Below are 57671 nucleotides of genomic sequence, written 5' to 3'. Positions count from 1 at the left end.
TGGCGCTGGGCAAGTCGAGTATTTCCCGCTTGATCCTGGAGGATGGCGAAGACCCCGACGAAGTATTTGAGCAGCTTGCCGAAGACATGCATCGCCTGCGTGCACTGGGCTTACCGCTGCCCAGTTTCCTCCCCCCGGAAGCCTACAAAGCTCTTAAAGAATCCGAACCCGATGGAGCCCCCAACGATGCCGACTGAACAAAAAGCCCTGCCGGCCGCCTTGCGCCAGCAGGACAGAAACGCGCGCCGCACCTACGGCATAGAAACACGCACCATTGACGAGGAAAGCCGCACCATAGAACTGGCCTTGTCCAGCGAGCACCCGGTGACCCGCTACTGGGGCGTCGAGGTGCTGGACCACGCGCAGGAATCCGTCAACCTGGCCCGCCTGCAAGATGGCGCGCCGGTATTGTTTAACCACCGATCTGATGATTACGTCGGCGTTGTTGAATCCGCCCGCATCGATGCAGACCGCCGCGTGCGGGTGCAGGTGCGTCTGGGAAAAAGTGCCCGGGCCGAGGAGATTTTCAATGACGTTAAAGACGGCATTCTGCGCCACGTTTCCGTGGGTTATGAGATACACGACGGCGTGCTCGATGAAATCCGCGAGGACGGCCCGGATGTGTACCGCATTACCAGCTGGACACCCCACGAAGCCAGTCTGGTTACGATCCCCGCCGATCCCACCGTGGGCGTCGGTCGCAGTGCAGAAACCACCCAACCCGTTATTCAAACGCAATCCGAACCCGGAGAACGCACCATGCCAGATGAAGAAAAAACCCCACCCGCAAAGAAAACCCCCGCGCCGGTGGACGCCGATAGTATCCGCGCCGAAGTGCGCCAGAACGAAGCCAACCGCGCTAAGGTGATCCGTCAGATCGGCGGTAAATTTGATCTGAAGGAGGAAGCCGAGAGCGCTATTCATGATGGCGCCAGTGTCGAGCAATTCCGCCAGGAAGTGCTGGATAAAATGGAAAAACGCAGCCAGGCACAACAGAGTACGCCCGTGTCCGAGTTGGGCCTCAGCGAGGGGGAAACCCAGCGCTACTCCCTGGTGCGTGCGGTGAATGCCGCGATTACCCAGGATTGGAAAACTGCCGGTTTTGAACTGGAGTGTTCGCGCACCATTGCCGAATCCCTCGACCGCGAGGCCCGCGGCTTTTTTGTGCCCTTCGAGGTGCAAAACCGCACCATGGCCACCGGCACGGCAGCCGGCGGTGGCAACCTGGTGGGCACTGATCACCTGGCGGGTGAGTTTATTGAAAACCTCAAAGCCCAGTCGGTGCTCGGCCGTTTGGGCGCACGCTTCCTGACAGGCCTGGTGGGCGATGTGGATATTCCGCGCCTGGATGCCGGTGCCGCCTTCGGCTGGATTGTCGAGGGTGCCGACGGTGATGAATCCGATGCGGTGATCGGATTGGTAACCCTGACCCCGAAAACCATCACCGGCCAGGTACCCATGACCCGGCGACTGCTAAAGCAATCCGCACCCTCAGTGGACGCCATGCTAATGGCGGACATGCAGTTGGGTGCAGCGCTCGGCATCGATGCTGCCGGCCTGGAGGGTGCCACCGATGGCCCTGCGGGTATCACCGCTACGACTGGTGTGCAGACTCAACTGGTGGCCACCGCCGGTGCGCCGACCTGGGCTGAAACGGTGGGGTTCCGCACCAAGGTCAGTTTGCAGAATGCGCTCAAGGGCAACATTGCCTTTGTGGTGCATCCCAATGTGGCTGGCAACCTGATGACCACCAGTAAAGACACCGGCAGCGGTCGCTTCATTATGGAGGACGAACGCGCAGCAGGGTATCAAGTGATTGAGTCTAACCAGGTGGCCACCAACCGCACCCTGTTCGGCAATTTTTCAGACGTGGTTGTGGGTATGTGGGGTGTGCTTGATGTTATGCCTGATGCAGCGGCCAAGGCTGCCAGTGGTGGTTTGGTGTTGCGCGTGTTCCAAGATGCCGACGTCAAGGTGCGGCACGCGCAGAGCTTCTGTATCGACGCCGCAGCGTAACCACAGTACGGATTGCCTGCTCACTGTAAATCCAATCCAAAGCGGCCCCTGTCGGGGCCGTTTTTTTTAATCATTTCTCGGAGTCAAACCAATGAAACTGGTTATTGCAAAACCCTGTGTTGCCGAAGGCAAGCCCCAGCCGCTTGGCGCAAAGCTGACCGTAAAAGAAAAGAGCGATCAGCAAACGCTGTTGGCCAGCGGCTGCGCTGTTAAAGCGGGCAGTGAAGAGGCCGAAGCCATCGCTAAAGCCGTGGCTGCGGCGCAAAAGCAAGGCGCGGGCAAATAACCCGTGGTCGGATTTTTTACCGAACTGATCGACCCGGACCTGCCCGGTTATGTGGAAGCCCGGGCCCCTGCCGGCACCCTGCCGGGTATTTTTACCGATGCCTGGCAGGAAGCCGCGCAGCAGGCGGGCACGGTGCCGGTGCTCATCTGTGATGCCGATACCGCAATCGCCCTGGGCGCCGGTGTCGGTGCGGCGCTGACTATTAAGGGTGCGCTCTATGCCATCCGTGAGCGTCAGCCCCGCAACGGCGGTGGGGTTTCCCTGATTCTGGAGCAGCAATAAATGGCCCATGTCGCCAAGCAATTGTTGGATGCAGTCACAGCGGCTGTGACCGGACTGCCTGCCACTGGCGAGCGAGTGCAGCAATCGCGTACCTATGTCCATCAATCCGGTCCCGCGCTCAATGTGCGCCTCGGTGAGCGCCGCATTTTGGGTATTCGCGGCAATGCCTTTGTGGATGTAGAGCAGGATATTTTTATCGATATTGCCGTGGCTGGCCCCGCCGAGACGATCGACGACCAACTGCTGCAGATCGAGGCGGAAGTCCATCGCGCACTGATGGCCAATCCCGCCCTGGAACTGGCTTGTTTTCTCGATGTGAATCCCGGGGGCCTGAGCGGGCCGGAACTGGAACTGGCCGAAAAACCTAAGGCAGTGGCCACCAGCCACTGGCGTTACCAATTGCGTCATACCCTCGCTGACCCGGAGCATTAACCATGGCAAAAGCCAAATCCAAATCTAAACCGCAAAAAATCCAGTTTACCCCGCGCAAGGGCGGCAGCCGCACGGTGCCGGCCGCTGCAAAAAAACCACCTGTAAAAAAAGAGGCCAACACCGATGGCAAAACTGATTAAGCGCGAGCTGATTCTCGCCAAGGCCGAAACCGCATACGGTGACGATGCCAATCCCACCGGTGCCGACGACGCAGTGCTGGTGGAAAATATCGGCTGGAGTTACGCCGGTGCCCGTATGATCGAACGCAACCCGGTCAAACCGGCGCTGGGGATGCTGCAAGGTATTTTTGCCGGCACCCTGATGGAAGTGACGTTTGATGTGGAACTGAAAGGCAGTGGCACCGCCGGCACTGCACCGGAGTTCGGCCCCCTGCTGCGCGCCTGCGGACTGGCCGAAACCATCAGCGCCGGCACCAGTGTCGAGTATCTGCCTGCCAGCAGCGCGCATGAATCTGCAACTTTGTATTTTCATGAGGACGGCAGCCTGTACAAGCTCACCGGTTGTCGCGGCACCGTCAGTGGCAACCTGGAAACCGGCACCGCCGGCAAGCTGAGTTTTACCTTGACCGGCCATATTAATGGCCCCACGGATGCCTCCCTACCAACCGCCAGTTACGACGCCAGCAAACCGCCGCCGGTGATCAATGCCGGTTTCAGTGTCGGCAGCTATGCCGCAGTGATCAATACCCTTTCTCTGGATCTGGGCAACACCATTGCCACCCCGCCCAGCATGAGCGCCGAAGATGGCTACGGTGAGATTTTAATTACCGACCGCGACGTGACCGGCAGCTTCGATCCCCAGGCCACCACCGTGGCGCAACAGGACTGGGCTGGCGACTGGAGAACAGGCAGCGCCAAAACCATGACCACCGGCGTGATCGGTACCACTGCCGGCAACCGCTACCAGTTGGCTATCAGCGAAGCCTGGTACAAGGAGCTGGCCCCCGGCGACCGCGAAGGCCAGCGCACCTATGAAATCGGCTTTGGTGCTGCCGGCGGTGATGATGCCTTTACTTTGACTTTTACCTGAACACTTTGAAAAATCGAGGAGCTTATGCCGCTAACACTAAACCACGATGGCTTAACGCCCTATTGGTACACACCGAAAAGCTATGCCGAAGAGGATAATCCTCCACAGCTGCAGCTTTCACCGCTCACGCAACGACAGCTGGCCGATGTGATGAATGACAGTAAAAACACCAGCACAAACGGCATCGTTCCCAGCCCGGAAGCCAGAGCGTATTTGTTTCGGTGTGGTATTACCGCATGGCGCAATATTCTGGATCGCGAGGGTAAGCCAATAGATTTTTCCCACGAAAATCTACAAAGCCTGCCCTGGGGGTTGCAAATCGAGGTGGCGAACCGATTGGTGATCGACGCCCTGCTCGGTGAGGAACAGGAAAAAAACTTGCCATCGCAATCAGCGTCGCCCGAGATCCCCGCGCCTTTGATTGCGACCACTGCAAGTGGGGACGCCACTGCAACACCGACAACCCCGCGCCCTTCCCAAAGTGGGTAATACCCAACGTTATTGAATCCCGCACCTGCTTAAAACCCATGGTCACTGCCCACAGCGCCCGGCTGTTGCACCTGCATCAGCATTATCGTGCGGGGCATTTGTATGTGGCCGGTGGTATTGCGGATCAACCCAACGTCTATTTGGAAGCGATGGCAGTCATTGAGCGACTGGCCAGCGCCGAGTAACTGTTATGTCGGACCGGTATCATTTTGCAATCCAGGGTGATGATCGCACTGCACCCATGTTCCGGCGCTTAAAGCGCAATATGCGTAATAACGCCAAAGAGGCCGGCGTACTGCAACGCTCCATGCGTGGGGCGGCTCAGGGGGTCGCATCGATTGATGGTCCGCTCGGGGGTGTTTCCGGTCGAGTAGGTGCGCTTAACGGTCTGCTTACCAGTGGCGCGGCCAGTTGGGGGTTGTTTGGTGCCGGTGTGGCCGGCGTAACTGCCGTGCTGTACAAAAGTATCCGCGCCGGTGAGGAGATGGAGCGGCAGCAGCTCAAGATTGAGGCACTGCTGAAAGCGACTGGCGGTGCCAGCGGACGCACCGCGCAGCAACTGGACGAACAGGCGCGTTCGGTTGCGCGTGCGACCCTGGCCAGTGTCAGTGGTATTCGCGAGGCGCAGGGGATTCTTATTACTTTTAAAGGGGTACAAGGGCCTGTTTTCGATAACGCCATACGCCTGAGTCAGGATATGGCAGCGGTCATGGGCGGCGATGCCAAAAGTGCAGCGCTACAGCTGGGTAAGGCATTAGAAGAACCCTCTACGGGATTGACTGCACTCAGGCGCGCGGGTGTGAGTTTTACCGAAGCGGAAAAAGAGCAGATTAAAACCCTGCAGCAATCGGGTCGCGTCGCCGAAGCCCAGCGCATGATTTTGCTCAAACTTGAGCAGCAGGTGGGGGGTGCCGGAGCCGGTGAGGCCGGTGGTCTTACCGGTGCAACGGATTCCCTCGGGCAATCCTGGCAGGAGTTTCTCGAAGGTCTGAGTGAAACCACAGATTCTACCAGTATCGCCACAGCGGGGATTCAGAAATTAACGGAGGTTGTGGATACCTTTCGTCGGGGCCTTGCACCCACTGAGGAGGAGCTGCAGCGTGCCCAGTTTGCCGAACTACACAAACAGTACACCTGGCATCAGCAGATGCTTGCCAAAGCCGAAAGGGAAGGCGTTCGAATACAGATCGAGATTCATCGCAATAAATCGGAGCAGTTGCGCAGCCAACTGGTGGCACTGCAGGGTCACCAGATTGCCGCCCAGAAAAAACTGCAGGATAAGCAGCGTGCGGCTGAAGCGGCTGCGGCGACTGCCCGAGAGCAGGCGGAGCGCGATCGCATTGCCCGCGAGCGGGTGATGGCAGAAGAGGCTGGTGGCGCCCAGTTAATACAACTGGATCAATTCCTGGCCGATCAGCGCGGCAAAATTCAACTGGACCATGAACAGCGGTTGCAGCAGATTGCAGCATTGCACATTGCTGAACAGGAACTGACCAGGCGTGGCTTCGATTCCATTGAAGCGCTGCGCGAAGAATACGCCGCACGTGAGACAGCACGCTATCAGATGGCACTGGCCGCTGAACAGGCGCGTGCCGCCAACGACGAAGGGCATGGCAATGGTGTCGGTGCCGATGGGCTTACCAATCGCGAGCGCGAGCAGATCGTGGCCAAACTGGAAACCCTGCAGCTTTCCTGGCTTACGGAAATGGAGCAGCTGCAGGTGCAGCAGGACGAGGAGATGGCACTGCTCGATCAAGCCTACATCTCTAAACAAGAAATCTTGGCTGAACATCTGGCTGCCACTCAGGCAACCGAAGAAGAATCTCGTCAGGCCAGCTTAGCTCTTGAGGGGGAGTATCAGCGTAATTTAACCCTACTGGAAAAAAAGCACGCTAAGGATCGAGAGAACCTGGATAAAGCCAGCAGTAAAAGCGAGCTGCAAATGTTTTCTACAGGCGCAAAACAAATTTTTTCGGCGGCTTCCGCTCACAGTAAAAAGATGGCAAAACTGAGTAAGGCTGCGGCTATCTTTGAAACCGGCATCTCCCTGGTAAAAAATATTGCCCGGGCGTCAGAGATTGGATACCCGCAAAATATTCCCATGATTGCCGGTGCTGTTGCACAGGGTGTGAAAATTGCCGGCATGTTGTCGGGTCTGAAAGCGCCCAGTGATGTTAGTGCCGGCAGTGCTAGCGGTGCCCCGACCGCTGCACCGCAGCCGCAGAATAATAGCTTGGATGGTATCAACCAATTCGCCAGCAATGACGCCCAACAACCACAGTCTCTGTACCAGCTCATCATTCAGGGCGATGTCATTGGTGATAGCAGCGAACGATTTATAGAGGACATCCAAACCAAGATGGAAAACGGGGATCTGTTGCTTTTTAGCAATAATAGCCGTCAAGCCCAGGAACTGAAGGGGTGACCCATGTTGATTACATTTACCCCCACCCGTCTGGTCACCGGCGGCGACGGCAAGCTGGAAATCGGTCTGCAGCAATACGACAGTCACGATCGAGCCGAGGGCAAGGAGCACAAAGCCCTGTCCGGTTATACGGAACACACCGCCTACCGTATCGAGCGTCACGCTGTATGCCGCACACTGCCCGTTCGGCTGACCCAGGCGCAGTTGGATCAATGGCGCGAGTTCGCGGCCAGTTGTGCCTTCGGTGAATTCTTTACCTTCGATGCCCTCGGTACCGAGGCTGTCCCGGATAATCCGCAAACCGTGCAGCTGAAATTCAAATCCTTCAAGGAAAAACGCTTGCCCGGCCAACTGTTCGAATTTGGCTTTACCACCATTCAAGTGATTGCCTGATGCGTAACAACTCAGAAACCTTCGACCTGGAAAACCAGTCCCCCCAGCGCGCGCTGCGCCTGGTGGTGGAGATCGGCTATGACCTGCCGCTGTATATTACCTCACATCGGGATATTCCCGCCCTGCCCGCCAATGCCATTCTGGGTGCCTTAAAAAAATGTTCGGCCACCAGCCAGCGCCTGTTGCCGGAGCAAGGCAGAGCGGAGATCGGTACCATCCAGTTTGAGGTGGTGGATATCGCCGGCCAGCTTTCTTATGTGCTGCGCGACGAACTGGAACAGGGCAATGGCATCAAGGGCCGCACTGTGCGTCTGTACCAGGGGTTTACCGGGTTGGACTGGTCGGATTTTCGCCTGGAGCAGACCCAGATCGCCGAGGAATCCATTGCCTACAGCGAAGGGGTGTACCGGGTGCGCTGCCGGGATATCCAGCGCGAGATGCGCCGGGAACTGTTTGTGCCCAACAGCACGCGCCTGGCTGCGGATTTTTCCAAGACCCAGACCACCCTGCAGGTATTCGATACCAGCCGCTTTGAACCCAACCCCCATACCGCCGCCTATGGCGACGCCCCCAATCAATCCGTTTACTACCTGAAAATCCAATACCAGGACGGCTTTGAAATTGTGCGCGCCAGCGGTAAAACCGCCAACCGTTTTACCGGCTGTGCCCGCGGCCTGTTCGGCACCTATGCCCGCGATCATGTGATCCCCACCGACAACGACGACGAGCGCGGGATTGCGGTGGAGGAATTTATCTACCTGGAAGGGCCGGGCCCGCAACTGGCCTATGCCCTGCTGACCGGTCTTGTGCTCGGCACTAATTATACCTTGCCCGACAACTGGCACCTGGGTATCGACCCTGCGCTGGTGGTGCGCGACGAGTTTGAAAATATCGGCGCGGACCGGTACCAGCCCGGTAATCATAGCAAGGGTAAAATACTCAGATTTGATGGTTTGAAAAAAACCGACGGTAAAAAGTTTATCGAGACCGAGATTAATTTATTGCTCGGTGCCTTTATGCCGGTCAATGCCGCCGGGCAACTGGGCCTGCGTCGTATGGCCGGGGTGCTGGCCAATGCCGCCACTGTGGCTGCCATTACCGCGGACGAGGTTACCCGGGCCGGTGAACTGAAATACAATCTGGCCGGTGTGCGCAATGTGTTTGCGATTCAGTGGAGCTGGTTCGAGCAACCGGGTTTCGATGGTAAATTCCTGCGTACAAACCAGTTACTCGATGCCGATTCCATTGCCGTGCATGGCGAAGCCAAACCCCACACCCTGAAATTCCGCGGCCTGCACAATACCCGCCACACCTACACCACCATTAAAAACACCTTCGACGCCCTGCGCGATCGCTTTGCCGGCCCGCCTTTAACTTTGCGTTTGGGGCTGCTGCCCAGCAATAACGACCTGGAGGTGGGGGATATCGTCAGGGTTACCCTGCCGCAGCTGCGGGATCATTCACAGGAGGTGGCCGACGGTATTCTGGATCGCGCCATGGAAATCCAGCGCCTCAGTGTGGATCAGGTCTCCGGTGCAGTGTCGGTGGACTTGTTTGGCAGCTACCAGCCCGCCGGCAGGATCGATGACCAACCCGACAGCACCGGTGCGGAACTGCCGGACAGCTGGTATAGCGCCGAAGGCACCGCCATGACTGTCGCCGGTCTCAGTATCGACAGTAGTGGTTTTTTAACTGCGGATGGCAGCCTCGCCGGCAACCCAAATAGTCGAGCAGTGTTTTATTATCCGGGGGATTTAACCATTCCCGCCGGTCGGACCTTGAGCGTCAGTGGCAATGCGGAACTGCGCGTGCGCGGGGTACTGCAGATCGACGGCACCCTGCGTGGTGTGCCCAGCAATGGCGGGCGGGGTTTTTTGGGTTCCTGTCGCGGCGGTCCCGGGCGGGTGATCGGCAAGTACACGTCCGGCCATCTTTTCGAAGGAAGCCGCGGGGTTGTGATCACCGGACGCAATCCGGTGATGCCGCCACTCAATATCACCAATGAGGGTGGGGATCTGCAGGGCATACCCCATGACCTGCGTGGTACTGGTGGCGCCCGCGGTGGCAATTCCTTTCGCTATTTACGCAACGATCCAAGTTATGAGCCGGCGGGGTTCGGCGGCAATGGTGGCAGCGGCGGCGCCGGTCTGGCGGTGATCGCCCGCGGTATCGCGTTGGGTGTGTCCGGGAAAATCGACAGCTCCGGTGGTGATGGCGGCCCCGGTCGCGGTGTTGAGCTAAGGCCTGTCCCCGGTGGCAGCGGCGGTGGCGGAGCGCCCGGCGGTGTAGTGCTACTGGTGGACGGCACCGGCAACCCCATGCCGGTACTCAGCAACAATAAACTCATTGCCTGCTATGGCCACAGTCCCGACGCCCCCGGCAGTGCCGGGCTGGGGGATCACTGTCTCGGCACCAGTGCCGCACGGCTTTTGTTCGTGCCCAAATCCCGCACGCCTTATGACGACTACGAGGACCCGGCGCTGGATCCCAGTGTGCAACAGGCCATTGATGCCGCTGCCGAGGCCCAGGCCGACGCCTCCGCAGCCCTGGCAGATCTGGATAATATCGCCGCGGACGGCATACTGCACCAGAACGAAAAGCTGCAGATTATCCGCGAGTACGCGCAATTACTGGCCCAGCAGGCGGGGCTTGAAAACCAGGCCGGCGGCGCCGGCCTGACCACGGAAAAAGCCGATTACAGCGGCAACCTGGCCGCGCTTACCAGTTATCTCGGTGGTCTCACACCCGTCTGGAACAATACCAGCGCGGATACCCCCATCAGCCGCACCCTCTGGAACATCAACTGGCAGGCGGCATACCGTGCGCGCAACACCCTGCTCAACGCCATCGCCCAGCAGGCCCGCGAAGCCGGGATGCTCGGCGCCGCACTGCAATTTAAATGGGACCGCAGACCGCTGGGGTTGAGCTGGCCTGCCAGTACAAACTATGCCGGCGGCACCAAATACACCTTTAACGCCAGTGCCGGGCGCGGCTATCTGCATGTACTGGCCAATGATGCCGAGGGCGGTGCCCGGGTGGGTCTCAACGGCCATGAAGTCGGCGTGATGCGCGGCGACGATGGGGTTACCCAGTGGTACAGCTTCCCGGTGACCTTGCTGGCGGGCGCCAATGAGCTTTCCGTGTGGGCCAGCAGTGGCGACGGCGGCACCTACGGCAGTTTGGTGGTTACCCTCGGTGGCAGTGGCGACCCGGAGGCCCTGCTGGATGCCTCTGTGGCCGATGCCAGGGCCGCCGCCGCCGAAGCTGCCGCTGCTGATGCTCAGACCGATGCCACCGAGGCACTGGCCGACTTAAATACGATTGCCGCAGATGGCAAGCTGCACCCCGGGGAAAAACCCCAGGTTATCCGCGAGTACCATCAACTGCTCGCAGAGCAGTCCGGCATTGAAACCCAGGCGAACCGTTACGGTATTACCAGCGAGAAAACCGCCTATAGCGGAGCCATTACCGCCCTGTCGGATTATCTCAGCGGTACCGGCTGGAACAATACCGCCACGGTCACCACCATCAATCGCAGCACCTGGGATAATAAATGGCAGGGGGTATACACCCAACGACAGGCACTGCTCAATAAAATTGACCAGATTGCCGGCTCCCAGGCGGACTGGGACAAAATCTATGGTGACAATAAACCGGAGAATAATGCCACCGTGGGGGCCACGCTTGAGGAGCGGGCACAGTTTCGCACCACGCGTCACACCTTTCTGGAAGCTTTCGAAACGTCTGACTGGATAAACGCCTGGACCCGCTACACTGGCGCAGGTGAGATGGCTGTTGGCAGTGGTCTGACGATTTTGGGCGGTCGTAGTGCCCTGCTGGGCAATAATACAGATAATGATACCGTAGGCATTCACCACAAGGATCTGATCCCGTTTGATCCCAACAAGCTCTACCGGCTGGAGATACGCCTCTATAAATACCGGGATACCGATCCAAACCGCATTATGTATCTGGGTGTGATGGGGTTTGATTCCAATCGAAACTACTGCAACATCACCGGGGCTGATTCCGTTTCCTCACAGCATTATATGATTGCCAGTGGCCACAACGCCGCACACGCGTGGATCAGGTATATCGGTTATATTAAAGGCAACGCAACGGGCAACGCCTCCTACAGTGGAGCCTTGGGGGCCAACCATATCGGCAACCCTGCCAAGTTACACGCCAATGTGCGTTATTTCTCGCCGCTGATTCTGGTCAACTACGGAGCTACCGGCAGAACCCTGATCGACTACGTCAAGATCGACGTGGTGGAAGTACAGGATCAGCGCAACCTGCCATTAATCCAGTCCGCCATTGCCAGCCTGCCCACCAGCTCCGCACTCTCCGCCGCCGATGCCGGCAGTACCGCCAGGATTTCCATTGCCGCACACTCGGTGCAGTTTGATTTTGGATTGGTGAACTATAACGCCGGCAGTATTAGTGGCTTGTCGTTCAGCCGAAAATACTATGTCTATTGTGATGATCCAGGCCCCCAAGGCGGAGCTGTCACCTATAAGGCCACCACCATCTATTCCCAGCTGACCGCCGGTACCTGGCGCCGTTCGGTCGGCACTATCCGGACACCTGCCAATGGCGGTGGCGGCACCGTGCCGGACGATCCCTGGTGCGTGGCTGCCGGCACCTGGTTGACAGAAAAGCTGCAGGCGGATCATTGCAAAGCGGGGGATCAGATCGACTGCTGGGATATTGGCGATAGCGATACCCACTTGGCACCCATTCACAAAGTTAAACCCCAGGACGAAGTGCCTTGTGTACTGCTTACCACGGCAAGCGGTGCCCAGGTGATTTGCAGCTGTGAGACCCCCGTCACTGATTCTCAAGGCACAGTGTACGAAGCCCAGCACTGCCAGGGGGTGACACTGGGTGTGCTGCATGAAGAGGAACCGCTCACCTGGGAAACTGTCGAGCGGGTCGAATGTGCCGGCCTGCGCACCGTGTACAAGATCAGTGTGGGTAATATCAGCTATGCCGCCGGTGTGGATTCCCGGCACAGAGTCATTACCCACAACCAAAGGCACAAGCCCTAATAAAGGAAGCAACATGGTTGAATACATACAAGCCAGCGGTATCAGCAATGCCGGAGAAGGCGAGCACTTTTATGAACTGACCAGCGGCATCTATGTCGGTGATATTGTGCGCATCGCACAGGTACGCAACCCCATTGATCTGGACGAGGACGGCAGCCCCGACCAGTTTGCCTACAAGATGATCGGTGCCTTTGTTACCACGGATAACCAGGTGCGCAACAATGCCGCCGGCACGCCCTGGCAAACCCCAGGCAAGGTGGAAACCCTGCAGGCCTCCGCTGTTGCAGAGGGCACGGAGAATGAAGAGGTCAATAAAGGCGCTTGGCGCATGGAGTGTATCCAGCGCACGGTGAATCTGCGGGTAGTGATTGGGGAGTGAAAGAATTCCTGTCTGCCTATCACTCAAGTATAAACATTTGTCTTTGCCGTCCTTATTTTGGCGATAGTATTCAGGATAAAAGTTGCCGGCACGTATCATGTAGCAAAGAACTTATGGGCATCTCTAAAAATCACTAATTTTTGGTATAATACTACTATGCAGGAAAAATCCAAAATCATAGCGTAATGCAACCCAGTTTTTTGATCTCGAAGACCGTTATCACAAGCTGAATGAGCGCGATTCTATCGTTGAGCGAAATAAACTGGTTACTTGGATAGACTTTCGTACTACTTTGAGCGAAGTTCACACAAAGAATCGTAAGAGCAATAATGGCAGAAAGCTATTCGATAGCTTGATGATATTTAAAATGCTGATACTATAGAGCTTGTGCAATTTTCGGATGACAAGTTAGAGCTTCAAAGGATATGTGAGAGGCAGCTATGCCCCATGTTGAGGGGGCATCTGTGATCTTTGGTTGGACAACCCTGAAATTGAAGCTTGGCCCAGTAATATGAAAAGGGTGCATACCTGAATAAAAAAATAAGGAACTATATATGTTTAAACAATTATCTTTAACTCTCGCATTAGCAACCGTATTTACGAGTGCAAATTCTTTTGCAGCAGATTGTGCAACTACGTGGAAAAGAGTTCCTATAGCGTGGGAAACTATTTACTCATATCGAAATGAATGTGCTTATTTTATCAAAACCTCTTACATAAATAATGACGGCGAAACTATCGAAGTAGAGGGTGCTGCTAGCTATGATACTTCTTGGAGTACTAATTTAGACAACGTTCGTTGTCCTGCCAGTTCTATAGGCCAAATAACCTACTCAAACATATCCAAACCGGAAAAAACAATAGACCCTGAATTTGGTCATATACCTTTGTTCTCAGCGGAATTAATAGTTAGAGAAGAAAGAGGGGAGCCGACAGAATGGGATTTAGTTAACGTCACTACTCCGCCAGGGTGTATTCCAAGGTAATGTTACCAAAAGCCTGTTCACCACCTACATCAGGTTCGAGCTCTAGGTGGTAAATAAAACGCCTCGCGTTTCGGCCCGAGGTTTCGTATCTCACAGGATGCGCAGTTAGGCAGCTTTATTTTTTTGCTAGGGCCTATAAAGCTTTTTTAATACGATTCAGGATTTCACCTCTATGCGACAAATTTTGTCGCATAGCTTGTTGATGATGGACGGAATCAGAGTAAAGGAGACAAGGGCACTGATGAATGGATGCCACTCTATGTGCCAGTGCAAGCCATCTATGTTAAGCGGTTTATAGCGATAGTGGAGAAGTATGGTTTGAGTGTAACTGAAGAGGAACCAGCTCAGCACCAAAGGGCGACGAAGAAATACTGATTTTATATACAGTTTCAGCAGGGGGTAACTTTACCCACCTGTAGAGACTGCAAGGGGTAAAATGCTGGCTATACATACAGCAATTACCCCTAAAAATTAATTTACCCTATTGATATTATTGAATTTAAAATAGGATGGCGTAACCTGCTTCAAATCTGTCGGCCACGGACTCGAAGACTTCGTTGCGGCAAGCCTTGCCCATACCCAGCTCAAGGAGTTGTACACAGCGGACCCTCGCTGATCGAGGCGCGATAACGGAACAAAAATAATACAAGTCGGGGTGGCCTCCTGGCACTATAATTGGCTATCTTTGTGGTCTTACTAGTAAAGCAGGAGAGAAGAATACCCCTCTCCCAGGATCGTATGAGGTATGGATACTGATTACGAGCGTACAAGGATGTATTCACAGCGTGTCCTGGGAGAGGGGTATTCTTTCCTTTCGCCCCGGTAGTAATGCTCAGCTTTGGCTTGTGCTGTTGTGGTAACAATAATCTCTGCATATATAAGATCATAAAAGCGGGCTTTGCTCATTCTATAGGAATGAAATAGGTGTGTTCGAATATTGTGACCCTCTGCAGCCAGGTCGCAATACTGCAGGTGTATGGCAAGTCGGCTGATAATGGTTTAGGCGCCAATTGTCACCTTTATCACTTGGTTTTACCGGTACCCAAAATAATTATTTCCATGGGTAAAATCTCTCAATGAGACCTCCAAACCAAAATGCGATCCGCTGGCATGAATTACCAAAGGGGCAATAGAGAAAATTTACAAAAATTTGACCATACTCTGGTGGAAACTCTGCGTCATTTCAGCATATAACCAATTTTTTCTGCTTAACCTGGCGAGGGTAATGATTAACACGACAAATAATAGATTGTCTGCCTGGGGCGGTGCAATGGAAGTAACCCCGCCGGCCAATAAAACCCAAAAAAAGAACCAAATTTGAGAGCATAAGACTACAGGAGTTTCTTACATGAAAGCATCTGATCTGTTTGTTCACGCCTTGGAAGCAGAGAGAGTTGAATATATTTTCGGTATACCAGGGGAAGAAAATCTGGACTTACTGGAGTCTTTACGCGGCTCAAAAATCAAGCTTATCCTGACCCGCCATGAACAGGCGGCCGGCTTTATGGCGGCTACCTATGGCCGCCTCACTGGTAAATCCGGCGTATGCATTGCCACCCTTGGGCCCGGCGCCACCAACCTGGTAACGGCCGCAGCTTACGCCCAGCTCGGAGGTATGCCGATGGTGATGGTTACCGGGCAAAAGCCCATAAAAAGCTCCAAGCAAGGCCAGTTCCAGATTATCAATATCGTCGATATGATGCGTCCTCTCACCAAGTTCACCAAAACCATTGTCGGCGGTGATTATGTCCCCTCGCACGTGCGCGAGGCCTTCCGCCGCTCCGAGGAAGAACGCCCGGGAGCCACGCATCTCGAGTTCCCTGAGGATATTGCCCGCGAGCACTCCAGCATGCCGGTATTGGAAACCAGCTACACCCGCAGGCCTATTGCTGAGGAGAAAGCAATTCGCAAGGCTGCAGAAGCTATCACTGCATCGCGCAAGCCACTGTTGTTGGTCGGTGCCGGCGCCAATCGCAAACTCACGGCAAAGATGTTACGAAAATTCGTCGACAAGCTCGGAATCCCTACGGTGACCACGCAAATGGGTAAAGGCGTAATCGACGAATCAGGCCCTCACTTTATTGGCAATACAGCCCTGTCAGATGGAGATTTTGTACATCGCGCCATTGATCAGGCCGATCTTATTATCAACGTTGGGCACGATGTGGTGGAGAAGCCTCCATTTTTTATGCGCCCCGGCGGTCCCGAAGTGGTACATATCAATTTTAGTTCCGCTCAGGTGGACCCTGTTTACTTTCCGCAGATTGAGGTTGTGGGGGATATCTCCAATAGTTTGTGGCAACTCCATGAACATCTGGAACCTCAGGGACACTGGAGTTTTACCGACGCCCACCGTATTCGGGCTGCCTTGCAAAAACATATTCAGGAGGGTTCCAGTAGCGATACTTTCCCAATTCGGCCCCAACGCCTGGTAAAGGATGTACGGGAAGTCACGCCGGATAAGGGTATCATCGCACTCGACAACGGCATGTTTAAAATATGGTTCGCACGGAATTACCCGGCCCACGCCCCGAATACCGTACTTTTGGATAATGCCCTCGCCACAATGGGTGCTGGGCTGCCATCAGCAATGGCCGCAAAATTAGTGTGCCCAGAACGCAGAGTGATGGCCATATGTGGCGATGGGGGCTTTATGATGAATTCTCAGGAGATCGAAACTGCCGTGCGTCTGGATATGGATCTGATTGTGTTGATACTGCGCGATAATGCCTATGGGATGATTAAATGGAAACAGGCCATGATGGAGTTTCATGACTTCGGCCTGGACTTTGGTAATCCCGATTTTGTTGCCTATGCAAAATCTTATGGTGCTCACGGCCATCGGGTAGAAGCCACAGATGAATTGAAACCCTTGATTGAAAGCTGCTGCAAAGAGGGTGGCGTACACCTCATTGATGTCCCTATGGATTACAGCCACAACGACCGTATACTGAATCACGAGGTGCCGGATCTTTCCAGTAAGTTGTAGCCCTTTTTAGGGTTTCGAAACAATTTGAATATTGCCAGACGCCGCAGCTTAGTTACCTGAACCTTGCAAGCCACAATAAGTAAGAATGGTATTCCCGTCTAGCCAATAAAAATGTATGGGAATAACAACCCCTGGCTGCAGTGTTGGACAAAGATCTTGACGCACCTCTAATAATAGAACCTTCCGGTTGTTATCGAAATCGACCAAAGAGACCGCATCGAAATCGAAGTATCGTCTTACCAAAGGAAATGCAGCCTTGAAGAAGCTTTCTTTTGCTGAGAAAATAATGGAGAGAACAGAACCCGGAATAGTCATAAGACCATGATCCTGCAGATAGCGGATCTCCGATTGAAAAATTGCTGTATTCTGTAATGCAAGTTGAGATTTTTCAGAAAGCACACTCTCAATATCGATTCCAATACCTTTCATTTGTGTGGCTTTCAGTACAGTCGCACCAGCATATCGTTCATTATGACTGATACTGCCGATTGTACCTTCTGGCCAAATTGGCTCCCGCCACTTTCCCGTTTCTACCCGGAATTGCTCTATGTCTAATGCAGCCAATGCATATCGGGCAGCCATCCGCCCGAAAAAATATTCCCTCTGTCGTTTTGGAACACTCTTGGCAATATTTGAAGGTAGATCTATATTGAACTTGTGGAAAAAGTTTGTCGAAAAATTATTTTTTGCTATTTTGAATAAATAAAGTTGAAAATGCTTATTATTAAGTTCAGGGAAACTGAATCGCAGTGATCTCTGTTCAAAAAAATTTACCAATGATGCCAGCAAACCATCCACCTCTAGAAGCAAGTACCAGGCACCCTCACCCACCCTTCCATCAGGACTCGGGCGCTGCGGCTCATAATGGCTTTGGTTGCGGCCCATTGGCCGTCCACTGCTGTCACCTCAGCACCAACGCGTAAGCTTCCGGAGGGGTGTCCGAAGCAGACCGAATTGCGCTCGCCACCACCTGCGGCGAGATTCACCAAAGTGCCGGGTATGGCGGCGGCTATGCCGATAGCCACGGCGGCCGTGCCCATCATGGCGTGGTGTAGTTTACCCATTGACAAGGCACGGACGAGCAGATCAATATCTGCCGCAACCACCCCTTGACCACTCGAGGCAATGTAATCCTGTGGCTTGGCAACAAAAGCGACTTTCGGCGTGTGCTGGCGGGCTGCAGCTTCCTCGGCAGAGGAGATCAATCCCATGGTTACTGCGCCATAGGCACGGATGGCCTCGAACATGGCGAGCGCTTGATTATCGCCATTAATCGCATTCTGTAGTTCGGTACCGGTATAACCAATATCTTCTGCATTGACGAAAATCGTGGAGATTCCGGCATTGATCATGGTGGCCTTGAGGACACCGACACCTGGTACTTCCAGATCATCCACCAGGTTGCCAGTGGGGAACAGGGCACCCTCGCCGTCGGCGGGGTTCATAAACTCAATTTCCACTTCGGCTGACGGGAAGGTGACGCCATCCAGTTCAAAATCTCCGGTCTCTTGCACGGCACCGCTGGTTATCGGCACATGGGCAACAATGGTCTTACCGATATTGGCCTGCCAGATACGTACAGTGCAGATGCCATTTTCTGGAACCCTGGAAGGCTCTACAAAACCGCTATTGATGGCAAAGGCGCCCACCGCGGCGGTGAGATTCCCGCAGTTACCGCTCCAATCGACAAAGGGTTTATCGATAGAAATCTGGCCAAACAGGTAGTTCACATCGTGATCGGGCTTTTCGCTGGGCGACAAGATCACTGTTTTACTGGTGCTCGAAGTGGCACCCCCCATACCGTCGGTATGCTTTCCGTAGGGATCCGGACTACCAATCACGCGTAGCAGCAGATTGTCACGGGCCTTTCCTGGCACCTGTGCGACCTGGGGCAGATCCTGCAGGCGAAAGAAAACGCCCTTACTGGTTCCTCCGCGCATATAGGTCGCGGGGATTTTTATTTGAGGTGCATATTTCATACTCAGGCCGTCACTTCTGCTTCTAGGAAGTCTTTGGCAAAGCGCTGCAGGACACCACCCGCTTCGTATATGGAAACCTCTTCAGCGGTATCCAGGCGGCAAGTGACCGGTGCCTCAATAGTCTCACCATTAGCGCGGTGAATCAGTACCGCCAGGGTGGCATGCGGCGTGCGCTCTCCGACCACATCGAAGGTTTCGGTACCGTCAATGCCCAGGGTTTCACGGGTAATACCCGGCTTAAACTCCAGCGGCAGCACCCCCATACCAATCAGGTTGGTGCGGTGAATACGCTCGAAACCCTCCGCCACAATGGCTTCCACTCCGGCCAAGCGAACACCTTTCGCGGCCCAATCGCGAGAGGAACCCTGACCGTAATCGGCACCCGCCACAATAATCAGCGGTTGTTTGCGATCCATATAAGTTTCAATAGCTTCCCACATGCGCGTGCACCGCCCTTCCGGTTCGATACGGGCCAGGGAGCCCTGGCGAATCTCGCCGTTGTCATCGCGCACCATTTCATTGAGTAATTTCGGGTTGGCAAAAGTGGCACGCTGGGCCGTGAGGTGGTCGCCTCGGTGGGTGGCGTAAGAGTTGAAGTCCTCTTCCGGCAGGCCCATTTGCGCCAGGTATTCACCGGCAGCACTACTGGCCAAAATGGCGTTGGAGGGGGATAGATGGTCGGTGGTGATATTGTCACCCAGCACCGCCAGCGGGCGCATCCCCTTCAGGGTGCGCTCACCAGCCAGCGCGCCTTCCCAATAGGGCGGTCGACGGATATAGGTGCTCATTGAACGCCAATCGTACAGAGGGTTGCCCTGCTCATCCGCTGCATCCCGCTCTTCAAACATGGGGATATAGACATCGCGGAATTGTTGCGGCTTTACACTCTGGCGCACAATTGCATCAATCTCTTCGTCGCTGGGCCAGATATCTTTCAGGGTTATGGGCTGACCTTCGTCATCGTATCCCAACGCTTCCTTTTCAATATCAAAACGGATGGTGCCGGCGATCGCGTAAGCCACTACCAGTGGCGGTGAAGCCAGGAACGCCTGCTTGGCGTAGGGGTGGATACGGCCATCGAAATTGCGGTTGCCAGAAAGCACAGCCGTTGAATACAAATCGCGGTCGATGACTTCCTGCTGGATTTTTGGATCAAGGGCACCACTCATACCGTTACAGGTAGTGCAAGCGAAAGCCACAACACCAAAACCCATCTGTTCCAGGTCCGGTAATAGGTCTGCCTCTTCCAGATACATTTTTACCGTCTTGGAGCCGGGTGCCAGGGAGCTTTTCACCCAAGGCTTGCGGGTCAGGCCGAGCTTATTGGCATTGCGGGCAATCAGGCCTGCGGCAATCATATTGCGTGGATTGCTGGTGTTGGTGCAGCTGGTAATGGCTGCGATGATCACAGCACCATCGGGCATCTCGCCCGCTTTGTCTTGCCAGGCCTTGGCGATACCGCGATTGGCCAGTTCAGAGGCCGGCAGCAGCGCATGGGGGTTGGAGGGGCCAGCCAGGTTGCGGCCCACAGTAGTGAGGTCAAATTTCAGTACGCGCTCGTATTCGGCGCCCTTCAAAGCATCGGACCAGAGGCCGGTTTCCCTGGCAAACCGCTCTACCAGAGCCACCTGTTCGTCATCGCGACCGGTAAGCTTGAGGTAATCCATGGTTTGCGCATCAATAGAGAACATGGCCGCCGTTGCGCCATATTCTGGCGTCATATTGGAGATAGTGGCGCGGTCGCCCAGGGTCAGGTTGGAAGCGCCTTCACCGAAGAATTCCAGGTAGGTACCCACCACGCGCTGGCGGCGCAGGAATTCAGTCAGAGCCAAAACCAGGTCGGTACCGGTAATTCCAGGCTGCAATTTTCCGCTCAGTGCCACGCCGACGATATCTGGCAGGCGCATGTAAGAGGCACGGCCAAGCATTACGCTTTCGGCTTCCAGGCCACCCACGCCGACAGAAATTACCCCCAGGGCATCTACCATCGGCGTATGGCTATCGGTACCGACACAGGTATCCGGGAATGCCACACCTTCACGTACCTGGACCACCGGCGACATCTTCTCCAGGTTAATCTGGTGCATGATGCCGTTACCGGGCGGGATCACATCTACATTTTCAAAAGCGGTTTTGGTCCAGTTGATAAAGTGGAAGCGGTCTTCATTGCGACGCTCTTCCACTGCACGGTTTTTCTCGAAGGCGCCCTTCTCAAAACCGGGGTGCTCCACCGCAAGGGAGTGGTCCACGATTAACTGGGTGGGAACGACGGGATTTACCCTGGCAGGATCACCGCCTTTATCGGCAATGGCATCGCGCAGACCAGCCAGATCCACCAATGCAGTTTGGCCGAGAATATCGTGGCACACCACTCGGGCTGGGAACCATGGAAAGTCCAACTCGCGCTTGCGCTCGATAATCTGCTTGAGGGAGTCGGTCAATTTTTCCGGCTCGCAACGGCGCACCAGGTTTTCCGCCAGAATGCGTGAGGTATACGGCAGTTTGGCATAAGCACCGGGCAGGATCGCGTCCACAGCGGCGCGGGTATCGAAGTAATCGAGGTCTGTACCGGGCAGTGATTTGCGGTAATCAATATTCATAGCTTGGTAAATCAGTCGAATCGTTTTTCAGTCTGGTCGGTTAAGAGAAAGCCCCCTAGTTGCCAAATCCTGACAACTGGGGGCCGGTGCACCAAGTGTGCCTCGCATTCGTTTGGCAGTATATTAACCGCGCTCGGCGATAGGCGTTACTTTGCGTGGCTCCACGCCCACATACTCCGCGCTCGGGCGAATAATGCGGTTGTCTGCGCGCTGCTCGAACACGTGTGCGGCCCAACCGGTAACGCGGGACATCACAAAGATCGGGGTGAACAGTTTGGTGGGAATACCCATAAAGTGATAGGCGGAAGCATGGAAGAAGTCTGCATTACAGAACAGCTTTTTCTCGCGCCACATAACTTCTTCACAGCGCACGGATACCGGGTACAACACGGTATCGCCGACATCTTCAGCCAGCTTTTCAGACCAGGCTTTGATAATGGCGTTGCGCGGATCGGACTCGCGGTAAATCGCGTGGCCGAAGCCCATGATTTTCTCTTTGCGCTCCAGCATGCCCAACAGTGCTTTTTCCGCTTCGTCCGGGTTGGAGAAACGCTCGATCAGCTCCATTGCCGCCTCGTTGGCACCGCCGTGCAAGGGGCCACGCAGGGTACCGATGGCACCGGTGATACAGCTGAACAAGTCCGACAAAGTGGAAGCACAGACACGTGCGGTAAAGGTGGACGCGTTGAATTCGTGCTCGGCATACAGGATCAGGGAAACGTTCATGACCTGCTCGTGCAGGGCGCTGGGGTTCTCGCCGCGCAACATATGCAGGAAATGACCGCCGATGCTGTCATCACCGGTTTCCGTTTCAATGCGCACATTGTCGTGGGTGAAACGATACCAGTAGCAGATAATGGACGGAAAAGCAGCCAGCAATCGGTTGGCTTTTTCCAGTTGTTGCGCGAAGGACTCTTCACCTTCCAGGTTCCCCAGCATGGAACAGCCGGTACGCATTACATCCATCGGGTGGGCGTCAGCGGGAATACGCTCCAACACCTCTTTCAGGGCCAGTGGCAGACCACGCATCGTTTTCAGTAGCGCCTTGTATTCCACAAGCTGTCCCTCGGTGGGCAGTTCCCCATACAAAATCAGGTAGGCAACTTCTTCAAACCCACAGTGTTGGGCCAGATCCTTAATATCGTAGCCACGGTAAGTCAGGCCGGAACCGGATTTTCCTACTGTAGACAATGCGGTTTTACCCGCTACCTGGCCGCGCAGGCCGGCACCACTCAGTGTCTTTTCTGCCATCGTCTTATCTCCCCTTTTTTTTAATACGCAGTTTCTGTCCCCGTCGGCTGAATGCCGAGCCGGCCTCAACCGATACGTAGTCCGTTATTTGTTGAACAGCTCGTCAAGCTTTTGCTCAAACACGTGATAGCTGAGGTAATCGTAAAGCTCTTCACGGGTCTGCATGGTGTCCACCACCGTTTTCTGGTCGCCATTTTGCAGAATGCTGGTATACACATTTTCCGCCGCACGGCTCATGGCTCGAAACGCTGACAGCGGATACAGTACGATATCTGCACCGGCCTCGCCCAGCTCTTTGGTGTTATACAGCTCGGTCTTACCAAACTCGGTAATATTCGCCAGAATCGGCACATTCAATGCATCCTTAAAGGCGCGATAGTGCTCTAATTCAGTGACTGCTTCGGCAAAAATGCCGTCGGCACCCGCTTCAATGCAGGCCTGCGCACGCTCGATAGCGGCATTCAGACCTTCCTGGGCGAAGGCGTCGGTACGGGCCATGATAAAGAAGTCATCATCGGTACGGGCATCCACCGCCGCCTTGATGCGATCCACCATCTCCTGTTTGGAAACAATTTCTTTGTTGGGACGGTGGCCACAGCGTTTTTGCGCGACCTGGTCTTCAATATGTACCGCACCGGCACCGGCATGGATCATTTCTTTAGTAGTGCGGGCGATATTGAAAGCGCCCCCCCAGCCGGTATCGATATCCACCAGCAGTGGCAATTCGCTGGCAGCGGTGATGCGGCGCACATCCTCCAGCACATTGTCGAGGCTGGTCATGCCCAAATCCGGCAGGCCGTAAGAGGCGTTAGCAACGCCCGCACCTGAGAGATAAATCGCCTTGTGACCAATACGTTCGGCCATGATTGCCGCGTAGGCGTTGATAGTACCAACCACTTGCAGTGGTTTGTTCTCAGCAAGTGCGGTGCGGAAACGCGCGCCGGCGGAAGGCTTTTGGCTCATACTCTACCTCAGTTTATTTTCAATGTTCTGCCTGGAAGCGCGGATATGCCGGCGCATTAACAGCTCTGCCAGCTCCCCATCTCCCGCTTCTATGGCCTCGATGATATGGCTGTGTTCGCGAAACGCGCGCCGGGCCCTGGGACTGGCCATACCCAACTGGTAGCGATACATACGAACACGGTAATAAAGACGATTACACAGAGTGTCGATCAACAACGCATTTTTGGAGGCCTGTACGATACGGAAGTGAAAATCAAAATCCCCTTCCGGCTGGAAATAAGCTTTACCGGCTTGCAGCTCTTCCTGCTGCTCATGGCGGGACAACATCTGGCGCAGTTCTGCCAAATCTTCTTCCGTGCGCTGCTGGGCGGCAAGGCGGCAGGCCATACCCTCCAGAGCCTCGCGCACCTCGTAGAGTTCCAGCAGACCGCGCTCACTCAAATCAACGACGCGCGCACCCACGTTTACCCGGCGCTCCAGCAAGCCCAGGGACTCCAGGTGCATCAGGGCCTCGCGCAGGCTGCCCCGGCTGGCATTGAAGCGGCGGGCCAGCCCGGGCTCGCTGATTTTACTGCCCGCAGCTATACGCCCTTCCACGATTTCGCCACGCAAAGTCAAAAAAAGGCGCTCAGCCAGGCTCTGGTGTGGTTCCTGTACCGGGCTGCGCTCTCCGATTGCACTCATAAGGCACCAGGATTGTCGACAATTACCAGGAGGTGCATACATTAAAACAGTGAGAATTTGGCGTCAACTAAAGCTCATACCAAGGATTGTTGACAACCTTTGGCGCATAATGACCTTTCCGGCAACGGTAGTCTTGCCCGCGCTAAGTGGGCATAATAGCGCCCGCGCCAAGTACGGCTAGGGCGCATCCCACTACCGGGGGCCCCTCTATGCTAAATTGGGGCCAGTGAGATAAGCCCGGCTTGAGAATTTCCAGGCCCCGGAACAGGGCCAAATTACAAGGCTGCCAGCACCCAGGTTTCAACAGAGTTATGCCGAAGAGTATTATCAGGCGATGGCTGCCAAGCCCCGAAGAAATCCGAGCCAAGAACGGGCTCAAGTTTCTGGGAACCCTGCTACATGACCCCAACTTGTTCCACCTGAACCGGCACTCGGTTTCGGTCGCATTTGCGGTAGGTGTATTCACCAGCTTCCTGCCTCTGCCCGGGCAAATGATCATTGCCACCCTGCTGGCCCTGTGGCTGCGCTGCAATCTGCCGCTATCGGTCATCCTGGTCTGGATCAGCAATCCGGTTACCCTGCCGGCAATTTTTTACAGTACTTACAAGCTGGGCAGCTGGGCTCTGGGTACGCCGCCAGTGGATTTCAGTATCGAGCTGTCCTGGGAATGGCTGACCACTGAGGTGGAGAAAATCTGGATCCCGCTCTTTGTCGGCTCCCTGCTGGCGGGGGCATTCTTTGCCGCCCTGGCCTATTTTGCCATACGCGCACTTTGGCGCTGGCATGTTGTCAAGCGGTGGAAACTGCGGCTGGAGCGCCGTTCCGCGATCAGTTGAGCCAGAAAGTACCAACTCCCCTCGCAACCATCACCAAGATTCTGTATTTCGGAAAGCGCAGTGCCGGCGGGGTAGCATACCCTACCCCAGTCTTCTCCGATACGAAATGAGCCTGAAGCGAGGCCGTGGTTCCAACACAAAAAGAGCCTGAAGACCCTTTAGCGGCAAAGCTACTCGTTGCGCAGGGCTGCGGCAGGTTGAACCCGGCTGGCCTGCAATGCGGGATACAGGGTTGCCAGCAGGCTGAGCAGTATTCCAGCACCCACTACCAGCGCCACATCGGACCAGGCCAGTTCGGATGGTAGGTAATCCACCGGGTAAACATCGGATTTCAGGAACTGGACCCCGAGTGCGGATTCCAGTCCGGCGACCAAATCCGTGACAGTCAGTGCTCCCAGGACACCAAGGGCGCCACCGACCACCGCACCAACCAGCCCCACCAGCGCTCCCTGGCTGACAAAGGTCAGTAGAATCTGTTGTGTGCTGGCCCCCATGGTGCGCAGTATTGCAATATCCGTATGTTTGTCGACCACGACCATCACCAGGGTGGACACCACATTGAAAGCGGCGATGGCAATAATCAGCAGCACCAGCAGTCCCACCAGATTGCGGGACATCTGTATCGCCTGGTAGAGGTTGCCGTGGGTACGACTCCAGTCAGTACCGTAATAACCCCGCTGGTCAAGTCCACGCAGTAAGCGACGCATGATCCAATTGGCCTCAAGCATCTCCCTAACCCGCAGTTGCACACCGGCACCACCGCTATTGCCCGCCAGGGCCTGGGCCTGCTCCCAGGACACCAGTGCCAGGGACTGGTCCAGAACCGTGCCGGAATGGAATATTTCAGCCACTCTGAAACCCGCCACACGGGCCGCGCGCCGAGCGCCAGCAGCGCTGTTGTTGTCAGGCACAATCAGAGACAGGTAGGCCCCCTGTTCCACACCCAGTTTTTCTGCAATACCGCGCCCGAGGATGATACCGGGCTCGGCGGTGTCCATCAGCTTGGGGAAAGCCTCGGAACTGAGAAAATCCCTGATGTTGGACACTTCGACGATGGTATCCGGGTTAACCCCCTGCACCAACAAGGGTGTGACTTCCCCGCCGCGCCGAGCCAGCGCATTGATCTGCCACACTTCTGCCGCCGACACCACCTCGGAATCGGCAGCCAGTTGGTGGCGCAGGGCGGACCAGTCGATATCGGGGTTGGCATTGTAAATGGTGGCGTGGGGCATGATACCGAGGATGCGCTCACGCAGCTCACGATCAAAGCCGTTCATAACCGACATCACCACGATCATCAGGGCGACACCCAGAATCAACCCGGCCATGGACAGACCGGAAATAAACGAAACCAGCCCCGCGGAGTCATCGCCGCGACGCCGGGCACCGGCGTAGCGCAGACCGATAAAGGTGGATATCGGCTTAAACATGCTCACCCTGGTGCCAGTTGCTGAGGAGTTTACCGTCGATCAGGTGCAGGCAGCGGTCCAGCGCTGCAGCGAGATCCGGGTCGTGGGTCACAATCACAAAACTGATCCCCATATCCCGGTTGAGCCGATCCATCAGTTTGTGGATCTCCCTGGCCGTTGCCCTGTCCAGATTGCCGGTGGGCTCGTCCATGAGTACGCAGGAGGGCTGTGCCACCAGGGCTCGGGCGATGGCGACCCGCTGGCGTTCACCACCGGATAGCTGTGAAGGCTTGTGCTCGAATCGCCTGCCAAGCCCCACCGCCTCCAGAGTGGATTTGGCCTCAGTGCGGGCTTTGGCCACACTGTGCCCACCGATCAAAAGTGGCATGGCCACATTCTCCAGTGCGGAAAACTCGCTGAGGAGGTGGTGAAACTGATAAACAAACCCGAGTTGCCTGTTCCGCAGCCTGCCGCGCTCGTTGACACTGAGACCGGCCAGGTTGTGTCCCGCCACCCAGACTTGACCCGCACTCGGGGTATCCAGGCCGCCCAGCAGGTTGAGCAGGGTCGATTTGCCCGAGCCGGAAGCACCGACAATCGCCAGCTTCTCTCCGTGCCTGACCTCCAACTCGGCACCGCTCAATACCTCCAATTCCCTGCCGCCCTGGCGATAGGATTTGTGCAGCTGCCGGCAAGCCAGCACGGCATCATCGCGGGCCTCTACTACCGCCCGGGCCTGCCCGGTATCTATTTCCACTCGGCTGTTCATAAAGTTGTTGCGTGGCTTCCTAAATCTAGTCGGTAAATTTTAAAATAAGCTCTAGCTGTTTGATCTATCAGGTATTACGCACAGAGCATGTTTCTAGCGGTTCTGCCCAGCACACCGGGAACTATCCGGTATCCGTTTCCCCGAAGGTTTTAGAAAATCTTTTGCCGCTGTCAAAAATCTTCAATTTACTTTAAAAAAACATCTTAACTATATGATTTAAATGAATTTATTCATACCTTAAAGCTTCCGCAGGCTCAATCTGAGCCGCCCGCCAGGCGGGAAACAGCGTTGCCAGCAGGCTCATGCACACCGCAACAGAGAGCACCACCACAGCATCGCCCACGCGGAATTCCGAAGGCAGGTAGCTGACAAAAAATACCCGCGGATCGAATATTTTGCCTCCCGTGAGGCCCTCCGCCCAAGACACTATATCGGTGAGATTGAGGGCAATCAGAAGACCCAATGCTGCACCGCTGAAGGCACCGATAATGCCAATGGCACTACCCTGCACCACAAACACTGCCATGATTTGGCGGGAAGTCAGACCGAGGGTTCTCAACACGGCAATATCTGAGCGCTTGTCTGCCACCATCAACACCAGCGCCGAAACAATATTGAAGGCGGCTACGGCGACGATAATCAGCAACATCAAAGTGACCACGGTCTTTTCCATTTTCACCGCTTGAAACAGGCTACCCTGGGAATGGCTCCAGTCCTCACCACTAAATTCCTCACCGAGCGCCTGCGCATAGAGAGAAACCCTGCCCAATGCGTTATCCATATCGTCGAAGCGCAGCTGCAACCCCTGTACCCTGCCGGTCAAGCGCATCAGGCGGGCCGCATCCTCGATATTGATCAGGGCAACACTCTGGTCCACCTGCGCTCCCACCGAGAAAACACCGGCCACGGTAAAGCGCTTAGTGCGGGGGAAAATGCCCGCTGGCGTGATGGTCACTTCGGGCAGGGTTAAAATGACGGTTTCACCGGGAATCACATTCAATTGTTGGGCGAGAATGCGACCGAGTACTATCTGATAACTGCGCGGTTGCAAGGTATCCAGGCTGCCCATGATCATATGCTCACCCACCGCGGAAACATTGGGCAACGTCGCTGGGTCCACCCCCTGAAACTGGGCGCCCTGGCTGTTGCTGTTCGCGCTCAACAGGGCAAAGCCCTTCACAAAAGGGCTTGCCGCTTCTATATGGGGCTGTCGCTCCAGCTGTTGCGCCGTTTCCCGCCAATCCTGCAAGCCGCCATCGCGTTCGATAAAGCCGTGGGGAACAACGCTCAAAATGCGCGTTTTCAACTCACGATCAAAGCCGTTCATGACAGAAGTGACAACAATCAAGGCAAGTACGCCCAGGGCCATGCCGAGCAGGGAGAAGCCGTTGATAAAGGAAATAAACTGCTGCCGGCGTCGGGCGGCAATATATCTCAGACCAATAAACAGGGGGACAGGTTTCAGCATAGGATCGATTTAAACGGAAAAGAGGTAATAAATCCAAGTATTTAGACAATTTCAACCTACAAAGCAATATCTCGGCCATACCGCCTGCCCCCTTGAACGCCACCCCTTTCAGCCAGGCAGCTCGCGAGCCCCGCGCTTCGGCGCCTTTACGCCCGAATGTCGTGATCCCCACCACGGCTAATCAACAAACCCAGTACCCGGCAAATCCGGGCAGTTAATGCCATGCAGGGCGAATACTGCCGGACCCTGGAACGGTGCCTGCCCGGTATTCCGACCAGTACCTTTGGGGTTTTTGCGGAAAAAACGTGAAGGCGGCCAAGTGTTTTGGCGGAATTTCTGTTTTAATGGGTGACGCAATGGAACACCAACTGGAGAACACTGCATGTTCAACAGATCTCGCAACGGGGTCTCTTCGATTGCCGGCACCCTGGCGCTCCTTTTCGCCTTCGGCGCCCAGGCAAAACCCCTGGAAATACCCGCAAACCTCGACAAGAGTGACCTCACCTTTGAGCAGGTCCGCGGGTTGAAAAAAGATGCAGTCACCTCTCAGCTGGGCGACCCTATGAGTATCGAAGGCCCCGTGGGTGAACCGGCGATTACCCGCTGGGAATATGCAGACTTTTATGTCTATTTTGAATGGGACACGGTGTTACACACGGTGAAGAAACCCAGCGGCTGAGTTTCCAAGCTATCTCACCACACCGGACCAGGCGCCCCGCTCCCCACCAGGTACATGAACTGCGATTCTTTCCCGTTCCCGGTATCCGCCGGAGAGCGCTCTTGGGTACAGCTCCTCGTATCGGCAACCCCGCCAGAAAAGATCCTATAGCTGCCGTATAGTTTACCGGGTGTAATACCCACCCAGGTCCGGAGAACAATGGAATCACTGATGGAAGGCTACAAGTATCAAAAGAGACAGGTTACTCTTGACAAAGACAGAGAATTCCGCATTGGCGAGGGCAAGATCAGCGGCTACGCCTCTATTTTCCTCGGGGCACTCAGCTTACTTGCGGTACTTGCCTATCTGTTCCCCTCCCACCTCACCACTACCGAGTTGCGCCAGGTTTACGATGCGGAGTCCCTGCAGAAGGCACTGAAGTACGGCATGTACTTTTCCCTCTTTTTTGGCGCGCTCACCTTTTATTTGAAGAAGTATCGGCGCATGGGGTTTGCCGGCATAGCCCTGACTGCAACCGCTTTCCTTTTGGGGGGTTACAGGGTTCCTGTGGGCCCTGTTGAGGCCGAGCGGCTGTCACTGGGGGTGGATTGGCTGATTCTCGCCTTCCTCGGCTCGGTGATCGTTTTCGTTAGCCTGGAAAAGCTCTTTCCCAAATACAAAAACCAGGTAATCCTGCGCAAGGAATGGGGGCTGGATCTTTTCTATTTCTGCTTTAACCACCTGGCAATCTCCGCCATTCTGATCTATGCCAACTACCACGTCAGCCACTTTGACTGGGCGGTAAGTGCACAAGTGCAGGCATTGATCGGTTCGGTGCCCATCGCATTACAATTGGTCCTGGTAATTCTCTGTGCAGATTTTGTCCTCTACTGGGAGCATAGAATCTTTCACAAGATACAATGCCTGTGGCCGGTCCATGCAGTACACCACTCTGTGCAGAATATGGATTGGTTGGCGGGCTCCCGTAGCCACTTTATCCAAACTTTTTCCGAAAGAGCCATGGTGATGGTACCTTTGTACCTCCTGGGCGTGGGTGAGGCAGTGCTGAATCTGTACGTGGCTTTCGCCGCCCTGCAGGCCGTGCTGATTCACTGTAATGTCAACCTGCCATTCGGCCCTCTCAAATACATTTTCGTAACCCCCCAGTTCCATCACTGGCACCACAGCTCTGAAAAACCTGCCATTGATACCAATTATTCGGCCCACACCACCCTGTTCGATTGGCTATTCAATACCATGCACTTTCCCAGGGAGCACTGGCCAGCCAAATATGGAACCACCGGGAAATTCCCGCAGAGCTACCTGGGCCAAACGCTGTATCCCATTACTGCCTTACTCAAGAAACATTAAAAAATCGGAGGCCAAAAGGGTGCGGTCTATCGCCGTCTTTGTACTGTTACTTGCCAGCCTCGCCAGGGCCGAAGTCATCCTGGTGCAGGTCATAAAATCGGAGAACAAAATGCTGTTGATGGATGGGTAGGAGGTAGTGAAAACCTGCCAAGTCGCCCTTGGAGCATCCCCAAAGGGGCACAAGATGCAGGAAGGAGATGAGAAAACACCCGAAGGGCGCTACACCCTGGATTACAAAAAGGAGGACTCCGCCTATTACCGCGCCATGCATATCTCTTACCCCAGTAGCCGGGACAGAGCCCAAGCCGAAGCCCGCGGCGTATCGCCAGGCGGCTTTATTATGATTCACGGACAGCGCAACGGGCTGGGCTGGCTCGCGGCAATCACCCAACGCTTTAACTGGACCGATGGCTGCATCGCCCTCAGCAATACTGAAATGGATGTGTTCATGTCCCTGGTGCAGACCGGAACCCCGATAGAGATTCGCTGGTAGGTTTCAGCCTGCCCCGACCCAGATCGTCCTGGGGGTGGATTTCCCTCCGGCAACAGGTCAATATGCCCGCCGTAACTTTCCCCGGGTGGATTGCACAATTTTTAGGCAAGCTGACAAGGCACCACCCTTAGGACTAGCGAGAAATCGATTGAAAATGACAGTTAAAGTCGAACCTATAGATAGCCTGTTGAAATCCAGCGGCCGCGAAGGCGAAGAAGTGCGCGTGCAGGGCTGGATCAGAACCCGCCGGGACTCAAAAGCCGGTCTTTCCTTCCTCGCCGTGCACGACGGCAGCTGCTTTGACCCGATCCAGGTGGTCGCGGAGAACCATCTGCATAATTACCCGTCGGAAGTACAGCGCCTGACCACCGGTTGCGCAGTGGATATCCTCGGTACCATCAAGCCTTCCCAGGGCAAGGGACAATCTATCGAACTGCTGGCCGCCGAGGTGCAGGTGATCGGCTGGGTGGAGGACCCGGATACCTACCCGATGTCCCCCAAGCGCCACACCATGGAGCACCTGCGCGAACACGCCCATCTGCGTCCACGCACCAATGTGAGTGGCGCCGTGGCCCGCGTGCGCAATTGTATTGCCCAGGCGATTCACCAGTTTTTCCATCAGAACGGATTCAACTATGTGCACACCCCGATTCTCACCGCCTCCGACTGCGAGGGCGCCGGTGAGATGTTCCGGGTGAGCAGCCTGGATATGGAAAATCTGCCGCGAAACGAACAGGGCGCAATTGATTACAGCAAAGACTTCTTTGGCGAAGAGAGCTTCCTTACCGTATCCGGTCAACTGAATGCCGAGGCCTATTGCCTGGCCCTGTCCAAGGTGTACACTTTCGGGCCGACCTTCCGGGCGGAAAATTCCAACACCACCCGCCACCTCGCCGAATTTTGGATGGTAGAGCCGGAAGTGGCTTTTGCCGACCTGGCCGATATCGCCGACCTGGCTGAACAGGTACTGAAGCACGTCTGCAAAGTTGTTCTGAACGAACGTGCGGACGATATGGCCTTCTTTGCCCAGCGTATCGATAAAGAGGCGATCAGCCGCCTGGAAAATATCATCGAGAAGGATTTTGCCCGCATCAATTACTCAGATGCCATTGAAATTCTGGAAAACTGCAAGGAAAAATTCGAATTTCCGGTATCTTGGGGGATTGATCTTGCCTCCGAGCACGAGCGCTACCTTGCCGAAGTACACTTCAAAAAGCCCGTCATAGTGATGAACTACCCGAAGGGCATCAAAGCCTTCTATATGCGCATGAATGACGATGGCAGGACAGTAGCCGCCATGGACGTCCTGGCTCCCGGAATCGGTGAGATTATCGGCGGTGCACAGCGAGAAGAGCGCCTGGAAAAACTCGACGAGCGCATGGATGAAATGAATATTCCCCGTGCGCACCTGGACTGGTATCGCGATCTGCGCCGGTATGGCACAGTCCCCCATGCAGGGTTTGGCCTGGGCTTTGACCGCCTTGTGTCCTATGTGACAGGCATGTCTAATATTCGGGACGTGATTCCTTTCCCGCGCACACCAAAAAATATTTCTTTCTGATAAAAAAGCCCCGCATTGCGGGGCTGGCAATATACTTCCATTTTTCACTTTCCTGTCAGTAATTCCTTTATTTACACAAACACTAGTATTACTACCGGATCGGAAAGAGAGAATACCCCTCTTCCAGGACGCACTGTGAATATATCCCTGTAAGCTCGTAATCGACCTCCATGCCTCATAAGATCCTGGCAGAGGGGCATTCTTCCCTCGACGTAGAGTGAGGAAGAGCCTTTGAAAAAATTTTCTTTTCACCCATTTTCACAATTCTTGCCTGTTTGCTAAAAATTACTCCAAATATTTACTTCTGACAACAATGCTCCATAACACGAAGTTGTCACTTTATTTATATTGTAAAAGTAAATTTTTGTAGCACCCAATTAATACTTGCCTTGACCCGCTGTAACGCATCAATACTTTTAGGTATGGGCAGAGAGCTGCAAGAATTCTGCAAACTATTTTCTTTCAGAACACTCTTTTTACTTCATAAAATAGCGAAGATAACTCACATAAGAAAGCAATATTCCAGGCGTGACTATTTGTATCATAACATTCGCAATTCAGGGGATAAAAAACCGTAAAGTGGGAAATTGGGTATACGATAAACAGATAAATTATGTGCCATTATTTTTTCTCTAGGGAATGATTGTGTTGACATCCAGGCTCTAAAAACCGATCTTACCCCGGCTTTAATCGAAGCAGAAAAGAACGATAAATAAAAATAAGGATCATTCTATGCAATTCTCTTGTCGAACCCTTTTCCTCGGCAAAGCTTTGGCTTTTTGTGCACTCACCACGCCCATGACTGTCGATGCGCAAAGCAGCAAAGCCTTTGAAAACGCAAATCACAATGCAAGTTTCCTTCGCTGCGGCACCAAGCACCCCACTACAGAAGAAGCTGCAATGAAGGAGCGCCATCTCAGTAATTTGCGCGGTAAACCGGGTGGCGGTGATGGCGGCAGCGGCTATATATCCCGCCCTGCCGGCTCTGTTTCAGTCGATGTTTATTTTCATGTAATCACCGACAGCAGCAATAACGGCGCGGTTTCAAGCGGTGACATCACTAACCAAATGAATATCCTGAATGCGGCTTTTTCAGACACCCCATTCACATTCAACCTGGTATCCACGACCACTAACGCAAATGATAGTTGGTATAACCTGAATTCTGGTTCCACAGCGGAAACCGCCATGAAGTCCGCTCTGCGGGTGGGAGGCGCAGGGGATCTCAATATTTATGCCGCAAATATCGGCGGAGGCTTACTGGGCTGGGCAACCTTTCCCAGCAGCTATGCTTCCAACTCCATTCGCGATGGCGTTGTCGTCTTGACCGGTTCTTTGCCCGGCGGTGATTCCGCACCATTTAATGAAGGGGACACAATGGTTCATGAGGTGGGACACTGGCTCGGCTTATATCACACATTCCAGGGGGGCTGTAATGGCGATGGGGATTTCGTCGCTGACACACCGGCGGAAAGATCGCCGGCAAATGGTTGTCCTGTAGGCCGTGACTCCTGCACAAAGGGTAAAAACGCGGATGGCCTGGACCCTATCCACAATTTTATGGACTATACCTATGATGCCTGTATGTATGAATTTACCGACGGACAGTCCAATCGCGCTGACGAGTTAAGCAACCTCTATCGCGGCCTTTAAAATACAGCGGAGGGGGCTTTCCCCCTCCCGGCCGAGGCTCTATCGTGCCATGAAAATTTTTCTTGTTCTTCTGGTGTTATTCACTCTGCCCCTGCCTGTAACCGCACAACAGCGCCTGGCAATCCCGGCTTATATCACCTGCAACCACAATCAACTCACCGCCTGGATGGGAGAAATCCAATACCTGAACCACCAAGCCGGCACACTCAGTCTTGCTCTGACGACTGACTACCAGACAGATGAATCCCTACAATTGCAGTACCCTACCGAAGCGATCTTACTTGCTCAGATGCGCCTGCACAGTGCTCCATTCACCAAAGACGACTGGCGCCAACTGTATGAATCCGATGGGACACTGCGCAATAAACTGCGCGCAGTAATCTGGCTTTGTGAAGATTCCAATACCAAGCCTGTCATCAACTGGCAACCGCCCAAATAAATCTGCACTGATGTATTTTTTGATCCCAAATGTCAACAATGGACACAATTGGTATTTAGCTGATCGATAGTGAAAAAAGGACATGCTAGTTGTAGTTTCATCACCGCAGTGCTTCGCGATCACTGAACCCGATAGAATTAGGCTCTTCATCGGCGGCAGGTAAATAGAAAGCGCGCTGTTCACACCCCGACAATCAAACATACCGCTGAAAATCACTTGGTTGAAATCGCACGCTTAGCTGGATTCACACAAGTGCCCTCCAGTTCGAACCGCTTGGCGCTGCCTTTGGACTACACTGGCACTGATTATCCATATTGATGATGATATGTCCGACCCTACGCTGGTTCAGCTTTCACCTGAGCGCCATCAGAACCTTGATCGAATAGAGGACCTCACTGCCCACCATGGTGAACACCACGGCAGCATTGATATTGATCGTCGCCTACCAGTAGCCGCAGTGATGCCGGGATCGGGTCTGAACGTCTCTCTCGGAATCGCCTGACTTAGGAAATATCGGTCTACTTCTATCAAACATTCGCAACCTGGCATGAAATCCATCATATATACGAGTAATAACGTTGACCTGACTATAGGTTTATAGTTCACGATGCTTCCAAATAGGAGGATACGAAAACGTGTACACAGTAAGTCAGCTAGCTCGGAAACACGGCATTACCCGATCAACCATGCTGTACTACGAGCGTGAAGGCTTATTAAAGCCAGCCTCACGTTCTGACAATGGATATCGATGGTACGGAGAGCCAGAGAATGAACGCTTGCAGGCTATCGTTGCCTATCGCTCCTATGGTGTGCCCGTAGCAAAAATTACAGAACTTCTGGGTCACAACCAAAGCGTGTCACAGTCGAAGATATTGAGGGACCACTTTAACGACCTGGCTGCAGAAATTGAAGTGCTTCGAAACCAACAAAAAGCCATTGTCGCCTTACTTCAAGAGCCTGATCTCTTGACAGAGAATACAATCACCAAAAAGCAGTGGATTGAAGTCATGATGGCTGCCGGGTTTGATCAGGATGAGATGGCGCTTTGGCATCAAACCTTCGAACAGATGCGCCCGCAGGAACACCAGAAATTTCTCGAGTCACTGGGCATTGATGCGAAGGAAATTAAAAAGATACGAGCCATTAAAGCCTCTTAACCGATCGCTTCCTCACCACCTAAGCACACACTACATTATATGTATTCACAGTATTGACCTGTCTATAGGTTCATAGTTAATCATTGATTTCACCTTGTCGAGAAACAGGGCTAACCAACTCGATGGCCTACGCAATACCAAAGGAGATAAATGATGAACACTGAACGCTCAGACAAGAAAATTGCTGAATTAAAAGCACAGGGGCCGCAATACCTGCGTCGCCTTATTACCCACACACAGCACTTTGAAGCGACGCCGGAAGTCGTATTCCCGCTCTTATGCCCTACCACTGAGTTCGATTGGATGGACGGTTGGGACTGTGAAATGATCTATTCAAAGTCTCTGATTCAAGAATACAATGCAGTTTTCAAAACAGACTATTTTATTCCCGGTGAAGTTTGGGTGGTATCGCAATTCGAGCCTAACCGTAGTATTGAGTTTGTGCGGATTTCTGAAACTCTTTCCATCAAAGTTGATGCACGCATCCTTGACAACCTCGATGGTACTTGTACTGGGAACTGGATTGTGAACATCACCGCATTAACCGAACAAGGTAATGCAGCGTTGCGAAGCCTGAATCCCGAAGATGAACCGATTGGTATCTTGATTGATGCGTTAGCGCACTACATCAGGAACGACACCATCAAGCCGCTACCAGATGGCATTTTCAACAAGAAGTAATTCACCCTGCGTTGTGGCAACTCAATCTCTTCCATATCAACATAAAGAATCGCAATGAACAATCTATTTCCATCTTCGATGAAACGTTCACTATTTTGGCTGTTGGACTATCATCCCCATGCTGAAAGCAACGAAGCGGACACCATGCTCAAGGCAATTGAACATTGCTGCATAGCCGAGCGGTTAGGCTTCACCGCAGCCTGGTGCGCAGAGCATCATTTTCAGACCCTTGGCATGATCCCCAATCCTGCTGTTTTCCTCGCTGCACTGTCACAGAAAACAACAATGCTAAGAATCGGACCTGCTATTTCGGTATTACCTTTGCACAACTCAATCCAGATTGCCGAAGATTACGCGATGGTTGACCAGCTGTCTGGTGGGCGGCTCAATATGGGCGTTGGTACTGGGGGCCAGGCAATTGAGGCCCAGGGTATGGGAACGCAGTTCGGTAAACGCAAGGAGTTGTTTGAGCAAAATTTAATTGATGTTATTGATCGTTGGACAATTGCCTCAGAGGGCAAGATCAACATTAATTCAATTAACGCTGCCCCCATACAAACACCAACACCCCCCATTTATGTCACCAGTAATCAAGCGGGCATGGCCTATAAAATCGGCCTAGCGGGACGATCACTATTGACCCTGGTTTCCCCCTCAGTTGGCAAGCTGGAAGACATTGGTGAACGAATCTCAGCACATAAGAGAGGGCTTCGTGACGGGGGGCACCCCAAGACAGTTGCCGAGGCCGTCGTAGTTATCTTTACACATCTGAATGACAGTGAAGAGCGTGCCAGAGAAATTGCCATCCCGGCCCTTGGCCATACGCTCTCTGCGATGTCTGGCAACCCTATAAGTGATGCAACAGACGTCTACCATATGATGCAACGCACAGGGGCCGGTTTATTTGGAAGTGAGCAACAAGCATCAGAAATTGTCACACGATACGCCGAGGTTGGTGTTGAACATATAGCGTTCTTGAATCGTTTTGGCGCGATGCCTTGGGATGAGGCGGAACAAAGCCTCAACCGATTAACTTAAGTGTAGTAACGAATCGCATTGCTGAATCAGCGGTATTGCAAGCTGGTAGGTGGATACCTCCTACCAGTCTATCATTGTACGATCTTCCTACACTCCCCCACTGCCATTAGAGACAAGGCAATAAGAAGTGCTGTTCTCAGAACCTGCCAAATCGCCCAACCCGTCAATAAGTTCCGTCGCAAACAGGTAGCCCGTTAAATCTTCATCATGTGAGCGAAGAGTGAATGGGCAAGGCTGTCGCCAAGGCAGTGAATACCTACAATCGTTTTCGATTGCCGAATTAATGGGTCAGAGGCAAAAGTGTCTCCGTGGACGCTACCAAGAAGAACCTCTACGAGTAGAGGTTCTTCTCCGGATTTCAGGTCAGAGGGTATTTTGTTTGAGCCATACTTCTTGGTACGGCGCATTCAAAGTGCTCGACCGACGGGGAAGGACATCTATCAGGGTATGACCAGGATACCAGCGAGCGCTCCAGGGGTTTTGGTCAGCTTTACCTTTCCCTATGCTTTGTACAATATTTGCCCAGAAAGGCACCCTTCAGTTAGTGACCAATTGGTCAAATTCATCTTTTTACCTTAAAGTCAAGGGTGACTAAATATATCTTCCATTCATTAACTAGGAGAAAAACCCTAACTTTTCTTTAAAATTAACTTTATTATGCTTGAACTGAAAAAATATAGAATTATCTATCTCTGATTGGAGGTGTTTCATGCCCCTAGGAGCTTTCAGCCTTTATACTTGTCCTAAGCTATAGTTCGTCGGGCCATAAAGGCTGGCGGCTTATGAAGTAGGACGTATAAAGAGATTCTCTATGCTTACCAACCGGACCGCCGCACTCTTTTTCAGCTTCTTATTGATTGCCCCGCTTTCCACAACCGCTCTAGGGGATGTCGAGCACCTTGCGCCAGAAAAAGGCCAGGGCGGCACAGCCAGGGAAATCGTCAGCAAATTGGAAATGCTGCACTACAACAAGATCAAAATTGGCGATAAAATGTCAGAAAGCCTCTGGAGCGAATACATCGATGCTCTGGATCCTACCAAGAGCTACTTTCTCGCCTCCGATATTAATGAGTTTCGTGCATTGCAGAACAGGATGGATGACCAGCTGCGTGCCGGCGATGTAAAAGCGGGCTTTGAGATCTACAATCGATTTCGCCTGCGTATGAGCACCCGTCTCGATAAAATTCTCTCACAGCTGGACGAGAGCCTCCCCTCCTTTAACTTTGCCCGCAATGAGTCCCTGGAGCTGGATCGCGAAGAGAGCAAATGGCCTGAATCCACCAGTGCTGCCGATGACTTGTGGCGCAAACGGCTCAAGAGCAGTGTACTGAGCCTGCGGCTCACGGGTAAAACCGACGAGGAAATACGCGACCTACTGGCGCGCCGCTACAAAGGCCAGCAGAAGCGGCTGGAACAGCAGAACAGCGATGATGTATTTGAACTCTATATGAATTCGCTCACGCGCCTCTACGACCCACACAGCAACTACCTTTCCCCGCGCTCCCTGGAAAACTTCAATATGAGCATGTCCCTCTCTCTGGAGGGAATTGGTGCGGTTTTGCAGGCAGACGAGGAGTACACCAAGGTGGCCCGTCTGGTAGCAGGTGGTCCCGCTGATCGCACCGGCAAGATCAAGCCCAATGACAAAATCGTGGGTGTGGGCCAGGACAAAGAGGGAGAGATGGTAGACGTAGTTGGCTGGCGTCTCGACGACGTGGTCGACCTTATCCGTGGCAAGGCCGGTACCTACGTGCGGCTTGAAACCATCCCCACCGGTGGCGATGGGACTCACAAAACCATCTTGATCAAACGCAGCAAAGTAAAGCTGGAAGATCAGGCAGCCAAGAAGGCCGTGTTTGAATTCTCCGATGGCAAAAAGAACTACAAAGTCGGCGTGATCAATTTACCCACCTTCTATATTGATTTTGATGCCTATCGGCGTCGGGACCCCAATTACAAAAGTACCACCCGCGATGTGGCCAAATTGCTTACAGAATTAAAGGAGGAGGATGTTGACGGCATTATCCTGGACCTGCGCAATAACGGTGGCGGTTCCCTGCAAGAGGCCACCATGCTCACCGATTTGTTTATCGATCAGGGCCCGGTTGTACAGATTCGCCACGCCAATGAACAGATTTCACGGCACAACCGCTCCCGTTCGCGAGCAATGTACCGCGGTCCGTTGTTGGTACTGATCAACCGCCTCTCGGCATCTGCGTCGGAAATTTTTGCCGGTGCTATCCAGGACTATAACCGCGGCTTGGTTGTGGGCAACCAGTCTTTCGGTAAGGGTACCGTACAAACCATGGCCCCTCTCAAGGAAGGCCAGCTGAAGATCACTCAATCCAAGTTCTACCGCGTGTCCGGAGACAGCACCCAGAATGCCGGTGTCAAACCGGATATCCCCATGCCACAAATGATCAATGCCGAAAGTGTGGGGGAGAGTGCCTATGACACCGCCCTACCCTGGGACCGTATCCATGCCGTGCCCCATGCGAAGTATTTGAACCTGAAAAGCCTGATTCCCAACCTGATCAGCAAACACAATAAACGCACTGAGTCGGACCCCGACTTTATTTTCCTGCGCGACCAATTCAAGTTCGAAAGCGAACGCAGTGACAAAAAGTATATCTCCCTCAACGAAGTCATGCGCGAGCATGAAAGAGAGGCGGTGAACCAGCGTTTGCTGTCTATGGAAAACCGTCGCCGCAATGCCAAAGGCCTGGAACCCTACCAGGATTTCGAGGCCTATGAGGAGAGTGAGTCAGAAGAAGTGGCCACAATTGGTGGCCCAGTTGAAATCAAACTGGAAAAAGACCCCGTTTTGAACGAGGCCGGCTATATAATGGCGGACTTTATCGGACTGTCCGATAAAGCCAGCAAGGCCCCGCCTCAAGTCGCCAATTTCTAAAATCTGACGGGTTCGGGGTGCGCGAACCAACTCCAGGCCGGGCAAGCCCGGCCTTTTTATTGGGGGAAAAACAATGAAAGCTGTGTCCTTTAACGTCAACAGTATACGCACGCGCCTGCACCAGATGCAGGCACTGGTAGACAGCCATCATCCAGACATTATTGGCCTGCAGGAAACCAAGGTCACCGACGAGGATTTCCCGGTGGATGCAATCCGGGATCTGGGCTATGAGGTCATCTACTATGGCCAAAAGACCCACTACGGCGTTGCCCTGCTCTCGCGCCTGCCGTTTATCGACCGGGAGTATGGCTTCCCCACAGACGAGCCCAATGCCCAGCGCCGCTTGGTGATGGGTAAATTCGATATCGGTGGCCCGGAACCGCTTACTGTGATCAATGGTTACTTTCCCCAGGGAGAGAACCGCAAGCACCCGCTCAAGTTTCCGGCAAAGCAGAAGTACTACGCTGACCTGAATACTTACCTGCAGACCACCTGTAAACCACAAGCGCCGGTATTGGTGATCGGTGATATGAATATTTCCCCCGCAGATCAGGATATCGGTATTGGGGAATCTAACCGCAAGCGCTGGCTGCGCGACGGCAAATGCAGTTTCCTGCCGGAGGAGCGCGAATGGTTGCAGAGAATCCAGAACTGGGGCCTTGTGGACACCTTCCGTGCACAAAATCCACAAACCGATGATGTTTTCAGCTGGTTTGACTACCGCAGCCGCGGGTTCGACCGCGACCCCAAGCGCGGTCTGCGTATCGACCTGATTCTGGCCAGCAGTTCCATGATGAAAAGCTGTATTGGCACTGGCATTGACTATGATATTCGCGCAATGGAGAGGCCCTCGGACCATGCCCCTGTATGGGCAGAATTCAAGCTCTAAACACCAGCGTAATGCCGGAGTTTCGACCCTGGCTTTCTTCCGTTGTTCATAGGAACACTCCCCGGAAACTAACCCGGAGGTGGCCCGCAACATGCCCATAATGCCCGGGCAATTGCGCTCTGGGCACCTACTGACCGCTGCACTGAATCTGAGCCCGCTCAAGGCTTTAGGCCCTCAGCTCAAAAGCACAGTGCCAATTTGTTACCGGAGAATCCTGTCCACCAGGATTCTCACAAAATATTCTGGTCTTTACCCAGTTTCTCCGACTTCCTTAACCCCCACCTCTCTCACCTCGCGAGCCTTTTTGCGACCATATAGTACCAGTAGCATACCCACTGGAAACATCACCACACCATATACCGCAGAGGGTATCGACATTTCTCTGGAGTGCAGAAGCGTTAGGGTTACCATCAGGCCGATGGTACCATTTTTGATACCCAGCTCTGTCGCCACCGCCAGTCCATCGCGCAGGGGAAGGCCACCGATTCGACTGAATACCAACCCCAAAAATATCCCCGAAAGGTTCAGCAGGATAACCGAGGGCCCCGCCTGCGACATAAGTTCGCCAATGCGCTCACGCATTCCCCACACCAGCTGCACTACCAGAATCAACAATACCAGTGCACCAAAAATACTGACAATACCCTCGGCGCGACTGGCAAGAGGCGGGTTCCAGGCCCGCACCAGCATGCCGAGTACCACAGGCAACAAAACAATAACCGATAACATGGCCACTGTCCTGACAAAGGGCAGAACAATTTCCTGCTCAGCACCAAAATAGGTACGCAAAGCGTAATTGGTAAAAAAAGGCAGGCTCAGGATGGTAATCAAACTCGCCGATACCGTAAGAACGATGGACAACGCAACATTACCACGTGCGAGTAATGTAAATAGATTAGAGGTCGTCCCTCCCGGACATGCCGCTATAATCACCAGACCCACTGCGATCTCAGCAGGTAGACTGAGCGCCCAGCAAAGGGTGAAGGCCACAAATGGCAAAAATATAATCTGTATGATGGTGCCAAGTAGTAAGCCCCTGGGCCTGACAGCTACCTGATGGAAATCTCTGGTCGTCAGGGTCATCCCTATACCGACCATAATAATAAACAGCGCAACCGGTAAACCGATCGAGATCATAGGTCCTGGTTCCACATTTATCTCCTGATACCGTAATGAGTGATGAAATAGGTTGGTTCCATGATGCGTCAATAAGCCATTTAGGCAGAGTCTGCAGGCACTGGACTTACACCCATGGATACCTTCCTCCAAAAATAATAGCGCTAACCGCAGGCTGAGATCAGCAAGAAGGCGTGACCGCAGTATAGGTTTCATCAGGACACTGATTGGCAAGTTTCAATACAGAGGCAGACCATAGTGGTGAGCACGCCCCCCATTTTCACCAAAGTTAAAAGTAACACCTACGTGGATGATTAACTCGGCAGTCGCTGGAACAAACGTTCTATTTCATTCTGCTTTTTGTGCATCTCCTTATCATATGGCCACGGCGCCAATCGATGAATCTTCGGGGCACAACTGTCAACTTACTTAGATTAAGTACCAGTTACCGTGTAGTGGTCTACTAATCCCGGACACCAATTTAGGTGGTAAAGTCGCCGCCTGAGACAGAGGTGTTCAATGAGTAGACAACGTAGATCCTTCTCTGCCTGGTTCCCGTCAGGCAAGTGACAGACAATATTGTTTTAAGCACTGGTCATAAGGTTTTCGTGGATGGACGTTACCCTAAGCGCAACAGAGTGCCAAGGCAGGGATTCCCGGAGTGCGCAATTTCGTGGAAGGCAACGCGGATTTGAACAGGGAACTCTACAAAAATCGGCCTCTGGTTGAGAATGCGGTTGCACGCTTGAAGCACGACCGCACGAATGCCTCACGTTTCGACAAACTCAAGAAATACCACCAAATTCAGCGGCCCGCTTGTGCCTTCCTATGGCCATCTATGTGTTTCGGAAACGCAGGGGTGGTACAACGGGCCAGTGTCATCGGCCCTTTTTAAAAGGGCATTGCGGTTTTTCCGGGCGCTTGCGCTTAGAAATATAGGCATCAAAATGATCTTATTGAATTGCATTCCGTTTTCTTTCGTGTCAAAGCGGCGTAGAATCCAAAGGTTTCTGTCAGTATTTGGACCGGTTTTTGCGAGCCAATAGCGCAAGCGGTCCAAACTGCCCGGGCAGTTTGTTTACAGCCCGGGCATTTTCTAAAATCCCTTCCCTTCAACAGGAGAACGGTAACGTGGCCTAAGCGTAAGTAAAAGGCGCTGACCCAAGGTGTCCAACCACCAGAGGGCCAGCTAACCAAATTGATAACGTGATATCAAAATGGCTATATGGATAATACGCTAGAAACCCGCTCGTCTTCAATAAAGCGGAGCCCCTTCAGGCACTTGGCGCGGTTCCCCAGGCCCTGGGGGCGTTGCGTGCGGCAGTTCTGCTTTACCGCCTACCGTTCCCGCGCCCCGCCTTGTATTTCCTTCAACCATTACACCCCGGGTATTCCCATCACAAAAAGTCAGCCCGGAATTTGCAAACCGGAAGGAAAGGCTTATGTTGATTCTAAAACGCCGGCCAGGCGAGAATCTCAGAATTGGAAAAAATGTCTCCGTCATAGTATTGGAAATTACGGGTAATCAGGTCAGGGTGGGTATCAAGGCCCCAAAATCCCTGCCGGTACACCGGGAAGAGGTGTATCTGCGCATCCAAAAGGAACGGGCGCGGGACAATGGAAAGTCTTTGGCAGTGGCTTCTCCCCGTGGGGAGGGTCTGCCATAGACCGGAATCTTCCCTGTGGGCCCGCAACCCCAGTCGCAGCAAAGGCCAGAAAGCTTCCACCGCGGGTATCCGGGTAGCCCCGCCTTCTGGGAAGCCTATGTTTTCGGGGTGGGCGCATGGTCTTTTGCTCGACCTGCGTCAGCATATTAAGGCAGGCTGTGTGCCCGGCTTAGTACCCTTGCCGACTTGCCTCTTGTTGACCCGCGATTGCAGTGTCTCAGGTGTACAGCCGATCCTGGAAGCAATAGCTGCGATCGCTGCCCAGCGAGACTGATGCTCGCTGGTCAACCTCATGCGAACTGCGTGTCCCCGTACTTACGAGGGAGTATCCAGGTCGTTTGCTCATTGGCTGGTTCTCTCATGAACGTTGGATTCCGGGAAACCCGGGGGGATTCACCTGCAAGTTTTCAATGGATTAACGCGATTCCAGAGAGCTTTCCAACTGTTTAAACTGCCCTTGAATGATCGCTTTTTCTTGCAGGAGCCTGCGATTTTCATCCAGTAATTGCTCCAGTCGATCCTGTGCTGCCGCCAATTCAGATTCCAATTTATCCAGTGACTGTCGCTGTAGCTGGGATTCTTTGCAAAAAGCCGAGTTGTTGCCTTGCAGGCGGACAATCTGAGCTTGTAAATTGGCAACTTCCGTCATTTTACTCTCCAACTGCCTGCCCTGCTCTGCATTTTGCTGTTGTAGGGCCTCCCTTTTTGCCTGGACTGCACCAATTTGCTCGTGCATCTCCTGTTTTTTGTGATTCAGCTCCGTGACAAGGACCTGCCCCTGGTTGTAGAGCAGGTTCAGCTCACTAAACTTATGCTCTGCCAGCGACAATTGCTCGGTGAGTGCAGCTATCTGTTCTTTTAATTGCTCACTGGCTGTGTGGAACTGATCGCGCTCATACTGGCGATCATTGGCGGTGTTTTCCTGAAAGTGCTCGAAATGTTCACGGATATCACGATTCTCAAGCTTCATTTCTTTGATGGTATTCTTTTGTTCTTCAATACGGGTGACAGCCTCTTGGCGCTGATACTCGCATTTCTCCAATGCCGCCTGCTTCTCTTCCACAGCCTGCTTGAGGCTGCGTCTATCTGCTTCAGCTAATGAGAGCTTCTGCTCCAGTTCGCGCACTCTGGCGGACTGTTTTGCCTCGGCCTCACGGGCCTGAGCCAGTTGAGATAACTGTGCATTCTGCTGTTTCTGGTGCTCCTGCTGGTTTTGCGCGACTCTCTGGTCGGCATCCCCCTGAATGTGTTGATGCAGCTTTTTCAACGCTTCTACCAGATCCCTGGGTAACCCGCTGACGTCTGTATTGCTGGCGGTTTCGCTGCGCCAACGCTTAAGAAGCGGCGCAATGGTGCTTTTACTGCCGGTGCCCAGTTGGGTACGCACCCTGTCAACAGTGGGCTCCTCATCGCGGGCTTTTATGGCGTTGGCTGCCTGTACGATATCCAGGTAGGTAACCCCTATTCGTGCCATAGTGCTCTCCTTTATTTTCATAACATATTACATAATACGTAATATTACATTATTATGTGATTAAATCTAGCTCTTGAATGTATTTAATTAACCTTCGATAAGGTTTATTATCGAAGAATAAGATTCAGCAAAAATGCACAAGTGCTGTATCTTCGGTACAAAAGGACAGATTTCACGGGTATCAAGACTCCATGGACAAAGAACAATCCCCTGCCAGACTTCGAGATACGCTTGTTACCGGAAGCACCATTGGCGCACAAGAAAAGCTCCCTCGGGAGAAAAAAGTCCAGGATTACCTGCGCGCCTCCACCTCAGATAACACCCGAAAGGCCTATCGGTCCGCCATTCGCCAGTTTGAAAAGTGGGGAGGCAGGCTTCCTACCAACAACCAGGTACTGGTGCGCTATCTGCTTAACCGCGCTGAGGTGTTAAATTCCCGCACCCTCGACCTGCATCTCACTGCCATTGGGCAATGGCACCAGTACCAGGGCATGTCCAATCCGGTGACCGACCCGCTGGTACAAAAAACCATGCAGGGCATAAGGCGTACCCATGGTAAGCCCAAGCAAAAAGCCAAGGCACTCAGTATGCAGCATCTGGCCGCGATGGCCGGCCACCTGCGCAGTCAAGTGGCATCCAAGAAGAAGGCCCGGGACCTCGCTTTACTCCTGACCGGTTTCTTTGGTGCCTTTCGGCGCAGTGAACTAGTGGCAATACAGGTGTCCGACTTGATATGGGAAGAGGAAGGATTAATCATACGCCTACCCAAATCCAAAACAGACCAGAGTGGGGAGGGGATTTTGCGCGCCCTCCCCTATGGCGATGCACAGGTTTGCCCCGCCTCAGCACTTAAGCACTGGTTAAAAATTGCTGCCATCACAGAGGGGCCCGTGTTCCGTGCAGTCAATCGCTGGGATACTGTTCAGCCGCAACAATTAAACGCCACTGCCATTAATGACTTGCTGAAAAAGCTTGGCCTTGCCTGTGGCTTTGACTTTGTCGATCAGATCAGCAGCCACAGCTTTCGACGCGGCCTTTCGACCGCCGCGGCGCGCGAAAAAGTGAGTTTTGAATTGATCAAGAAGCAGGGTGGCTGGAAAAGCGACGCTGTTGTCTGGGGATATATTGAAGAAGGGCAACAGTTTTCCGACAATGCCTCCTCAATATTAATGAAAAAGATGGCAGAGCTTCTTCGATAGGCTGCTGCGAAAACACGTTCAAAACGTATTTCTCAATGTCGATGACGATAAGCTGTTATCGCTACCAGGCATTTACCAGACGGATCTGCGGCGCACTTCTTGAGTGTTTGAAGTATCGACAAGCTGAATATTGTTGATTACAAATCTGGCTGTAAAATCGACATTCTCGACTGTGCATTGACAGGTCAGCCGGACGTTACCAAAATGATTTAACCCTGTTACGGAAACACTGTAATCACGGCTGCAACCGCCTCTCTGCACAGGAACGCCTACTTGTGTCTTTTCCTCGGCAAAAGTAGTCCTGCGCAGTTTGAGTTGCTACTTGTGATCCAGCGGGTGCGTATAACCAGCATCATCTTTGATGCCCCAGCGGACAAATAGATCCCGGAACGGTTCATTGAGCAAACCCGACACGACTTTCGTCAATACAACAAAAAGCACAGCTAGCATTTATTTTTGATACCCCTGGCTCGATCCGCATGGGCTTTTGGGCAGTATCAAACACCGAATAATGACAAATGGTCGTTTGCAGCCTGTGAAACTCAGTTGGAACAGGCAGGTTATCAGCGTTGGCAGAACAAACCTGTGACAGAAAGCAACGCCAATGCACCTCTTTCCCGAAACACAGCAGCACTAATAGTATGGAGGCTACATATGACACTCAACAAAAAACAGCTGGCCGAGTGCGAATCCAGCTCTTGGGATTTTTCCGATCTCAACGCTCTGTTCCTGAATTGCACATTAAAGCCAACTCCGGAACTTTCCCATACCGATGGCTTGATCAATATCTCCCGCGAGATCATGCAGAGAAATGGAGTTCATACACAGGTACTGCGACCGGTGGATCATGACATCGCTTCTGGAGTTTACCCCGATATGACCGAGCACGGCTGGAGAAATGACGAATGGCCGCAGATTTACCAGCAGGTAGAAAAAGCTGACATACTGGTCATCGGCTCGCCTATCTGGCTCGGTGAAAAATCATCCATCTGCACTCAAACCATCGAGCGACTCTATGCCAACTCTTCCGACCTGAACGATCAGGGCCAATATGCCTATTACGGTCGTGTTGGCGGCTGCCTGATTACTGGAAACGAAGATGGCGCCAAGCACTGCGCCATGAACATTCTCTATTCTCTGCAACATTTGGGCTATGTAATCCCACCACAAGCAGATGCCGCCTGGGTAGGAGAAGCAGGCCCTGGCCCCTCCTACCTGGACCCTGGCTCCGGAGGTCCGCAAAATGATTTCACCAACCGCAATACCACCTTTATGACCTGGAACCTGATGCATCTGGCCAGGATGATCAAAGATGCAGGCGGCATACCAGCCCATGGTAACCAGCGCTCCCGTTGGGATGCCGGTTGCAAGCCGGACTTCCCCAACCCCGACTACCGTTAGGGTTGTCTTTCAGCGATCTGCCAGTCCCCATGGCTAATAAAGCTATTTGATACTGGGCACCTGAATAGCGCCGTGGGTTTTCCGCAAGCTTGCAAGGCATTATTGCTGGTTAATAAAGGACCCTATTCTCAGCTTTCCCCCGACAAGTCCCGCAGGCGCTGGCGGATAATATCGGCCAGCCTTTGCACCCCCGGACCGGTGGTATCACCATCAGCAAATATCAGATACATGGGCGCGATTTTTTTATTGCCCCCGCGTAGGGGTAATGGCTTAAGGCTGCCCTCAGCGAGTTCTGTGAGGATTTTTTCTTCCGGTAACCAAGCGAAGCCATAACCCCGACAGGTTGCACCGAGCGAAGTGGTTATATTGCTGACTGTCCAGCGCTGAGCTACGTCGACAGTGGCTGTGCGACTGGTGCGCATAGGACCGGTATCGCGCACAACCAGGTGGCGGTGGTGACGCAGATCCCGTAGAGTCAGCTCCCGCCCCAGCTGGTGCAGTGGATGATCCGGGTGTGCCACCGGAATAATGTGTATAGCGTTGGGCAACAGTTCACCACTAAACCCCATAGGGATATGCGGACTGATAGCAAAATCTACCTGCTTACGCTGCAGAGCCTCCGGTGCACCGCTGATAACGGTTTCATAAATTTCAATACGGGTTTGCGGGCTCTCTTTTCCGAATTGGTCCAGGCACTCCAGCAATAACCAGGTGGGGAAAAGAACCTCCACGGCAATGGCTATCTCTGTCTCCCAACCGGCAGAGGCTTTGTGGGCTGCGCCTTCCAGGCTCGCTGCATCCTCCAACAGCTGCTTGGCCCGGCGAAAGAGCATGTCGCCGGCAGAAGTGAGCACAGCTTTGCGGCCATGCAGGGCAAATGCGTTGACTCCGAGTACTGTCTCCAGCTTGTGTACCGCATAGCTCACCGAAGACTGGCTCTTATACAACCGCTCCGCCGCCTGGGCATAGCCCCCCTCTTCCACCACTGCCACCAGGCAACGCCATTGCTCCAGGGTTATCCTGGGCGCTGACGGGGAGTTTTGTAGACACTCTCCATTCATAGATCGAATAAGTTGATAGGTTTATCCACAATTTTTGTATTTTTAATCGAATCATCCAATGTTTCAATACCGCCATCACAAAAATACTCTCTCAGGAGGCAATGATGGCAAAGCTACTCACTATCCAATCCAGTATCTTTCAGGTAGAGGGTCAATCCTCCCTGTTGGCCGCAAAATACGTGCAGAACTGGAAAACGAAGAATCCCCGTGGAGAAGTGATCAGCCGCGACTTGGTGGCAGAACCGATACCGCACCTGACCTTGGCGCACTATCAAGCATTCAATACACCACAGGAACAGCGCAGCCTAGAGCAGCAGGCAATGGTCCATTATTCGGATATTTTGATTAAAGAAATTTCTGCCGCTGAGACGTAAGCGATCCAGTAACCCCACCTGAAAGTCCAGCCAGATTTTCACTACTCTCCTGATTTTTAATGATCAGGAGATTTGAATGGCCACTCAGAGTAAATCCGATTTCTGGCAGCAGCACATCGGTGCCTGGAAGAACAGCGATCTATCCCAAGCAGCCTACTGCCAGCAGCATAAGCTAAAGCTCAGCACCTTCACCTATTGGCGCAACAAGCAGAACAAGCCCCGGCCTAAGCTGATGCCGGTGCCCATGCCAGTTTTGGAAACCTCGGTTGAGCTGGCATTGCCTGGCGGTATCCAGATGCAGTTACCAGCATCAGCCCTTGAGCAAACCCTTCCATTGCTCTGGCGCCTACTACGGGAGCAGGGGTGATGCTGCGTCCGAAGCAGTCCGCGCAGACTTACTTGTACATGGAGCCTGTCGATATGCGCAAGTCTATCAACGGCCTGGCGGCGCTGGTCGAGCTAGAGATGGCGCTCTCTCCTGCACTGGAAATCCTCTTCGTGTTCTGCAATCGCGGTCGCGATAAAATCAAACTGCTCTACTGGGAGTGCAACGGCTTCGTTGTCTGGTACAAACGCCTGGAGAAGCAGCGCTTCCACTGGTTGTGGAGCGATGAGTTTACCCACTGTGCTCACAGCGGCCGCGAACTGAATCAACTGCTCGACGGCCTCAACATCTGGAGCCAAAAGCCCCACCAATCTATCCAATTTGACTCGATAACCTGATCTGAAGTTGTCGTAAAATAGCGGCCATGACTAACGTGACCGCAGAACAACTCCCAGACAATCCAGAAGCGCTGAAGGCGCTTCTGCGTCAGCAATCAGAACAGCTGGAACACAAGCAACAGCGCATCTGCCTGCTCGAAGAGCAGATCCTGTTACTGCGTAATAAGCAGTTCAGCAGCAGCAGTGAGAAGGCGGATTCTGCTCAGCTTGAATTCTTCAATGAAGCGGAAACTGCCGTTGACGAAGACGCAGAAGACCCTGCCCCCGCCACCGAAACCGTTACCTACACGCGCAAAAAGCCTGCCGGCCGCAAACCGCTGCCGGAGGATCTCCCCCGCGTACGCATCGAGCACGACCTTCCTGAAGAAGAAAAGGTCTGTATCTGTGGCTGTCAGATGCAACTGATTGGCGAAGCCCTCAGCGAACAATTGGATATCATCCCAGCCAAAATTCAGGTACTGCAGCAAGCGCGCAAGAAGTACGCCTGCAAGGCCTGTGAGTCGGGCGTAAAAACCGCAGCGCTACCGCTACAACCCATTCCCAAGAGTAACGCGAGCCCCGGTCTGTTGGCTCACATCGCCGTTGCCAAGTACCAGGATGCATTACCACTCACCCGACAAACAAAGATCTTCCGCCGCATTGGCGTGGATCTGCCACGTAACACCCTGGCAAACTGGATTATCCGTAGTAGCGAATTGGTACAACCACTACTGAACCTGTTTGAGGATAAATTACGGGAAGGCCCCATCATCCAGTGCGATGAAACTCCTCTCCAAGTATTGAAAGAATCGGACAAAGCACCGCAAAGCCAATCCTACATGTGGGTGCGCCTGGGCGGCGCACCCGGCCAAAAAGTTGTTCTCTACGACTACCATCCAAGTCGCAGTGGAGCCGTGGCCAACACACTGCTGTCTGGCTTCAATGGCTACCTGCAAACCGACGATTACGTTGGCTATCATGCCGTGGGCACAGAACAGGGTATTACCCACCTTGGCTGTTGGGCACATGCACGGCGAAAATTTGTCGAAGCGCAAAAGGTTGCCGGTGGCAAAACCAGCAAGTCAAAAGGTAAAAAGCAGCCGAGCAAGGCCGACATCGCCCTCAACTACATTGGCCACCTATACGGCATAGAACGCAAAGGGCAGCGCCTCACCGTGGGTGAAAGATGCCGGCTTCGTCAGGAAGAAAGCCTGCCGGTGCTGGCCAAAATACATAACTGGCTTGAAAAAACACTACCAAAATCACTGCCAAAAACCGCCCTTGGAAAAGCGCTCGGATATCTGCACAAGAACTGGAAAAAGCTCTTGGTTTACACCGAAGATGGAAGGCTCAATATCGACAACAATGCTGCAGAAAATGCCATCCGTCCGTTTGTGATCGGTCGCAAGAACTGGCTGTTCAGTGATACCCCCAAAGGAGCCAAGGCCAGCGCTGCACTATATGGGCTAATCGAAACAGCTAAAGCCAATAGGCTTGAGCCCTACGATTACCTGCGCCGAGTTTACACCGACTTACCGCGAGCGCAGACCGTCGGGGAAATTGAAGCCCTGTTGCCATGGAATCTTCAGAGCGCAACGGAAGCAGGCCTGCCGAATGAACCAAAGGGCGAGGTTACTTGATCGCTTACGAAGTAGTTCGGTTTAAATGTCAGCGCATACTGGGCCATGGTTCTCTCTGCACAATGGTTTCCAGGTGCCGGCAAGTTACTGACCCCTGCGTTGATCACAGGGCTTCCCGAGCCGGGAAACCTCAACCCTAAAGAACTAGCTGCCTTGATCGGGTTACACCCTTCAAGTGCGACAGAGGGATATTAAGGGGCAAGCGCCGAATCCAGGGAGGTCGTGTGCAGATCAAGGCCACCCTGTATATGGCGACACTCTCGGGGACAATTCACAGCCGGATTATCCGGAGTTTTTATAGCTACCTGGTCAACGAGGGCAAGCACAGGAGGTCGCGCAGAGGGCGGGTATAAGAAAGATAATTGTAGTGCTAAATGCGACAGCAAGAGAAGACTCTGACTGGGGAGGACATAATGTCAGCTGGCCCGGACATTCAACAAAGAGTGAGGCATTACTACCTTATGAGGATACTCACGGTACACGACCGCGTGATCCAGCAGGCTGTCAGCCGTAGTTTGCCCATTACGCAGATGACTATGTGCCACGAGCACATGGGTTGCGTAAACAACCCAGTGTAACTGCACAGAAGATGAGGGAGGGCGGGCTAGAAACCGGCCTTTACCCGATTAGGCCTAGTTCTCTGGAGTGACCTGGATTTCAAGGGGAACCCCATATGAGGTCGTAAATTTAATACCCGCGGACTTATTAAATTCTGTCAGTAAAATCGGGCTTGAGACGTGCACAAAGCCGATAGCCCCTTTGAACTCATATACTTTAGTTTTTAAACGAATTTGATTCTTTGGAGTTTGTTGAGCAGAAACTTCAAATTTAAGCATATTATCAATACGCATTTCGCTCTCACCGCCCTCTTCATTCAGAAGGTGAATAGATGCTAACTGTTCGTTATTTGAACTGGCATCCACCTTTAGCATTATTGGTGATGCTACGGAGAGGGACGCATACAGTAATGATGCACTACCAAATGCCAGCATTGCCGAGAGATATTTTTTAACCCGCTTTGTGACAGAAAACTTTTGTTTCTCTTGAACAAGGATATCATCAGGCTTAACAGAAAATGCAGAAGAAATTGATTTGACGGACTCTTGAGAAGCATTTCCACTTTTCTCAATTCTCTGTATGGTTCTTAAGCTCACTGATGCTACTTCAGCCAGCTGCTGTTGGCTCCATGCCCGCGTAGTTCTCAGACTGATGATTTTCTTTGTATTTACTTTCACTTCCATTTTTCTGTCCTCTGAAAATTGAACCTATATTTTCAGTGGATCAGCCTTAATTAGTTACGACATTCTTGCGACATTTGTACGAATTATGTGCGACATCTGTACAAATTATAAACAAAAAGGCATAGTGCTTGCCAATAGGAGCGGCCGATAGTCCTAGTTATGGGGCATTGCTGAATAATAGATACCCCTGAATTATCCTATAAAAAATGACACTCACTACACCTCTGTCCCCTTCGGGCCTTTGATAAACCGATCGTCGCCCTCAGTAAAGTGGACGTACTGGATGGGGGATGGCCGCAGCTCATAGTCCGCCGGGGCGGGTTGGGATTGATGTTTTCGCATGAGAGCCCCTATGCTTTTGAGGTACCGTAACAATCAGCAGAGTACTGGTGGCCGGGTGTCACTCTCGATATCAAGGAACCGCCACGGATGCTGCCGTTGCGGATCTTGCATCCCCGTTGTCCACCCCCGGCCAAACCAGGCTGCACTGCACACAAAAATCTAATATATCAGCATTATTTCAGCTTCGAACCCGACAATCCGATGAGTATGGTAGAATCCGGGCAGGATTGTAACCAGAGTTATGAAAATATCCACAAAGGGTCGTCACCTGCTCCCAAGCTGAATTGATGACCCAAGCAGCAATACCGCTTTTTGATTGGTAACTCAACAGGTGCTGCACAATTTTTTCGCCCCCCTTGTGAATGAGGTTTATTTACATGCTGAAATTAATTAATGATTCCCTTGATAGAACATTCTCACCCACAAGCAAGTATCTACACTTTTCTCTGATTTTTTTAATCATATTTCAGATTATTCTCAGTGAGTTCATGGAAGTCAGTTCCAGTGGGGTTATCGGCCAAAGTGCGGTTGAATATTCCTCAACTTGGCTCCACATTGGCACGGGTCTACTTCTATTCTGCTTATCTCTTGTATTCACAAGTATAGAATTCAAGAAAAATGGTTTCCTGCATTTTTACCCATATGCTGTTGGTGATTTTTCTCAACTGAAATCCGATATCAATCAATTAAAAATTATGGAGTTGCCGGAACCAGCCCCGAGAGGATTAGCGGCGATTGTCCAAGGTCTTGGCTTGGGGGCACTACTATTGGTTGTTATCTCTGGTGGCACTTGGTTTGCTCTATGGTTCAATGATGCCTCTCTCGCTAATGCGTTCAAGGAAATTCATGAATCTTTAACTGGACTGATTGAAATTTATATTATTGGCCACGGCGCACTAGGATTATTACATTTTCTCATTGAATATCAAAACAGAAAATCTCCCAGCTCCAAGTATCGATGATTTACAGTCGAACATGCAAGGACGGCCACGGCCGCCCCGCTGATTATCGTTAATGACACTCAACCATCGTCAACAGCTCTCGGATTTGGCAGGGTATCTGGTTGAATCCCAGTTGCGCTTTGGGATTCAGATCCAGGGCTCCGTTGCCGGGACTTACCGCAGCGACAAGAAAATGCAACCGCGCGCAGGCGACCTTGGTAAAGTGGATGGATTGGGATTGCCGCGATAGCCTCCAATCGTTATGTGTAATGAAGAAGCCAGTAGTTGAGTGCTGGTAGCCAGGACTTACTCTCGGCCGATTTGAATGGGTGGAAAACTTCGTGAGCCAGTCTGTTACCTTTCCATGTGGAACACCAAGGACTCAATTCCTTAATGAACACCCTCAGGAAAGGCCAGTTGCAACAAGAGCGCACGGCGATCATCGGAATCCTGGATACGACTGATATTGTTGTTGTCGAACAATATAAAAATGCCCTGTTCGCCGACAGCCAATCCATCGCCCATCCCACCGGTGTGAGCCCCCTCATATCCTAGCTCCGGCGATTCCTCAAACGCCTGATAATCCAGGCACCATTCCGCTTGCAGGCTGGGCAGGGCTCTTTTGCACACGGCGTGGGCGCTGCGCTCCAAGGTAAACAGGGCCCCGTTAAAATAATCCAGGGCCGTCAGATCTTCGGAGCCCCCTTGAAATTTAAGCCCCGCGACAGGCGGCAACTTAAAGATACGGACACTCCCATTGGGACTGAGCTTTACCAAGCCACGGGGTTCTCTCTCTAACGCTATCCAAAAATCATCCTTCACTTTGACTATTCCTTCGCTGGAGAGATTGAACCCTCGCAGGTAACCCTGGGCCTTTGCCTCCACCGACCAGTTTTTTTCCAGCCAATGGGCTTTGCCCTGCTTGTCTACTTTGGCAATACGGTTGAAGCGTTCGCTCAGTATATAAATAGCGTTATCTTTACAGCTGATTCCTTCAAAGTCCATTACGGAAGGCAGCCGTGTTAAATCCAAGAAGAAGTACCAAAGATTTGTGGGCTTGTCTTTCTTTGGCGGTCTGAGCCCAGAAATCTCTAGATAAGGCACCACCTTGGCACGCTTATTTTCCAGCTCAAGGGTATAAATTGTATCTGATTTTTTATCGGAAACAGTGAGCAGTTTGCCGTCACAAAAGCTCAAACCGGAAATACCCAGACCCTCGCTGTCATCCACCCAATAACTCGCCATCAACTTGGCATTACTGATTTCAGTGGCCAACCCTATGGAGGACAGCAGCGCACCAACAACACCAAAGAAAAGACGCTCAATCATAACCAGCTCATTTAATTTCAGAAGTCATTGAAGTGCAGAAGCCGAACTGGCCACTGAGGTTATTTATGACCGGAATAGCATTTTTCATTCGAAGACACTTCTTTCATCAAATTCAAGAAAATCTGCGATGTTGTGGCGAAATGCCAAAAAAATCTACTATTATGTGCTCACCAATTTCTATGCCAAAATCAGATAGTGCTCAGCATAGTAGTCCTGACCCCTATCGGCAATAACTCTAACAGCATAGACGGGTACCCATAGTGGAATACAGGAATTCAGTCACCCGCTCTTCGCTGTCCTAACGGTGGCTGGTGCTAAACCGTGCCCGGCGATGCGATCGCTCTGGCGGGTGATGCGTCCGAACAAGTCGGAAGTCAGTGCGGTACTGCCTGGGTCATGAGTGTAACCATTCCTACGGCCAATACCCTTGTTGCCACCACTAGTGTTGGCTTACTTTAGAACTTCAGTGAAGCCTAACAGGAAGTGAACTATTCACTTTTATTGCATGGACTGGTGTCAGACTTTTATACCTCCGTTTTATATTTCTGTCTTCTATGTAATTTTCCAGAATTTTATAAATACTGACGCACTGAGTGAACAAATGAAGGCATGCATACTGTATTTGTCAGCAGTAATGATGAAGCAGTCAAATCTCTCACCAAAAAACTGCTGAACGAATTCGGCTGTAGGGATAGCCAAATCCTCGACCTTGGCGACATCAAGCATAGGAACGCAATGGAAGAAAATGTGCTGCTGTGGTGGCGACTGTACGAGATCTTCGGACACAGTGATTCCAATATTGGAATCAGAAAACGCTGCTCTCTGTGCCCATTTGTATGGTGTTGGCGGATTTTCCGATCAAATTTAGACGTATGGCCTGGAATGAATCATCTCGGCTTTACCCCTGGAGGAGGGGGAGACTACAGGGTCTTTTCCCCAATTCAACGATTTATTCAGGTAGGTGGCACACTGCCTCAACATTGTTACCATCAGGGTCTATCGTGAAAGCGCCATAGTAATGTTCATGGTAGGTAGGGCGTAAGCCGGGCTTACCGTTATCCTTACCGCCACTTTCAATGGCTGCCTGATAAAATAAATTTACCGTCTCCCTATTGGCAGCTGAGAAAGCAATGTGTCTTGGCGTGTAGTTTTCTTTCACCTCAATAATCCAAAAGGCAGGCTTCCCCTCTGGACCAAATGCACACATTCTTTGCGTGGGGAACTCTGCATTCCACTCTGCTACAAATTCCATTTGCATTGCATAACCAAGAGAGGCCATAACACCTTCGTAGAATTCCTTGGTTGCCGCATAATCGGTTGAGTACGTGCTTAGATGGTCAAACATCGATATGTCTCCTGATTGTTTCACTTGATCTGGTGGTTACCAGAATCATTATTATCTTTACTGCCATTTTCCGGGAGAAAACTCAGGATAAACGCCCATCGTTATCCTAGTGTGGTGTATTAAACTATTTACTGAAATGCAAGAGCCTGCCTAGCCCTTCCTACCTTCGCCAAAATTTCATCGACTGATTTTGTCCATACAAATGGCTTTGGAGCCTTGTTATGTGCATCGATAAACCCTGTGATAGCCTC

Annotated in this window: 54 protein-coding genes and 2 pseudogenes (1 of these 56 running past the window's edge); 38 read left to right on the top strand and 18 right to left on the bottom strand. The window is 52.8% G+C overall.

What is annotated here, in order from left to right:
• The 15 genes from ACL7TT_RS14620 to ACL7TT_RS14550 form a co-directional block, all read left to right on the top strand.
• A protein-coding gene (locus ACL7TT_RS14620; protein ID WP_413396467.1) for a phage portal protein crosses the window boundary here: on the top strand, positions 1-197 show its final stretch. The gene continues 1375 nt to the left of window position 1, outside the view; the window shows 197 of its 1572 coding nt (coding positions 1376-1572); its start codon lies off the left edge, out of view; its stop codon occupies positions 195-197.
• Positions 187-2016 carry a phage major capsid protein gene (locus ACL7TT_RS14615; RefSeq protein ID WP_413396465.1) on the top strand — a complete coding sequence of 610 codons (1830 nt, stop codon included), beginning with the start codon at positions 187-189 and terminating at the stop codon, positions 2014-2016. The genes ACL7TT_RS14620 and ACL7TT_RS14615 overlap by 11 nt, the downstream gene beginning before the upstream one ends.
• 91 nt (positions 2017-2107) lie before the next feature.
• Positions 2108-2302 carry a hypothetical protein gene (locus ACL7TT_RS14610; RefSeq protein ID WP_413396463.1) on the top strand — a complete coding sequence of 65 codons (195 nt, stop codon included), beginning with the start codon at positions 2108-2110 and terminating at the stop codon, positions 2300-2302.
• Between the two features lie 3 nt (positions 2303-2305).
• Positions 2306-2584: a hypothetical protein gene (locus tag ACL7TT_RS14605; RefSeq protein WP_413396462.1), complete on the top strand. Its 279-nt coding sequence runs from the start codon at positions 2306-2308 to the stop codon at positions 2582-2584.
• Positions 2585-3016: a hypothetical protein gene (locus ACL7TT_RS14600; protein ID WP_413396460.1), complete on the top strand. Its 432-nt coding sequence runs from the start codon at positions 2585-2587 to the stop codon at positions 3014-3016.
• A gap of 2 nt (positions 3017-3018) precedes the next feature.
• Positions 3019-3156, top strand: coding sequence for a hypothetical protein (locus ACL7TT_RS14595; RefSeq protein ID WP_413396458.1), 138 nt, complete (start codon positions 3019-3021; stop codon positions 3154-3156).
• Positions 3140-4066 (top strand): hypothetical protein, encoded by a 927-nt coding sequence (locus tag ACL7TT_RS14590; protein WP_413396456.1) that lies wholly within the window; start codon positions 3140-3142, stop codon positions 4064-4066. Before ACL7TT_RS14595 ends, ACL7TT_RS14590 begins: the two co-directional genes overlap by 17 nt.
• 24 nt (positions 4067-4090) lie before the next feature.
• The gene (locus tag ACL7TT_RS14585) at positions 4091-4555 is read left to right on the top strand and encodes a hypothetical protein (protein ID WP_413396455.1); all 465 of its coding nucleotides are present in this window, start codon (positions 4091-4093) and stop codon (positions 4553-4555) included.
• 38 nt (positions 4556-4593) lie between these two features.
• Positions 4594-4740 (top strand): hypothetical protein, encoded by a 147-nt coding sequence (locus ACL7TT_RS14580; protein WP_413396453.1) that lies wholly within the window; start codon positions 4594-4596, stop codon positions 4738-4740.
• A 5-nt stretch (positions 4741-4745) separates the two neighbouring features.
• Positions 4746-6980 (top strand): phage tail length tape measure family protein, encoded by a 2235-nt coding sequence (locus ACL7TT_RS14575; RefSeq protein WP_413396451.1) that lies wholly within the window; start codon positions 4746-4748, stop codon positions 6978-6980.
• Between the two features lie 3 nt (positions 6981-6983).
• Positions 6984-7373, top strand: a complete 390-nt coding sequence (locus tag ACL7TT_RS14570; protein WP_413396449.1) for a hypothetical protein — start codon at positions 6984-6986, stop codon at positions 7371-7373.
• The gene (locus tag ACL7TT_RS14565; RefSeq protein ID WP_413396447.1) at positions 7373-12424 is read left to right on the top strand and encodes a hypothetical protein; all 5052 of its coding nucleotides are present in this window, start codon (positions 7373-7375) and stop codon (positions 12422-12424) included. The genes ACL7TT_RS14570 and ACL7TT_RS14565 overlap by 1 nt, the downstream gene beginning before the upstream one ends.
• A 13-nt stretch (positions 12425-12437) precedes the next feature.
• Positions 12438-12803, top strand: coding sequence for a hypothetical protein (locus ACL7TT_RS14560; RefSeq protein WP_413396445.1), 366 nt, complete (start codon positions 12438-12440; stop codon positions 12801-12803).
• Positions 12804-13357: 554 nt separating this feature from the next.
• Complete coding sequence (locus ACL7TT_RS14555) at positions 13358-13789, top strand: hypothetical protein (protein ID WP_413396443.1); 432 nt, start codon at positions 13358-13360, stop codon at positions 13787-13789.
• Between the two features lie 1348 nt (positions 13790-15137).
• The gene (locus tag ACL7TT_RS14550) at positions 15138-16778 is read left to right on the top strand and encodes an acetolactate synthase large subunit (protein ID WP_413396441.1); all 1641 of its coding nucleotides are present in this window, start codon (positions 15138-15140) and stop codon (positions 16776-16778) included.
• A gap of 48 nt (positions 16779-16826) precedes the next feature.
• Here the strand turns inward: ACL7TT_RS14550 and ACL7TT_RS14545 are convergent, their stop codons facing one another.
• The 6 genes from ACL7TT_RS14545 to ACL7TT_RS14520 all read right to left on the bottom strand — a co-directional run bounded on the left by ACL7TT_RS14545 (position 16827) and on the right by ACL7TT_RS14520 (position 24255).
• On the bottom strand, positions 16827-17609 hold the full coding sequence (locus tag ACL7TT_RS14545; protein ID WP_413396439.1) for a 4'-phosphopantetheinyl transferase family protein: 783 nt from the start codon (positions 17607-17609) through the stop codon (positions 16827-16829).
• Positions 17579-18757 carry a 2-methylaconitate cis-trans isomerase PrpF gene (prpF, locus tag ACL7TT_RS14540; protein ID WP_413396437.1) on the bottom strand — a complete coding sequence of 393 codons (1179 nt, stop codon included), beginning with the start codon at positions 18755-18757 and terminating at the stop codon, positions 17579-17581. The genes ACL7TT_RS14545 and prpF overlap by 31 nt, the downstream gene beginning before the upstream one ends.
• 2 nt (positions 18758-18759) lie before the next feature.
• Positions 18760-21357: a Fe/S-dependent 2-methylisocitrate dehydratase AcnD gene (gene acnD / locus ACL7TT_RS14535; RefSeq protein ID WP_413396435.1), complete on the bottom strand. Its 2598-nt coding sequence runs from the start codon at positions 21355-21357 to the stop codon at positions 18760-18762.
• 123 nt (positions 21358-21480) lie between these two features.
• Complete coding sequence (prpC, locus tag ACL7TT_RS14530; RefSeq protein ID WP_413396433.1) at positions 21481-22608, bottom strand: bifunctional 2-methylcitrate synthase/citrate synthase; 1128 nt, start codon at positions 22606-22608, stop codon at positions 21481-21483.
• A gap of 84 nt (positions 22609-22692) precedes the next feature.
• The gene (gene prpB, locus ACL7TT_RS14525) at positions 22693-23571 is read right to left on the bottom strand and encodes a methylisocitrate lyase (RefSeq protein WP_413396431.1); all 879 of its coding nucleotides are present in this window, start codon (positions 23569-23571) and stop codon (positions 22693-22695) included.
• Between the two features lie 3 nt (positions 23572-23574).
• Positions 23575-24255, bottom strand: coding sequence for a GntR family transcriptional regulator (locus ACL7TT_RS14520; RefSeq protein ID WP_413396429.1), 681 nt, complete (start codon positions 24253-24255; stop codon positions 23575-23577).
• 311 nt (positions 24256-24566) lie between these two features.
• On the opposite strand from ACL7TT_RS14520, the gene ACL7TT_RS14515 reads away from it, so the two are divergent.
• The gene (locus ACL7TT_RS14515; RefSeq protein WP_413396427.1) at positions 24567-25091 is read left to right on the top strand and encodes a DUF2062 domain-containing protein; all 525 of its coding nucleotides are present in this window, start codon (positions 24567-24569) and stop codon (positions 25089-25091) included.
• Positions 25092-25261: 170 nt separating this feature from the next.
• Here ACL7TT_RS14515 and ACL7TT_RS14510 read toward each other — a convergent pair whose 3' ends face one another.
• From ACL7TT_RS14510 to ACL7TT_RS14500, 3 genes are all read right to left on the bottom strand, one after another.
• Positions 25262-26521 carry a lipoprotein-releasing ABC transporter permease subunit gene (locus tag ACL7TT_RS14510; protein ID WP_413396425.1) on the bottom strand — a complete coding sequence of 420 codons (1260 nt, stop codon included), beginning with the start codon at positions 26519-26521 and terminating at the stop codon, positions 25262-25264.
• A complete protein-coding gene (gene lolD / locus ACL7TT_RS14505; RefSeq protein WP_299947688.1) occupies positions 26514-27269 on the bottom strand; it encodes a lipoprotein-releasing ABC transporter ATP-binding protein LolD in 756 nt (251 codons plus the stop codon). Before lolD ends, ACL7TT_RS14510 begins: the two co-directional genes overlap by 8 nt.
• A 226-nt stretch (positions 27270-27495) precedes the next feature.
• Complete coding sequence (locus ACL7TT_RS14500) at positions 27496-28737, bottom strand: lipoprotein-releasing ABC transporter permease subunit (protein WP_413396423.1); 1242 nt, start codon at positions 28735-28737, stop codon at positions 27496-27498.
• A 382-nt stretch (positions 28738-29119) separates the two neighbouring features.
• Between ACL7TT_RS14500 and ACL7TT_RS14495 the strand changes: the two genes are divergently transcribed.
• From ACL7TT_RS14495 to xthA, 12 genes are all read left to right on the top strand, one after another.
• Positions 29120-29416, top strand: a complete 297-nt coding sequence (locus tag ACL7TT_RS14495; RefSeq protein WP_413396421.1) for a hypothetical protein — start codon at positions 29120-29122, stop codon at positions 29414-29416.
• Between the two features lie 210 nt (positions 29417-29626).
• On the top strand, positions 29627-30766 hold the full coding sequence (locus tag ACL7TT_RS14490; protein ID WP_413396419.1) for a sterol desaturase family protein: 1140 nt from the start codon (positions 29627-29629) through the stop codon (positions 30764-30766).
• 136 nt (positions 30767-30902) lie between these two features.
• A complete protein-coding gene (locus ACL7TT_RS14485; protein ID WP_413396417.1) occupies positions 30903-31259 on the top strand; it encodes a L,D-transpeptidase family protein in 357 nt (118 codons plus the stop codon).
• Positions 31260-31413: 154 nt separating this feature from the next.
• The gene (gene asnS, locus ACL7TT_RS14480; protein ID WP_413396415.1) at positions 31414-32820 is read left to right on the top strand and encodes an asparagine--tRNA ligase; all 1407 of its coding nucleotides are present in this window, start codon (positions 31414-31416) and stop codon (positions 32818-32820) included.
• Between the two features lie 732 nt (positions 32821-33552).
• Positions 33553-34473, top strand: coding sequence for a zinc metalloprotease (locus tag ACL7TT_RS14475; RefSeq protein WP_413396413.1), 921 nt, complete (start codon positions 33553-33555; stop codon positions 34471-34473).
• 49 nt (positions 34474-34522) lie between these two features.
• On the top strand, positions 34523-34912 hold the full coding sequence (locus ACL7TT_RS14470) for a hypothetical protein (protein ID WP_413396411.1): 390 nt from the start codon (positions 34523-34525) through the stop codon (positions 34910-34912).
• Positions 34913-35237: 325 nt separating this feature from the next.
• Complete coding sequence (locus ACL7TT_RS14465; RefSeq protein WP_413396409.1) at positions 35238-35414, top strand: hypothetical protein; 177 nt, start codon at positions 35238-35240, stop codon at positions 35412-35414.
• Positions 35415-35547: 133 nt separating this feature from the next.
• Entirely contained in the window at positions 35548-36069 is a 522-nt protein-coding gene (locus ACL7TT_RS14460) for a MerR family transcriptional regulator (RefSeq protein ID WP_413396407.1), read from the top strand.
• Positions 36070-36222: 153 nt separating this feature from the next.
• Complete coding sequence (locus ACL7TT_RS14455; protein WP_413396405.1) at positions 36223-36750, top strand: hypothetical protein; 528 nt, start codon at positions 36223-36225, stop codon at positions 36748-36750.
• A gap of 54 nt (positions 36751-36804) precedes the next feature.
• Positions 36805-37788 (top strand): LLM class flavin-dependent oxidoreductase, encoded by a 984-nt coding sequence (locus ACL7TT_RS14450; RefSeq protein WP_413396403.1) that lies wholly within the window; start codon positions 36805-36807, stop codon positions 37786-37788.
• A gap of 811 nt (positions 37789-38599) precedes the next feature.
• Positions 38600-40699: a carboxy terminal-processing peptidase gene (locus ACL7TT_RS14445; protein WP_299948604.1), complete on the top strand. Its 2100-nt coding sequence runs from the start codon at positions 38600-38602 to the stop codon at positions 40697-40699.
• A gap of 73 nt (positions 40700-40772) precedes the next feature.
• Positions 40773-41588, top strand: a complete 816-nt coding sequence (gene xthA / locus ACL7TT_RS14440) for an exodeoxyribonuclease III (RefSeq protein ID WP_299948606.1) — start codon at positions 40773-40775, stop codon at positions 41586-41588.
• A 249-nt stretch (positions 41589-41837) separates the two neighbouring features.
• On the opposite strand, the gene ACL7TT_RS14435 is transcribed toward xthA, so the two are convergent.
• Positions 41838-42740, bottom strand: a complete 903-nt coding sequence (locus ACL7TT_RS14435; protein ID WP_413396401.1) for a bile acid:sodium symporter family protein — start codon at positions 42738-42740, stop codon at positions 41838-41840.
• Positions 42741-43335: 595 nt separating this feature from the next.
• On the opposite strand from ACL7TT_RS14435, the pseudogene ACL7TT_RS14430 reads away from it, so the two are divergent.
• Together ACL7TT_RS14430 and csrA are read left to right on the top strand one after the other, a co-directional pair.
• Positions 43336-43599: pseudogene (locus ACL7TT_RS14430) on the top strand (hypothetical protein); the annotation flags it as partial.
• Positions 43600-44146: 547 nt separating this feature from the next.
• Positions 44147-44371 (top strand): carbon storage regulator CsrA, encoded by a 225-nt coding sequence (csrA, locus tag ACL7TT_RS14425; protein WP_413396399.1) that lies wholly within the window; start codon positions 44147-44149, stop codon positions 44369-44371.
• Positions 44372-44786: 415 nt separating this feature from the next.
• Here the strand turns inward: csrA and ACL7TT_RS14420 are convergent, their stop codons facing one another.
• The gene (locus ACL7TT_RS14420) at positions 44787-45845 is read right to left on the bottom strand and encodes a DNA-binding protein (RefSeq protein WP_413396397.1); all 1059 of its coding nucleotides are present in this window, start codon (positions 45843-45845) and stop codon (positions 44787-44789) included.
• A 191-nt stretch (positions 45846-46036) separates the two neighbouring features.
• On the opposite strand from ACL7TT_RS14420, the gene ACL7TT_RS14415 reads away from it, so the two are divergent.
• Entirely contained in the window at positions 46037-47044 is a 1008-nt protein-coding gene (locus ACL7TT_RS14415) for a site-specific integrase (protein ID WP_413396395.1), read from the top strand.
• Between the two features lie 654 nt (positions 47045-47698).
• Entirely contained in the window at positions 47699-48445 is a 747-nt protein-coding gene (locus tag ACL7TT_RS14410) for a flavodoxin family protein (RefSeq protein ID WP_299946862.1), read from the top strand.
• 128 nt (positions 48446-48573) lie between these two features.
• Here the strand turns inward: ACL7TT_RS14410 and ACL7TT_RS14405 are convergent, their stop codons facing one another.
• Positions 48574-49506: a LysR family transcriptional regulator gene (locus tag ACL7TT_RS14405; protein WP_413396393.1), complete on the bottom strand. Its 933-nt coding sequence runs from the start codon at positions 49504-49506 to the stop codon at positions 48574-48576.
• A gap of 104 nt (positions 49507-49610) precedes the next feature.
• Here ACL7TT_RS14405 and ACL7TT_RS14400 point away from each other — a divergent pair, with 104 nt between their 5' ends.
• The 4 genes from ACL7TT_RS14400 to tnpC all read left to right on the top strand — a co-directional run bounded on the left by ACL7TT_RS14400 (position 49611) and on the right by tnpC (position 52222).
• Positions 49611-49880, top strand: coding sequence for an NAD(P)H-dependent oxidoreductase (locus ACL7TT_RS14400; RefSeq protein ID WP_413396391.1), 270 nt, complete (start codon positions 49611-49613; stop codon positions 49878-49880).
• A gap of 76 nt (positions 49881-49956) precedes the next feature.
• Positions 49957-50247 (top strand): IS66 family insertion sequence element accessory protein TnpA, encoded by a 291-nt coding sequence (tnpA, locus tag ACL7TT_RS14395; protein ID WP_413396389.1) that lies wholly within the window; start codon positions 49957-49959, stop codon positions 50245-50247.
• On the top strand, positions 50247-50603 hold the full coding sequence (gene tnpB / locus ACL7TT_RS14390; protein WP_413396387.1) for an IS66 family insertion sequence element accessory protein TnpB: 357 nt from the start codon (positions 50247-50249) through the stop codon (positions 50601-50603). The genes tnpA and tnpB overlap by 1 nt, the downstream gene beginning before the upstream one ends.
• Before the next feature lie 26 nt (positions 50604-50629).
• A complete protein-coding gene (tnpC, locus tag ACL7TT_RS14385) occupies positions 50630-52222 on the top strand; it encodes an IS66 family transposase (protein WP_413396385.1) in 1593 nt (530 codons plus the stop codon).
• 632 nt (positions 52223-52854) lie between these two features.
• Here tnpC and ACL7TT_RS14380 read toward each other — a convergent pair.
• Positions 52855-53463: a helix-turn-helix transcriptional regulator gene (locus tag ACL7TT_RS14380; protein ID WP_413396383.1), complete on the bottom strand. Its 609-nt coding sequence runs from the start codon at positions 53461-53463 to the stop codon at positions 52855-52857.
• Positions 53464-53679: 216 nt separating this feature from the next.
• Positions 53680-53805, bottom strand: a complete 126-nt coding sequence (locus ACL7TT_RS14375) for a hypothetical protein (RefSeq protein WP_413396381.1) — start codon at positions 53803-53805, stop codon at positions 53680-53682.
• Positions 53806-54182: 377 nt separating this feature from the next.
• Between ACL7TT_RS14375 and ACL7TT_RS14370 the strand changes: the two genes are divergently transcribed.
• Together ACL7TT_RS14370 and ACL7TT_RS14365 are read left to right on the top strand one after the other, a co-directional pair.
• Positions 54183-54767: a cytochrome b/b6 domain-containing protein gene (locus ACL7TT_RS14370; RefSeq protein WP_413396379.1), complete on the top strand. Its 585-nt coding sequence runs from the start codon at positions 54183-54185 to the stop codon at positions 54765-54767.
• A gap of 52 nt (positions 54768-54819) precedes the next feature.
• Positions 54820-54996 (top strand): hypothetical protein, encoded by a 177-nt coding sequence (locus ACL7TT_RS14365; protein WP_413396377.1) that lies wholly within the window; start codon positions 54820-54822, stop codon positions 54994-54996.
• Positions 54997-55136: 140 nt separating this feature from the next.
• Here ACL7TT_RS14365 and ACL7TT_RS14360 read toward each other — a convergent pair whose 3' ends face one another.
• The 4 genes and pseudogenes from ACL7TT_RS14360 to ACL7TT_RS14345 form a co-directional block, all read right to left on the bottom strand.
• Entirely contained in the window at positions 55137-56075 is a 939-nt protein-coding gene (locus ACL7TT_RS14360) for an esterase-like activity of phytase family protein (RefSeq protein WP_413396375.1), read from the bottom strand.
• Between the two features lie 552 nt (positions 56076-56627).
• Positions 56628-56861, bottom strand: coding sequence for a hypothetical protein (locus tag ACL7TT_RS14355; RefSeq protein ID WP_413396373.1), 234 nt, complete (start codon positions 56859-56861; stop codon positions 56628-56630).
• 163 nt (positions 56862-57024) lie between these two features.
• The gene (locus ACL7TT_RS14350; RefSeq protein ID WP_413396371.1) at positions 57025-57420 is read right to left on the bottom strand and encodes a VOC family protein; all 396 of its coding nucleotides are present in this window, start codon (positions 57418-57420) and stop codon (positions 57025-57027) included.
• Positions 57421-57548: 128 nt separating this feature from the next.
• Positions 57549-57671 (bottom strand): annotated as a pseudogene (locus tag ACL7TT_RS14345) (IS630-like element ISCARN69 family transposase); the annotation flags it as partial.

This window comes from Microbulbifer jejuensis (assembly GCF_047289955.1).
GTDB lineage: Bacteria > Pseudomonadota > Gammaproteobacteria > Pseudomonadales > Cellvibrionaceae > Microbulbifer.
The sequence above is the reverse complement of the archived record's forward strand: the minus strand, read 5'-3'. Positions and strand labels throughout refer to the sequence as shown.

Excerpts from the sequence above, each read along its gene's own strand:
- ACL7TT_RS14510 (WP_413396425.1), bottom strand. The coding sequence starts at position 26,521 with ATGTTTAAGCCGATATCCACCTTTATCGGTCTGCGCTACGCCGGTGCC.
- prpC (WP_413396433.1), bottom strand. The coding sequence starts at position 22,608 with ATGGCAGAAAAGACACTGAGTGGTGCCGGCCTGCGCGGCCAGGTAGCG.
- ACL7TT_RS14610 (WP_413396463.1), top strand. The coding sequence starts at position 2,108 with ATGAAACTGGTTATTGCAAAACCCTGTGTTGCCGAAGGCAAGCCCCAG.
- ACL7TT_RS14555 (WP_413396443.1), top strand. The coding sequence starts at position 13,358 with ATGTTTAAACAATTATCTTTAACTCTCGCATTAGCAACCGTATTTACG.
- prpF (WP_413396437.1), bottom strand. The coding sequence starts at position 18,757 with ATGAAATATGCACCTCAAATAAAAATCCCCGCGACCTATATGCGCGGA.
- ACL7TT_RS14615 (WP_413396465.1), top strand. The coding sequence starts at position 187 with ATGCCGACTGAACAAAAAGCCCTGCCGGCCGCCTTGCGCCAGCAGGAC.
- ACL7TT_RS14360 (WP_413396375.1), bottom strand. The coding sequence starts at position 56,075 with ATGATTGAGCGTCTTTTCTTTGGTGTTGTTGGTGCGCTGCTGTCCTCC.
- ACL7TT_RS14365 (WP_413396377.1), top strand. The coding sequence starts at position 54,820 with ATGACACTCAACCATCGTCAACAGCTCTCGGATTTGGCAGGGTATCTG.
- ACL7TT_RS14405 (WP_413396393.1), bottom strand. The coding sequence starts at position 49,506 with ATGAATGGAGAGTGTCTACAAAACTCCCCGTCAGCGCCCAGGATAACC.
- acnD (WP_413396435.1), bottom strand. The coding sequence starts at position 21,357 with ATGAATATTGATTACCGCAAATCACTGCCCGGTACAGACCTCGATTAC.
- ACL7TT_RS14590 (WP_413396456.1), top strand. The coding sequence starts at position 3,140 with ATGGCAAAACTGATTAAGCGCGAGCTGATTCTCGCCAAGGCCGAAACC.
- ACL7TT_RS14375 (WP_413396381.1), bottom strand. The coding sequence starts at position 53,805 with ATGCGAAAACATCAATCCCAACCCGCCCCGGCGGACTATGAGCTGCGG.
- ACL7TT_RS14565 (WP_413396447.1), top strand. The coding sequence starts at position 7,373 with ATGCGTAACAACTCAGAAACCTTCGACCTGGAAAACCAGTCCCCCCAG.
- ACL7TT_RS14500 (WP_413396423.1), bottom strand. The coding sequence starts at position 28,737 with ATGCTGAAACCTGTCCCCCTGTTTATTGGTCTGAGATATATTGCCGCC.
- tnpB (WP_413396387.1), top strand. The coding sequence starts at position 50,247 with ATGCTGCGTCCGAAGCAGTCCGCGCAGACTTACTTGTACATGGAGCCT.
- ACL7TT_RS14580 (WP_413396453.1), top strand. The coding sequence starts at position 4,594 with ATGGTCACTGCCCACAGCGCCCGGCTGTTGCACCTGCATCAGCATTAT.
- ACL7TT_RS14585 (WP_413396455.1), top strand. The coding sequence starts at position 4,091 with ATGCCGCTAACACTAAACCACGATGGCTTAACGCCCTATTGGTACACA.
- ACL7TT_RS14495 (WP_413396421.1), top strand. The coding sequence starts at position 29,120 with ATGTTCAACAGATCTCGCAACGGGGTCTCTTCGATTGCCGGCACCCTG.
- ACL7TT_RS14490 (WP_413396419.1), top strand. The coding sequence starts at position 29,627 with ATGGAAGGCTACAAGTATCAAAAGAGACAGGTTACTCTTGACAAAGAC.
- tnpC (WP_413396385.1), top strand. The coding sequence starts at position 50,630 with ATGACTAACGTGACCGCAGAACAACTCCCAGACAATCCAGAAGCGCTG.
- lolD (WP_299947688.1), bottom strand. The coding sequence starts at position 27,269 with ATGAACAGCCGAGTGGAAATAGATACCGGGCAGGCCCGGGCGGTAGTA.
- ACL7TT_RS14400 (WP_413396391.1), top strand. The coding sequence starts at position 49,611 with ATGGCAAAGCTACTCACTATCCAATCCAGTATCTTTCAGGTAGAGGGT.
- ACL7TT_RS14470 (WP_413396411.1), top strand. The coding sequence starts at position 34,523 with ATGAAAATTTTTCTTGTTCTTCTGGTGTTATTCACTCTGCCCCTGCCT.
- tnpA (WP_413396389.1), top strand. The coding sequence starts at position 49,957 with ATGGCCACTCAGAGTAAATCCGATTTCTGGCAGCAGCACATCGGTGCC.
- ACL7TT_RS14600 (WP_413396460.1), top strand. The coding sequence starts at position 2,585 with ATGGCCCATGTCGCCAAGCAATTGTTGGATGCAGTCACAGCGGCTGTG.
- csrA (WP_413396399.1), top strand. The coding sequence starts at position 44,147 with ATGTTGATTCTAAAACGCCGGCCAGGCGAGAATCTCAGAATTGGAAAA.
- ACL7TT_RS14350 (WP_413396371.1), bottom strand. The coding sequence starts at position 57,420 with ATGTTTGACCATCTAAGCACGTACTCAACCGATTATGCGGCAACCAAG.
- ACL7TT_RS14455 (WP_413396405.1), top strand. The coding sequence starts at position 36,223 with ATGAACACTGAACGCTCAGACAAGAAAATTGCTGAATTAAAAGCACAG.
- ACL7TT_RS14515 (WP_413396427.1), top strand. The coding sequence starts at position 24,567 with ATGCCGAAGAGTATTATCAGGCGATGGCTGCCAAGCCCCGAAGAAATC.
- ACL7TT_RS14370 (WP_413396379.1), top strand. The coding sequence starts at position 54,183 with ATGCTGAAATTAATTAATGATTCCCTTGATAGAACATTCTCACCCACA.
- asnS (WP_413396415.1), top strand. The coding sequence starts at position 31,414 with ATGACAGTTAAAGTCGAACCTATAGATAGCCTGTTGAAATCCAGCGGC.
- ACL7TT_RS14475 (WP_413396413.1), top strand. The coding sequence starts at position 33,553 with ATGCAATTCTCTTGTCGAACCCTTTTCCTCGGCAAAGCTTTGGCTTTT.
- ACL7TT_RS14380 (WP_413396383.1), bottom strand. The coding sequence starts at position 53,463 with ATGGAAGTGAAAGTAAATACAAAGAAAATCATCAGTCTGAGAACTACG.
- ACL7TT_RS14410 (WP_299946862.1), top strand. The coding sequence starts at position 47,699 with ATGACACTCAACAAAAAACAGCTGGCCGAGTGCGAATCCAGCTCTTGG.
- ACL7TT_RS14575 (WP_413396451.1), top strand. The coding sequence starts at position 4,746 with ATGTCGGACCGGTATCATTTTGCAATCCAGGGTGATGATCGCACTGCA.
- ACL7TT_RS14415 (WP_413396395.1), top strand. The coding sequence starts at position 46,037 with ATGGACAAAGAACAATCCCCTGCCAGACTTCGAGATACGCTTGTTACC.
- ACL7TT_RS14520 (WP_413396429.1), bottom strand. The coding sequence starts at position 24,255 with ATGAGTGCAATCGGAGAGCGCAGCCCGGTACAGGAACCACACCAGAGC.
- ACL7TT_RS14450 (WP_413396403.1), top strand. The coding sequence starts at position 36,805 with ATGAACAATCTATTTCCATCTTCGATGAAACGTTCACTATTTTGGCTG.
- ACL7TT_RS14570 (WP_413396449.1), top strand. The coding sequence starts at position 6,984 with ATGTTGATTACATTTACCCCCACCCGTCTGGTCACCGGCGGCGACGGC.
- ACL7TT_RS14420 (WP_413396397.1), bottom strand. The coding sequence starts at position 45,845 with ATGGCACGAATAGGGGTTACCTACCTGGATATCGTACAGGCAGCCAAC.
- ACL7TT_RS14550 (WP_413396441.1), top strand. The coding sequence starts at position 15,138 with ATGAAAGCATCTGATCTGTTTGTTCACGCCTTGGAAGCAGAGAGAGTT.
- xthA (WP_299948606.1), top strand. The coding sequence starts at position 40,773 with ATGAAAGCTGTGTCCTTTAACGTCAACAGTATACGCACGCGCCTGCAC.
- ACL7TT_RS14595 (WP_413396458.1), top strand. The coding sequence starts at position 3,019 with ATGGCAAAAGCCAAATCCAAATCTAAACCGCAAAAAATCCAGTTTACC.
- prpB (WP_413396431.1), bottom strand. The coding sequence starts at position 23,571 with ATGAGCCAAAAGCCTTCCGCCGGCGCGCGTTTCCGCACCGCACTTGCT.
- ACL7TT_RS14445 (WP_299948604.1), top strand. The coding sequence starts at position 38,600 with ATGCTTACCAACCGGACCGCCGCACTCTTTTTCAGCTTCTTATTGATT.
- ACL7TT_RS14560 (WP_413396445.1), top strand. The coding sequence starts at position 12,438 with ATGGTTGAATACATACAAGCCAGCGGTATCAGCAATGCCGGAGAAGGC.
- ACL7TT_RS14465 (WP_413396409.1), top strand. The coding sequence starts at position 35,238 with ATGTCCGACCCTACGCTGGTTCAGCTTTCACCTGAGCGCCATCAGAAC.